Here is a 57,671-nt window from a genome sequence, read left to right as displayed (position 1 = left end):
ATCGCTAAGGGGTTAATTGAGCGAATTGGTCTCAAAGATTCCATTTCAACCGTCAAATTTGATGGTCGTGCGGAGAAACAAATTTTAGATATTGATGACCACACACAAGCTGTTAAAATTTTGTTAGATGATCTAATGCGCTTTGATATTATTAAAGCCTATGATGAAATCACAGGTGTCGGTCATCGTGTCGTTGCAGGTGGTGAATATTTTAAAGAATCTGCACTTGTGGATAGCGAAGAAGTGATTCAAAAAGTAGAAGAATTAGCGCTTCTTGCACCACTTCATAACAAAGCAAATGCAGCAGGAATTCGTGCATTTAAAGAATTGTTGCCAGACATTACAAGTGTCGTTGTGTTTGATACGTCATTTCATACAACAATGCCTGAAAAAGCTTACCGTTATCCATTGCCAACTAAATATTATACTGAAAACAAAGTGCGTAAATATGGTGCGCATGGAACAAGTCATCAGTATGTTGCCAAGGAAGCCGCTAAAGTGCTTGGCAAGCCGCTTGAAGATCTGAAACTAATTACTTGCCATATTGGGAATGGTGCTTCTATTACAGCAGTCAAAGGTGGTCAATCTGTTGACACTTCAATGGGCTTTACTCCGCTAGGTGGCGTGATGATGGGAACTCGCACAGGGGATATTGATCCAGCGATTATTCCTTATCTGATGGAGCATACAGAGGATTTGAATACGCCGGAAGATATTAATCGTATTTTAAATCGTGAGTCAGGTCTCTTAGGGGTATCTGAGAAATCCAGCGACATGCGTGATATTCATGCCGCTATGCGCGCTGGTGATGCCAAAGCACAGTTGGCGAATGACATCTTTGTTGATCGTATTCAAAAATATATTGGTCAGTATCTGGCTGTTTTAAACGGAGCAGACGCCATTATCTTTACCGCTGGAATTGGTGAGAATTCTGTGACGATTCGTCGATTAGTTATTGAGGGAATTTCTTGGTTTGGTTGTGAACTTGACCCAGAAAAGAATGTTTTTGGTAACTATGGAGATATTTCAATGCCAGATTCCAAGGTTCGAGTGCTGGTTATTCCAACGGATGAAGAATTGGTTATTGCTCGTGATGTTGAACGATTTAAAAATCAAAAATGAAATGTTAAAAGATTGAACCTAGAGCAATCATATGGAAGAAAAGGCTGGTTTTAGATAGTCTGACACTCAGCAGTCTAAAAGTAATCTGAGTTCACACATCTTATAGGTAAACTAAATAAAAAGACGGTTCAAAAATAACCGTCTTTTTAAATGTATTATTATCAAATAAGTCCTTATAAGACTATAAACAGATTTTATTTATCTATAATAACCATTTCAAAACTTTAGATATTAGTGACGTTCGTGTCTCCCTTTATAGCGTTTCTTAGTTAAACCTAAACTAGAAAGGAGTCCTACGCCTAGGAATCCTAGGCTAGAAACGGCTTCGCCAGTATTTGGGAGCTTATTTTTAGTCTCTTCTTTTTTGTCTTCCGTCGCTTTAGGTTTCACAGTTTCAGACTTCTTGCTTTGGTCTGAAGCTTTGCTGTTGTCAGCAGGTTTTTCACCTTCTGGCTGTTTTGTGGCGCCTTTATCCGCAGGTTTTTGGTTATCTGCTGGATTTTCGGCCTTGCCGTCACCTTTGCCGTTGTCGTTAGGTTTAGCTTGTCCGCCCTTATTATCATCGCCAGGTTGTGGCGCCGGTTTAGGGTCGGGCTGTGGTTCTGGCTCTGGCTTTGGTTGCGGAGTTGGGGTTGGATCCGGTTGCGGAGTTGGGTCTGGCGTAGGATTAGGGTTAGGCTGTGGAGTTGGTTTTAGATCTGGCTGCGGCTTATAGAACAGATGGAAGAAGTTTCCTCCATCATCTCCGTATCTAAATTGATACGGAGTTTCTACCTCTGAGGCTTTCCCTAGAGACTTATTTCTTACAGCATGGTCAAAAGTCCACCCCGCAAAGTTTTTCGGAGCTACCGTATAGGCATCTCCTCCTTCCTTTACGGCTACACTCTCGTATGAGAGCATAGTTCGTGAACCATCTTTACTTACTCCGTAGTGGTTCACTCTAACTCGTTGCTCCTTAACCGGATCAGCAGGAGCTACTGTTTCAGCTGCCGGAGCGTCAACCCTGGGAGCAGTAGTATCCTCAGCGGCCACTGTCGGTGGGGTCACTGCCCCTAAAACAGCTACAGACAGTAGGGTGATTCCATATTTTGCAACTTTTTTCATTTGTTTTTCCTCCGTTTTTTTGTTTTTGAAAGTCTAAACTTTTTCTCCCCAAATAACCTCTGCTACAAGGCGTTTGGTGGATTCTAATGGACGAACGTCAAATAGAACGCTTAAAAACAAAAAATGCTAGCTTCAAAAAGGCGCAAAACCTGATGAAACCAGCAATCGGAAAATGAATTTTTCAATCTTTGAGAATTCTAACAAACGTTCGTCTGCTAGAATGTTTTGACAGTCTTATTCTACCATTTTATCTCATAAATGCAAGCACTCAGAGGGTATTTTTTGATTTTGTTTTTATGTTATTGCGCTTTAAAATATTATAAAGGGTGGCCGTGGATATGTTGGAAGTTTGAGAAATCTCTTTAGCCGTTAGATTTGACTGTTGATAAAGTTGAATAACTTCTTTTTCCTTAGTTTTAGAAATTCCTTTATTGCCCAACTTGACCCCTCGCTCTCTGGCTTTACGTAAACCGTCTTTAGTTCTGGAGCGTATAGCTTCTAGTTCCATCTCCGCGACATATCCTAGAATAACAACCAGTAATTTGCCAGTTAGCGAGTCTGTCGCAATATTTTCTTTTAGGCTGATTAATTGAATATCATGAATAGTTAGGTCGTCCAATATATTTACTAGAGTAAACATTTTTCTAGTTAGTCTATCTAACTTATAAACGACTAGCGAGACCTGTTTGTTGATTCGCTTAAGTTCTTTAGCTAGTTTCAAGGCTTTAAGTAACTGAACCCTGTTATCTTGAGATCCTGATTCTTTTTCGACAAAAAGTATATCACAAGACTTCAGAGCTTCTTTCTGAACCTCTAGGCCTAACTCTTGGCGGTTGTCCGTGGAGCTGACACGAGCATAGCCAATTTTGATTTCCCGTAGCTTCTTGAATTTAGTGATGTAGTATTTGGTCACGATTATCTCCTTGTTTAACTTAGCCTTGCCATTGTAGCAGAGGTAGGTTCAGTTTAACAAGAATTTAGGGGAAAGAAAAAGACCAAATAAGATAGCACAATGATACCTAGCAGTCTAAATATAATCTAATTTCATAGTCTTTATAACCACTAAAAAACAGTTAAAATAGTTGTCATTTTGATGTCTAACTATTTTATGGTCTCAAAAAATGAGGTTGTGGTGTTCTAAATTCGTCAAAATTAGTAGTCTTAATCAAACAAGTTAGCAGTTTATTGGATTATTTTTCCCTAAAAATTTTACAAAAAATTAGTATTCTTCCTCTTGACATTATAAATAATTTATGGCAAAATAAATCAAAAGGATAACTTTGGATTTTTACCATTGTGTGTATAAATCCAGACTAGAAAAATGAGGAAGCGCACTACAAAAAAGATTGTCACTGAGATCTAGATGAAGCTATATATTAAAATTTCATTTCTCATGGCAGCACCCGCTATTTGACTTAGTTAGGGTTGTATACTGTTATGATATTTGGTTTTGATATATACTATACGCATCTGCTCCAGTATGACTTCAATGTAGAGTGTTTCCTCTTTATCTTATATCCTCCTAAGTAACTAGGTCACTTTCTTCACCTCTTCTTGAAACAAGGGAGGTAAGAACAATGTATCGCACACAAAATAGCTCTGCGTCACACGAAGATAAGCTGATGAATAATATCTCAAAAGATTTATTGGCTTTGTTTATTGCTTCGCAAAAATCCCAAGAGGATTTGAATTATCAGTTCGCTATCAGGATTCCTTCAATTCTTGAATCTGTTTATCGGATTTTCGGGAAAAAGTGGGTTCCTCCAGAGAAACTATTGAGTTCAACAGATCCGAAGAAAGATGAAATCATACAACAAGTTTTGTTCTTATTAATTAGTATTATTTCAATTTTGATTTTTCGGCCTCTAAACATGGATCTGCTTTTAATCGGTCTTTTTGAGAAAGCTTGTCCAATTTTGAGAGTTCTGTTTAGGTGGATAGTGAATCGCTTAGATAGGATACTATCAAGTATTAAACATAAAAAACGGCTACGCAAGAATAAGCGCAACCGTAAATAATCATATCACCTAGTGGAGAGGTGACTTCTTCCATAAACTATTGCCGTATTTTATGGAATTACTTAGGTAAAGAACTGCTTCCGTTTTTCGGAAGTGGCTTTTTATGTTTGAGTTACTATTTATTACATTCTCAGAAAATTCAAAAATTTCGAAAATGTACAAAAATTCATTCATCACATAAAAATAATGAATCCTTTTTATTTTTTGGGTCAGTACATCTCCCCAAAATTTAATAATAACTTCTGCATTATAACAAAAATTGTCTAACTTGTCAATATTAAAATTAGACGTTTTTGAAAGATAAAATATCTTTCAGCTTCATTATACCACATATTCAAATAAATAAGCAATCTTTTACATGAATAATTTATCTAATTTTAGAAATTTCTTATTCCGCTTAAAAATCACTCACACAAAATATTTCGGTATTAATAAGCAACTTCTTAACCTTATCTTTAAACTCCTCTCCCAACTCCCTAAAAAACTCATCATTAGTCTCAATCTCCAAAATCTCAATCAGGGCTTTGGCGGTATCCGTTAGGTGGAAGGCACTGTATTCAAAAGTTATTCTTTCGTCAGATTTAGTGGTGAAGGTTAAGACAAGGTTATCATTCTGAAAGCCAGAAAGCTCACCTTTTTCCACAATTACCTCATGTCTACCACCACCAGAAATTAAACCATATTCAATCAGGCGTGAAATTTCATTGCCTTTAACGCCATATTTAGTGAACAAATCTAAAAAATCAGCGTGTGAGATTAAGTAGTGATCTAAAACAGTTTCGCCTGAAAACTCATCAAAAGAATTGTCATAAAATGTAAATGGGGCTATTTTTCTGAACAGTTGAAGTTCTTTTTCTGAAAACCGGTTTAAGTCTTGAATAATCCGCTTCGAATAACCGTTAGCTCGTGACACAAGTTCTTCTAATGGTTTTGAGACAACTTCTGTTTCTTGGCTAAAGTCTGGCTCAATATACTGTTGCTGTTTGTTGTGCTGGCAAGCTAAAGCATAAAATAAACACTCAGCCAGAAAAAGATAAGGTCGGTCTTGGTGATTGAGCTTATAAGACTGTTTCAAACCTAATAAAACAGACTTTGGCAGATTTTGTGATTCTTCTATTAGTTCAAAAAAATCTTCTAATGTATCAGCCAACAAAAACTTATTCTCTTTATAATTGGTGTCGCTTAATCGCTTCTCAGCTTGAAAAATGTAGCTGGAAAAGCCTTTTTCTATTATCTCATCTTGGACGATCCCGTAAAGGGTTCGTCCTTTGTTTTGTCCTGTAAATAATTTATTGAAACTTGTGTCCGCTAGATATGCCAAAGAGTCTTCGTGTAAGACAAGTGATAAGCCCACGCTAACTTTCTTTCTATCAGACCAAGTTGTTTTATTGGCGTGTTTTAAAATAATAGAAAACAGACTAGGAATATCAAACATCAAGCACCTCCGAAACTGGCAAGATTTTAGCACAATTATTGGCAACAAATTGCACTTGGACTTTTCTATAATGAAGCCATAAGTTAGCTAACTTAAAACAATTATACCAAAATTAAAGGAGAAATCTCATGAATTTACTACAAAAATCAACTAAAGAAACGGCTTTGGCTCAAATCGCAAATCCGTATCAGCTAGCAGTTGCTAAAGAGCTTAGTCATAAGATGGCTAGCACTCAAGCACAGGAGCTCTTAGCTTCAGATATTCTTTTTAAAATCGGCAATCTTACTTTAATTCAAGCTGAGATTATTAAGAATAATCCCGAAGCGTTGGCTTATACAGATTATGTTATTCGAGCATTTACTCACTACACCACCGAGAAATTAAAATAGGAGTATTATGATGAATATCTTTCTTATTCTTTCCATTATTTTTGTAACTTCGTATTTGCTAGTTTCGATTTGGGATTTTCTAGATGAAGAAGACGATACAGCACCAGAAGAACAGGCTTTGGCGGAGTTCCTCCAGCGCCGCCAAGAAATTCAAGAAGCCTACCTAATCGCCCAAAAAGAATTGTTTAAACGGCGTAAGTTTTAGCCTTATTTGAACTAGACAAAAGGACAAAATATGTTGAAATATACTACTGTTTTGAGATCTAAAAATCATTCCAATCGCTTCAAAAACTGAGGTAAGCGAAATTTAACTTTTACCTAGTTTTCTTGTATAACTGGCATCAGAAAGGAGATCAGTCGAATGAAGAAAATATTGGTTTATATTTTAGGATTTTTTGCCTGCGCTTGGCTAGTCAACTGGGCGGTTAAACTTCTAATGGAAGTTTGGCAAGTCTTATTTTTAGGGGCTATCCTCATCTTCATTGGCTGGTTTACCTTTCGGATTATTAAATCTAAAGAATGGAGGTAAAGATGAAACGGAAGTTTGAGGTCTTATCTTGGAGCGAGTTTCACTGGCAGCGACCGTTTGAGATAGATGATGTCAAAGCAATGCTGGGACAACTGGTCGGGCTCAGTCGGCGCAAAGCGGTTATTTTTGAAGTTCGATTATCTAAGAATCACGTGCGCTATCTATTAGGAACGGAAGAACAAGACAGGCGACATATCAGCCAACTAATTCAATCACACCGTAAAATTCAGTTTTCTAAAGCTCCTAAACGTGAAGTGATGACTAGCGCTCGTCTAGTAAAAATCAAACAATCCCATTATGTTCTTAAAACTGATTCAGTAGAGAATATGGTTCGTTCCAGTTTATCTCTGGCAAAAATACTCCAGCCAGATGAGACAGTAACGGTTCAGCTAGTGCTAGGCACAGGTTCACCACCTCGTCCACAGCCAAAAGACCTGCCGAATTTATCCGCTAAATGGTATCAAGTAATCACCAACAATGTTCCTGAACTATCTGAAAGCTCCAAGAAGCTTATGCGCCAAAAGTTGAATCAGTCTACTTTTAAATGTGAAATTAGACTTGGTGTCAGTTCACGCAGTATTTTACGAGCTAAAGAGTTTTTTGCGAGCTTGTTGAGTAGCTTTAGGATGTTAGAAACTACAGCTACCATCGAGCTAAAATCTTTGGCTGTTCAGGGGTTCAACCATGCACAACCGCCTTGGTCTTATCCTTACAGTTTGGCAATCTCAGACCTCGCTTGTTTTTTGCTTCTGCCAACTGGCGAAGAACAGATAGCTGGTATTCCTAACGTTTACCCCAAATTAGTGACACCACCCTTGGGCTACAATGTTAATCGAAAAACTCAGCGAAGTTTGGCACAAACGGTTGAAAGTCAACCAAGACCAATTCAAATTTCAGCTCAAGCTGGCAAAAAGCACACCGTTTTTCTCGGCTCAACTGGTTGCGGCAAAACCACCGCTATGAGTCATTTGATTTTATCAGATATAAAATCTAAACATCATAGCGTCGTTGTAGTGGATGCCAAAGGTCAACTCACTCATGAACTATTAGAGCGCACGTCAACTGAACACGATGAAGATATAGTGGTCATCTCGTCAACTGCCAAACGAGTTGTCGGTATCAATCCTTTTGAGCTCACCAAATATGGCATTGAACCCGAAGTTATTGCAGATTATCTGTTGGAGCTATTTAAAGGGCTTTATCCTGAACATTTTGGAATTTACTCTCTGGATATTCTATCGCATAGTTTTTTAACGCTTGCTAGGATTCCAAACGCTTCTTTAGTGATGCTACCAAGTCTGCTCACTAATCAGTCCTTTCGAAACAAACTATTAAGAGAGTTAAAAGACCCAATCGGGCTGGAAAGTTTCTGGAACTGGTTTGAGCTACTCAGTGAAGCTCAACGTCACCAGATGTTAAATCCAATTTTGAATAAGTTTCGTCAGTTCACACTTCGGCCACAACTTCGAGCTATGCTTGGACAAAGTAAACCTAGTTTTAGTTTAGTGGAAATTTTTCAATCTAGAAAGATTGTATTGATTCCTCTTAATAAAGCTGTGATTGGTTCAGAATCTGCGAAGCTAATTGGTAGTCTTATTACTTCCATGCTCTGGATGTTAATTTTGCGCCAGTCTTCGGTTGAGCCAAGCAAACGCCAATCTGTCTTTATCTATATTGATGAAACACCGAGTTTCTTAGGAATCCCTAACGCTAACTTAGACGAAGCACTTTCGCAATCTCGCCAATTTAATGTTGGCTGGAATATCGGCTTCCAACACCTCGCCCAGATGTCACCTCAGCTAAAAGCTGGGATTGAATCCAATGTTGCGAATAAAATTGTCTTTGGCTTGAACCTAAATGAAGCCCGTGACATGGCAAAATCCACTCTTGAAATTAGCAAGGAAGATTTTTACAGCTTACCGCCATTTTGGGCATATATCAGAACAGAAGTCTCACCTAATACTTATCGTTGGATTATTGGTAAAGCCCACCCACCTAAACCAAAAATTAGGGATAGTCGGGCACCATATCTAAATAGCTTAACTAGATATGGGCAAGATAGTTCAACTATTGAAGCTGAATTTGAAAGTTATACTTTTGAAAAAACGGTTTCGAAAAATGAAAATTCTAACCAAAAATTGACAGATTTAGGACGCAAGAAGCATTCCAATCGCTCTTCGAATCGTGTTGGTGAAGAAAATTCTTCCACCCCTGACAAATAAAGGTTTTCAGGACTTTTACTCACACGACTTACTCCGTAACTAAGCTTACGGGGCACACCTTTTCAATTTTAATGGAGAACAAAACAGATGAAATGGAATTACAAAACAGATAACGACACGCAAATTCTTTATTTTTTGAGTCGAGCAAGATTTGCGACTACCAACCAACTAGCCAGACTCTTTTTTGCGGATAGCGCTCGATTTGAAACCGCCATTCGCCGTGCTAATTTTGCACTGCAAAGTCTGAAGAAAGCTGGATTGGTTTTACACTTAAAACGGCGAGTTGGTGGCGCACGCCATGGCTCGGCTTCTTATGTTTGGCAAATTACTTTTCAGGGACTAAAATTCCTTAAAAACCAAGATGACAGTATCATCTTACGCTATAAAAATAAATACGAGCCAACTCAGCACCACGTTGAACATACTTTAGCAATTACGGAAATCTTTGTTGAGACACTGGAGGCCGTTCGAGATTCAGAAAAGCTATCGCTTGAAACTTTTTCTTTTGAGCCGAACTCTTGGCGCAGCTACCAAAAACTTTCTGGCATAGGCAGAACTCTAAAGCCCGACGCTTATTTAGAGCTAGTTAGTCAAGAATATGAAGATCATTACTTTTTAGAAATAGACCGAAGCACGGAAAGTCTTGCGCGCATTGTAAACACTTGTAAGAAATATATTGAATATTATCGCTCAGGTATTGAACAGCGACAAAAGGAAGTTTTTCCATTTGTGCTTTGGATAGTGCCAGACGATAAGCGCAAACTCGCTATCTCGAAAGTTATTCAAAATGAACTATATAACTTTTGGGAACTATTTACTGTAATAACACTTGAAGAATACCCAGATTATATCAAGGGAGGAATAGCTAATGAATCAAAAGAATAAAGACCGAGACTCAAACCAGCCCTCACGCACCGCCGATGAAATTTGTCGAATTGGTCGAACGACTTACTTAATCCGTCACCGTTTTACTGGAAATCGTAATCTTGAAAATGTCCTAGAAAGGTTGATTTTAAGCGATAAATCACTACTTTAACAGTAGTAAAAATGGTATAATAGAAGTATAAGGTGTGTGAACTCCCAAAGGAGAAAAACACATGAACAGAACTTTGACAATTTCAGATTATAGACAAGTAGATACTTCGAAACTTTCAGATATTACAGTGGTTTATTGTCGCTTAAGTCAAGACGATGGACTAGAAGGAGATAGTAACTCGATTATCAATCAGAAGAAAATTCTGCTTGATGTAGTTGCAAGAGAAAATCTCCCTAATCCTATTTTGTTTGTCGATGATGGCTTTAGTGGCACAAATTTTGACCGCCCAGCTATTTCGGAGGCCTTGCGTTTGGTGGAAAATCGGCAAGTCTCAAACTTTATCGTTAAGGATTTAAGCCGTTTGGGGCGGTCTTATATCAAGGTTGGTCAACTAACGGAAATTACTTTTCCAAGCTTCGATGTCCGCTTTATCGCCTTAAATGATGGCATAGATTCGAATAAACCTAATGAAACTAATTCTATTTTCTTGCCAATTAAGAGTCTGATGGACGAAATGTATGCGGCGGATACCAGCAAGAAGATTCGGGCGGTGGTGCAAGCTAAAGCGAGAGCTGGCGAGCGAGTAACTACTAACCCACCTTACGGCTATCTCAAAGATTCAAACAATCCTAAAAATTGGATTATTGACCCAGTTGCTAGTGAAGTTGTGAAGCGAATTTTTCAGGAAGCGAAAAGTGGAAAAAGTCTCTCGGAGATTTCGAAAGGGTTAGAAAATGACAAAGTTTTCAAGCCAGACCGCCACCGAATAGAAATCGGTTTAAAACCTATTTCCGCCAGTTCAAATGTTGAGAGCTTGCCGTATTTTTGGACACGGGAAACCCTAAGTGCTATCTTAGGGCGTGAAGAATATCTCGGGCATACGGTCAATCTTCGAACACGGACAAAATCTTATAAAGACAAGCGTAAGGTAGATAATCCGAAGGAAGACTGGTTGATTTTCAAAAATACCCACGAAGCGATTATTGACCAAGAAACTTTCGATATTGTTCAAAAAATGCGAAGTCATAAGCGTTCAAATCAACGGTATAAAAATCGGATTGGTCACGAAAACTTGTTTGCTGGATTAGTTTTTTGTGGAACTTGTGGACGAAAACATTATTTTTGCCCACAAGAGAAAAACGGACTAAATCACGACCATTACAAGTGTTCTGGATATCGCAAGCCGATTGATGGTTGTGAAAATCCCCACTACATTCAAAAATCCGCTTTGATTGAGATTGTGAGTGACAAGCTCCGCCAAACCATTCAAGAAATCCACTTCGACCAAGAAGCCTTTTTGAAAAAGTTAGAACAGCAAAGCCAAGCGCAATTCAGCAAAGATAACAAACGTCAGCAGCTGCAACTTCAAAAAGATGAGCACCGCTTTAAAGAGATTGACAGTATTATTCAGAAGCTTTATGAAGACAATCTACTTGGTAAAATTTCAGATGAACGCTTTGTGAAGTTAAGTCAGACATACGAAGAAGAACAGCATCAGCTCCAAACTTCCATTTCTGACTTAACCAAAAAACTCGCCCAGCAACAAGAAGATAGTTTGAATATCTCCAAGTTTATGACGAGAATTTCCAAATATACAGAGCTTCCAGAATTAACCGTTGAAATAGCGAATGAGCTGATTGACAAGATTGTGATTCATAAACCAACTAGCACGAAACGCAACCGAATTATCCAGATAGACATTTATTACAATTTCATCGGAAAACTAAACAACGAAAAAAGCGAGCCAAACGAATTGGCTCGCTAATATTAGCCCATAATAGCTAAACTGCTATGTGTCAGGTCGGCTTTATCCAGTCTTTTTGTTTCTAGTTATGAAGTAGCGGATTATTTAGATCATAGATTGAATGTTCAATAGACTATGCCAAAAGTATACTTTGATGTTGTAAAGAAAACGTTTAGAGCAGATTACTTTTTTGTTTATAGAAGATAACTAAATTTGCTTTTGAAGTCTTTTGGTTGCACCGCCCTTCTTTTTTGAACTATACCAATTTTATTGTTGACAAATTCACAATAAAATTATATACTGACTTAGCTTGTTTTGTATAGCTATTATTAGACTATACCAATTTAAAAAATCAAAGAAGGAGATGGCAGACTTCTGAAAGTCGTTTGCTAGAAATAATAGTATGTGTGGAATTGTCGGAGTTGTTGGAAATCGGAATGCAACAGATATTTTAATGCAGGGTCTAGAAAAATTAGAATACCGGGGATATGATTCAGCGGGAATTTTTGTGACAAATGGGAAAACATCTAGCTTAGTCAAATCGGTTGGTCGTATTGCCGACCTTCGTTCAAAAATCGGGATTGATGTAGCTGGAACGGCTGGTATTGGGCATACACGTTGGGCAACGCACGGAAAACCAAGTGAAAGCAATGCGCATCCGCATACGTCTCAAACTGAACGCTTTGTTTTAGTGCATAATGGTGTTATCGAAAATTACCTAGATATTAAGAATACGTATCTTGCTGAACATGATTTGAAGGGTCAGACAGATACAGAAATTGCGGTTCACTTGATTGGAAAATTTGTTGAAGAGGACGGACTCTCAGTACTAGATGCTTTTAAAAAAGCGCTCCACATCATTGAAGGTTCCTATGCTTTTGCTTTAATGGATGCAGAGGATGCAGACGTGATCTATGTGGCGAAAAATAAATCACCGCTCTTAATTGGCCTGGGAGAAAGCTACAATATGGTCTGTTCGGATGCTATGGCGATGATTCGTGAAACCAGCGAATACATGGAAATTCATGATAAAGAACTGGTAATTGTGACCGCTGACAGCGTAGAAGTGCAGGACTACGACGGGAATCCAATTGAGCGTGAAAGTTACACGGCAGAGCTTGATTTGTCCGACATCGGTAAGGGAACCTATCCTTACTATATGTTGAAAGAAATTGATGAGCAGCCAACAGTGATGCGTAAGTTGATTCAAGCATATACAGACGATAATGATCAAGTAGTTGTCGATCCAGCTATTATCAAAGCTGTTCAAGAGGCTGATCGCTTGTATATTTTAGCGGCTGGAACTTCTTATCATGCCGGGTTTGCGACCAAGCGGATGCTAGAAGAATTGACGGACACACCTGTGGAATTAGGGATTTCTTCAGAATGGGGCTACAGATGGCCATTACTGAGCAAGAAACCAATGTTTATCCTGATTAGCCAATCTGGTGAGACGGCCGATAGCCGTCAGGTTTTGGTCAAAGCGAATGCTATGGGAATCCCAAGCTTGACTGTAACCAATGTACCAGGTTCCACTTTGTCTCGTGAAGCGACTCATACAATGTTGCTGCATGCTGGACCAGAAATTGCGGTTGCTTCAACTAAGGCTTATACGGCACAGATTGCGACTCTAGCTTTTCTAGCAAAAGCAGTTGGAGATGCCAATGCCAATGAAAAAGCAAAGCAATTTGATTTAGTACACGAATTATCCATTGTAGCGCAAGCCATTGAGGCTACGCTATCTGAAAAAGACAGTATTGACGAAAAAGTACATGAGTTACTCGCAACAACACGCAATGCTTTCTATATCGGTCGAGGACAAGACTATTATGTTGCTATGGAAGCCAGCCTAAAATTAAAAGAAATTTCCTATATCCAGTGTGAAGGATTTGCTGCTGGAGAGTTAAAACATGGAACGATTTCTTTGATTGAAGACGGTACGCCAGTAATAACCTTGATTTCTTCCGATGAGCAATTGGCCAGTCATACTCGCGGCAATGTATCAGAAGTTGTGGCGCGTGGTGCAAATGTTTTGACCGTTGTAGAAGAAAATGTAGCAAAAGAAGGGGACGATATTGTTTTAATGTCTGTTCATCCATATCTGTCACCAATTTCTATGGTCGTGCCGACACAGTTGATTGCTTATTTTGCAACTTTGCATCGCGGTTTAGATGTAGATAAACCACGAAACCTTGCTAAATCTGTTACAGTAGAATAAAAAGAAGAATCATCGAGTAAAGTACTTGGTGATTTTTTGTAGCATTGACATAAAGTAAAAAAGTTAATTTTGGTGAAATTGTGGAAAATGAAATTAGAAAAACTATTGTTAAGATTATAGTTCAAAATATCAAAAATTATGTAATTTTTTACAAAAATCTATTGACTTTTTGTTTGGAACACTGTATAATTACAATTGTAAACGGAAAGAGACAAAATCCGTTACACTCGCCAAAACAAGATGAATTTCTAGAGGTATTTTGCTAAAAGAATTTCATCTCTATTTTGGGAGACAATAAAAATTATGTAAACTATTAAACTGCCTTTGATAAATATAAATCCAAAAGATAGAGTTGCTCACTTTGTCTTATATTTTAAGCAGTTTTAAAAATTATGTAAAACATAAGCGAGGTGCAGATATGAACAATAACTATAACAACTTTGATAATATGGATGATCTTTTCAATCAATTGATGGGAAGGATGGGCGGTTTTAACAGTGAAAATCGGCGTTATCTTATCAATGGACGTGAAGTGACACCGGAAGAATTTGCACAATATCGTGCAACAGGTAAATTACCGAAGCAAGTAGCGGAAGGTCAGACATCACAAATGCAGGGGCAAGCAGGTGGACTCAAACACGATGGTATTTTAGCGAAGTTAGGGCGTAATTTGACAGAAGAAGCGCGTCAAGATATGTTAGATCCTGTTATTGGACGAAATAAGGAAATTCAAGAAACGGCTGAAATCCTTTCTCGGCGGACGAAAAACAATCCAGTATTAGTCGGAGACGCTGGAGTTGGTAAGACTGCAGTTGTCGAAGGTTTAGCGCAAGCGATTGTTAATGGAGATGTTCCTGCAGCCATTAAGAATAAAGAGATTGTTTCTATTGATATTTCTGGTTTAGAAGCAGGGACACAGTATCGTGGTAGTTTTGAAGAAAATATTCAAAATTTAGTATCTGAAGTGAAAGAGGCTGGCAATATCATTCTCTTCTTTGATGAAATTCATCAAATTCTCGGTGCTGGAAGCACAGGCGGTGATAGTGGATCAAAAGGTCTAGCAGATATTTTGAAACCGGCTTTATCTCGTGGTGAACTGACAGTTATCGGTGCAACGACTCAGGATGAATACCGAAATACCATTTTGAAGAATGCAGCTTTAGCTCGTCGTTTCAATGAAGTAAAAGTCAATGCTCCATCTGCAGAAGATACTTACAAGATTTTGCAAGGAATTCGTGATTTATACGAAAAACACCACAATGTCATCTTGCCAGATGAAGTGTTAAAAGCTGCCGTGGACTTCTCTATTCAATATATTCCACAACGCAGCTTGCCAGATAAAGCGATTGACTTAGTGGATGTGACAGCGGCTCATTTAGCAGCTCAACATCCTGTTACAGATGTGCATACAGTGGAACGTGAAATTGCAGAGCAAAAGAAAAAGCAAGAAGCTGCGGTTGAAAAAGAAGACTTTGAAACTGCTTTGAATGCCAAGATGCGTATTGAAGAGCTAGAAAAAAAGATTGAAAATCATACGGAAGACATGAAAGTGACTGCAACTGTCAATGATGTAGCAGAATCTGTAGAACGTATGACGGGTATTCCTGTTTCCCAAATGGGGACTAGTGATATTGAACGGTTGAAAGAGATGAATGCGCGATTGAAGACAAAAGTCATTGGACAAAACGAAGCAGTTGAAGCAGTGGCGCGCGCTATTCGTCGGAATCGTGCAGGTTTTGATGAAGGAAATCGTCCGATTGGTAGCTTCCTCTTTGTCGGCCCAACTGGTGTTGGAAAAACAGAGCTAGCGAAGCAATTAGCGCTTGATATGTTTGGTACTAAAGAAGCCATTATCCGTTTGGACATGTCTGAATACTCTGACCGCACGGCTGTGTCGAAGTTGATTGGTACAACAGCTGGTTATGTTGGCTATGATGACAACAGCAATACCTTGACAGAACGTGTTCGTCGGAATCCTTACTCTATCATCTTGCTGGACGAAATTGAAAAAGCCGATCCACAAGTCATCACATTGTTACTACAAGTTTTGGATGATGGTCGTTTGACAGATGGGCAAGGAAATACTGTCAACTTTAAGAATACAGTTATTATTGCTACATCAAATGCTGGATTTGGGTATGAAAGCTTTACTGGTGATGAGGAAAAGGATAGGAAGATTATGGATCGCTTAAAACCATACTTCCGCCCAGAATTCTTGAATCGCTTCAATGCAGTCATTGAATTCTCTCATCTTGGTAAAGAGGATTTAGCTGAAATCGTCGACTTGATGTTGGATGAAGTCAACCAAACACTTGCCAAGAAAGACATCACGTTAACAGTAACAGATGCAGTCAAACATTATCTAGCAGAAGAGGGGTATGATGAAGTCATGGGTGTTCGTCCGCTTCGTCGTGTGATTGAGCAACAAATTCGTGATAAAGTAACCGACTTCCATTTGGATCATCTAGATGTCAAACATCTTCTTGCAGATTTGAAAGATGATGAATTAGTTATTGAAGAAGCGAAAGAGCATCAAACTAAAAAATAAACAGAAGGGTAACGCCGGAGCGGATTTCCGGCGTTTTTTAAGTGTGCTTAATTTTCAGGTCCAAGAGTGAACAGTTGCTTGTGTAATTCTTGGTCTTTTTGTTACCGCTTACATCTTTTATAATAGACTTAGAAAGAACAAATAAAATAGAAAAAAGGAGAGTTAAAATGAACATCATTTTAAACATTCTGAACTGGTTCTCGCAAAACATTTTGCAGAATCCGGCCTTCTTTGTAGGTCTTTTGGTTCTCATTGGCTATGCGTTATTGAAAAAACCAGCGCATGATGTCTATGCTGGTTTCATCAAAGCGACAGTTGGTTATATGCTGTTGAACGTTGGGGCTGGAGGTTTGGTAACAACTTTCCGTCCGATTTTAGCGGCTCTGAACTTTAAGTTTAAGATTGGTGCAGCGGTAATTGACCCTTACTTTGGATTGACAGCGGCAAATACAAAGATTGCAGAGGAATTTCCAAACTTTGTCGGAGCAGCAACAACAGCACTCTTGATTGGTTTTGGTGTCAACATCCTGCTCGTTGCTCTTCGGAAAATTACGAAAGTACGGACGCTGTTTATTACAGGTCATATCATGGTTCAACAAGCAGCGACCGTTTCATTGATGGTTCTTCTCCTTGTTCCTCAATTGCGTAATAGCTGGGGCGTGCTGGCAATCGGTGTCATCTGTGGACTTTACTGGGCAGTCAGCTCTAATATGACAGTAGAAGCAACACAACGTTTAACTGGTGGCGGTGGTTTTGCGATTGGTCACCAACAACAATTTGCGATTTGGTTTGTGGATAAAGTTGCAGACAAATTTGGCAAGAAAGAAGAAAATCTTGACAATTTGAAGTTGCCAAAATTCTTGTCTATTTTCCATGATACAGTGGTTGCTTCGGCGACGTTGATGTTGGTTTTCTTTGGAGCTATTCTCTTAATTTTGGGTCCGGATATCATGTCCAATGCAAAAGTCATTACATCAGGTACAGTTTACAATCCTGCTAAGCAAGATTTTTACATGTATATCATTCAAACAGCCTTTACTTTCTCAGTTTATCTCTTTGTCTTGATGCAAGGGGTGCGGATGTTTGTAGCAGAATTGACGAATGCCTTCCAAGGTATCTCTAACAAATTGCTTCCTGGTTCATTCCCAGCTGTGGACGTTGCAGCTTCTTATGGTTTTGGTTCACCAAATGCGGTGCTTTCAGGATTTGCTTTTGGCTTAATTGGTCAATTGATTACCATTATGCTCTTAATTATCTTTAAGAATCCAATTCTCATTATCACTGGTTTCGTTCCAGTATTCTTTGATAATGCAGCGATTGCAGTTTATGCGGATAAGCGTGGTGGCTGGAAAGCGGCGGTTATCCTGTCCTTTATTTCAGGTGTATTGCAAGTAGCGCTTGGTGCTCTCTGTGTGGCACTTCTCGGTCTGGCTTCTTACGGTGGTTACCATGGAAATATTGACTTTGAATTCCCTTGGCTTGGTTTTGGTTATCTTTTCAAATATCTTGGCATTGTAGGTTACATTCTTGTTTGTGTATTCTTGCTGATTATTCCGCAACTACAATTTGCCAAGGCAAAAGACAAGGAAGCCTACTATCGTGGTGATGTTCAAGCAGAAGAATAAAAATAGATTTAAATATTGGAGGAAAATAATATGGTTAAGGTATTAACAGCGTGCGGAAATGGCATGGGCTCATCTATGGTGATTAAGATGAAAGTAGAAAATGCTCTGCGAAAATTAGGACAAACAGATTTTACCGTCAATTCTTGCAGCGTTGGAGAAGCAAAAAGCCTTGCTTCTGGTTATGATATTGTCATTGCTTCTCTTCATTTGATTCATGAATTGGATGGACGGACAAATGGTAAATTGATTGGTCTGGATAATTTGATGGATGACAAAGAAATTACTGAAAAATTGTCTCAGGTACTAGAGTGATGAGGACGACTGACCTTGTCATAAGATTGATACAATAGGAAAGGATGAGGGGCTTAGAGCAAACGCTCTAGCCTCATTCACTTAACAAGAATAGAACTTGGACGAAAATGTTAGAACGGATAGGAAGCGGTAGTTTCTTTAGAAAAGGACTTTTTCTTATTCTTATAACTGATGAAAGGAAACATGATGAACCTAAAGCAATCAATGCTTGAAAACAACTCTATTCGTTTAGGTCTTTCTGCTTCAACTTGGCAAGAAGCGGTCAAACTTGCTGTTGACCCTTTGATTGAAAGTGGAGCTGTTAAGCCTGAATATTATGATGCTATCATCGAATCCACAGAAGGATATGGTCCTTACTATATTTTGATGCCCGGTATGGCTATGCCGCATGCACGCCCAGAAGCTGGTGTTCAAAGAGATGCTTTCTCTTTGGTGACGTTGAAGGAGCCTGTAACTTTCTCAGACGGAAAAGGCGTGAGTGTTTTGTTAGCTCTTGCAGCAACGAGTTCAAAAATTCATACGAGTGTTGCAATTCCACAAATCATTGCTCTTTTTGAATTGGAAAATTCTATTGATCGTTTGTTAGCTTGTCAAACAGAAGCAGAAGTTCTAGCTTTGATTGATGAGTCAAAAAATAGTCCTTATTTAGAAGGATTGGATTTAGATAATTAGTAAATGGTTGTGTTTCAATATATTAGAAAATAGAAAGTGAGAAAATGATGTCAAAACATATTCCAAATTTACAAGTTGCACTGGATCATTCCGATTTGCAAGGAGCTATTAAAGCAGCTGTCTCGGTAGGTCATGAAGTAGATGTTATTGAAGCAGGAACAGTTTGCCTCTTGCAAGTCGGCAGTGAGTTGGTAGAAGTGCTGCGTAGTTTATTTCCTGATAAAATCATCGTAGCTGATACTAAATGTGCTGACGCTGGCGGGACAGTTGCTAAAAATAATGCCGTACGCGGTGCGGATTGGATGACCTGCATTTGTTGTGCGACGATTCCAACCATGAAAGCAGCCCTGAAAGCTATACAAGAAGAACGCGGTGAACGCGGTGAAATTCAGATTGAGCTCTACGGTGATTGGACTTATGAGCAAGCTCAGACTTGGTTGGATGCTGGTATCTCGCAAGCCATTTATCACCAATCACGCGATGCCCTTCTTGCCGGCGAAACTTGGGGTGAAAAAGATCTCAATAAAGTTAAGAAATTGATTGAAATGGGTTTCCGTGTGTCTGTTACAGGTGGTTTGAATGTGGATACACTCAAACTCTTTGAAGGAGTGGATGTCTTTACCTTTATTGCTGGACGCGGAATAACAGAAGCTGAAAACCCAGCAGCAGCAGCGCGTGCTTTCAAAGACGAAATCAAGCGAATCTGGGGGTAAGCTATGGCACGTCCGATTGGAATTTATGAAAAGGCGACACCGAAACATTTTTCTTGGCAAGAACGGTTAGAATTTGCCAAAGAAATGGGCTTTGATTTTGTGGAAATGTCGGTTGATGAGTCAGATGCTCGGCTGGCACGTCTCACTTGGTCCAAAAAAGAACGTCTAGAGCTTGTCAAAGCCATCTATGATACCGGTGTGCGGATTCCCAGCATATGCTTTAGCGGTCATCGGCGTTATCCATTAGGCTCAAACAATCCTGAACTAGAAGCCAAATCGCTTGAAACGATGAAACAATGCATCGAATTAGCACAGGATTTAGGCGTGCGGGTCATTCAATTAGCCGGCTATGATGTTTATTATGAAGAAAAATCACCTGAAACACGCGTTCGTTTCTTAAAAAATCTGCGACGAGCATGTGATTGGGCTGAGCAGGCGCAGGTCATGCTGGCGATTGAAATTATGGATGACCCATTTATCAACAGCATTGAAAAATATCTGGCTGTGGCGAAAGAAATCAATTCGCCTTATCTCTTTGTCTATCCAGATACAGGTAATGTTTCTGCTTGGCATAATGACCTCTGGAGTGAATTTTACCTTGGTCATCAGGCAATTGCTGCGCTGCACTTAAAAGATACCTATGCCGTGACGGAGCATTCTAAAGGGCAATTTCGAGATGTACCTTTTGGCAAAGGTTGTGTCAACTGGGAAGAAATGTTTGCCGTTTTGAAAAAAACCAACTACCAAGGACCGTTTTTGATTGAAATGTGGTCTGAAAATTGTGAAACGGTGGAAGAAACCAAAGCAGCTATCAAAGAAGCGCAGGATTTCCTTTATCCACTCATTGAGAAAGCAGGGTTATGAGAATGTTAGTACCAGAATTACGAGAACGTGTCTATAAAGCCAATATGGAGCTTCCAGAGCACGGATTAGTGAAGTTTACTTGGGGAAATGTTTCGGCGATTGACCGCGAGAAAGGTTTGATTGCCATCAAACCTTCTGGTGTGGCGTATGAAAATCTATCTCCAGAAAATATGGTTGTGACAGATTTGGATGGCAATATTGTCGAAGGTGATCTCAATCCGTCATCAGATTTGCCGACGCATGTTGAGTTGTATAAAGCATTCCTAGAGGTTGGCGGCATTGTCCATACGCACTCGACAGAAGGTGTGGCTTGGGCTCAAGCAGGACGTGATATTCCTTGTTATGGCACGACGCATGCTGACACTTTCTACGGTGCTATTCCTTGCGCTCGTGCTTTGACAACTGAAGAAATCAATGGCGAGTATGAAAAAGAAACTGGTAAAGTCATTGTTGAAGAATTTGCCAAGCGCGGCTTAGATCCACTCGCAGTAGCAGGTGTAACCGTCCGCAACCACGGACCATTTGCTTGGGGGAAGGATGAAAAGTCTGCTGTTTATAATGCAGTCGTACTTGAAGAAGCTGCTCGCATGGCACGCTATACGGAAGCTATCAATCCAACTGTTGCAGAAGTACCGCAAGAGCTCAAAGATAAGCATTACCTGCGGAAACATGGCAAGAATGCTTACTACGGACAGAAAAAGTAAGAACAACGATAAGAAACCTATCAAGGGGTGGAACGATTACTATGATTCAGAGTGTCATGGTTGGCAGTTCCACACCCTGCTTTTCTCATTCTGCTTCCGCAACAAACTCAAAGATAACCAAAATAACAGATGGACTCGTTTCAATCTCGTAGGAAGATATGTGAAAAGATGTTATAATAATTTACAGTCCCTTTCAAGGAGTAAATGATGATACTATTGGACCAGACAAGTTGTGACTTACTAAGATACCTCATTCAGCTGAAAGAGCCAGAAACGATTATGACGATTTCACGGGCAACCAATCAATCGCGGAGGAAGATTTATTATCATTTGGAAAAAATCAATGACGCTTTGGCAGAGGTTGGTGAAATGATTAGCAGTCGTCCAAGGGTAGGGATTGTCTTAACTGCACAGCAAAAAGAATTATGCCAATCCTTGCTGGAAGGAGTCGATTCTTATAGTTATGTCATGAGCATGACCGAGCGCATGCAGTTGACTGTTCTGTATATTTGTGTTGCAAACAAGCGTGTCACCATTGAAAAACTGATGGAATTGACCGAGGTGTCTCGGAATACCGTTCTTAATGATTTGAACGAAATCCGCAATCAGTTAGCTTCAGAGCAGTATCAAGTCAACCTTACATCCACAAAAGCGCAAGGATATCTTTTGAAATGTCATCCACTCAATAAAATCCAATATGTACATTCTCTCTTGTATCACATTTTTACAGAGGGAAATCATAGTTTTGTTACGATTTTAACAAAGAAGATAAGGAATTTTGTTGGTGATGAGATTCTTCTGTCGGATGATTTACAAGACTTTCTTAACCAAAGGGTACAAGATGTAGAGCAAGACTTAGGTAAGAAAATCAATCGCCATGAAATCAAATTTATGTTGCAAGTCTTACCATATCTTCTGTTGAGCTGTCGAAATATGGCTTTAAGTGAGGAAGAACAGGAAGATTTGAAGCGTGAGTTTACCTTGATTCGCAAGCGGATTGAATATCAAGCAGCTAAACATTTGAATAACAATTTAGGGGCGACATTTGGCTTGAAATTAAATGATATTGAGATTTCACTCTTAACTGTTCTTTTGCTTTCTTACCGGAAAGATCGGGATATTCATGCAACCAGTCAAGATTTTGTCCAATTAAAAGAAGCGATTGATGAGTTTATATGGCGTTTTGAAGTTAGTTCGCACTTTGAAATTGAAAATAAAGAAGATTTGTTGCGAAATTTATTGACGCATTGCAAAGCTCTACTATTTCGTAAAACCTACGGCATTCTGTCTAAAAATCCATTGACACGACAGATCAAGGAAAAATATGCAGATTTGTTTGCAGTCACTAAGTCTTGTTCTGTGATTTTAGAGGAAGCTTGGCTTATTTCATTAACCGATGATGAAGTTGCTTATCTTGCCTTGCACATGGGTGGATTCTTAAAACATAATCGTGCTGAAAAACAAGATGCCAAACGGATTTATTTAGTCTGTGATGAAGGAGTAGCTGTGCAGAAATTGCTACTCAAACAGTGCTTGTATCATTTACCAAATGAAAATTTAAGTGCTGTTTTTACGACAGAACAATTCAAAAGCGTCGAAGACATTTTAGATGTGGATTTATTAATTACGACAAATGACGGCTTGGAAACCACTCTGCCAACGATACAAGTTCAGCCTATTTTGGATTATGAAGATGTATTAAATATTACTTCTTTTGTCAAAGATCAAGCTCTTTCGACTAAAGGAGTACGATTTAGTCAAGAGTTAGAGCACCTTTTAGCGTCTTACATCAAAGATTCAGCTCGGACACAAGAGCTGAAAAATAAAATTCAAAAACTTGTAAATGAAGAATTATTATCAACTTCAACGGAAGAATGAAAGAATGGATGACTAGCTAGGGATAGAATTCCCGGCTTTTTTAGGTACTAAAAATAGTCCAATCTTGAACACAGCCTTGTGTTTTATTTGGTCTTTTTTTCTCTCTTAGAGCAGCTTATACTAAAGATAGAAATATAACATTATCTTGAGGAGGAACGATCATGCCAAACGTAAACGAAATTACTCGGGAATCTTGGATTTTAAGTACTTTCCCAGAATGGGGCACTTGGCTTAACGAAGAAATTGAAGCAGAAGTAGTGCCTGAAGGTAACTTTGCTATGTGGTGGTTAGGGAATTGTGGTGTTTGGATTAAGACGCCAGGCGGAGCTAATGTGGTCATGGATCTTTGGTCTAACCGCGGAAAATCAACTAAAAAGGTCAAAGATATGGTGCGAGGACATCAAATGGCAAATATGGCAGGCGTACGTAAATTGCAGCCAAACTTGCGCGTGCAGCCAATGGTGATTGATCCATTTATGATTAATGAGTTGGACTATTATCTGGTATCGCATTTTCACAGTGACCATATTGATATCAATACTGCAGCAGCGATTGTCAACAATCCGAAATTGAATCATGTTAAATTTGTCGGACCTTATGAATGTGGCGAAATCTGGAAAAAATGGGGTGTCCCAGAAGAACGTATCATCGTGATTAAACCCGGCGAAAGTTTTGAGTTTAAAGATATTAAAGTATCAGCTGTGGAATCTTTCGACCGAACTTGCTTGGTAACACTTCCAGTTGATGGTGCTGATGCCCAAGATGGTGAACTGAAAGGTCTGCCTGTAACAGATGAAGAAATGGCGCGTAAAGCAGTCAATTATATTTTTGAAACGCCAGGTGGTACAATTTATCATGGTGCAGATTCGCACTTCTCAAATTATTTTGCCAAACACGGAAAAGATTTCAAGATTGATGTGGCTATTAATAACTATGGTGATAACCCAATCGGTATTCAAGATAAGATGACTTCGATTGATTTGCTTCGTATGGCTGAAAACCTTCGTGCCAAAGTTATTATTCCGGTTCATTATGATATTTGGTCTAACTTCATGGCTTCAACGGATGAGATTTTAGCCTTGTGGAAGATGCGTAAAGAGCGCCTCCAATATCAATTCCATCCATTCATCTGGGAAGTCGGTGGTAAATATACCTATCCGCAAGACAAAGACAGGATTGAATATCATCACCCACGTGGCTTTGATGATTGCTTTGAGCATGATTCAAACATTCAATTTAAAGCTTTACTATAAAAAAAATAAGTGGGAATTATCCGTATACATTGCGATATGCGGATAATTTTCATATAATAGAGGATGGAATGTTATCGTTTTCCAAATGATTAATAGCGTATCTTTGTTAAAGATAAGTGCTTATATAAAAAGGAGAGTTCAATGTCAAATTTATCTGTCAATGCCATTCGTTTTTTAGGAATTGATGCCATTGAAAAATCAAAATCTGGTCACCCAGGTGTTGTCATGGGCGCAGCTCCGATGGCTTATGACTTGTTTACCAAGCAAATGCGCATCAATCCAGAAGTGCCAAATTGGATCAATCGCGATCGTTTTGTTTTGTCAGCAGGGCATGGGTCTATGTTGCTCTATGCTTTGCTTCATTTATCAGGTTTTAAAGATGTCACAATGGAAGAAATCAAGAACTTCCGTCAATGGGGTTCTAAAACGCCTGGGCATCCCGAATTTGGACATACTGCTGGTGTAGATGCGACAACTGGTCCACTTGGTCAAGGAATTTCTATGGCAACTGGTTTTGCACAAGCAGAACGTTTTTTAGCAGCAAAATACAATCGTGAAGGCTATAATATCTTTGACCACTATACGTATGTTATCTGTGGTGATGGGGATTTGATGGAAGGTGTGTCTGCTGAAGCGGCTTCTTACGCTGGCCTGCAAAAATTAGATAAACTCATCGTTCTCTATGACTCCAACGATATTAATCTGGATGGAGAAACCAAGGATTCCTTTACAGAAAGCGTTCGGGCACGTTATGATGCTTATGGTTGGCATACTGCTTTGGTTAAAGATGGGACAGACTTAGAAGCAATCAATGCAGCGATTGAATCGGCAAAACTTTCTGGCAAACCTTCCTTAATTGAAGTGAAAACAGTGATTGGTTATGGTTCACCAAACAAACAAGGGACTAATGCCGTTCATGGAGCTCCTCTTGGTGCGGAAGAAGTAGCCGCTACTCGCAAAGCTCTTACATGGGATTACGAACCGTTTGAAATTCCTGAAGAAGTCTACGAAGATTATCGGGTCAATGTAGCAGAGCGCGGGAAAGCTGCTTATGATGCTTGGGTAAAACTTGTTGAAGCATACAAACAAGCCTATCCTGACTTAGCTGATGAAGTAGCTGCTGTTATTGCGGGACAAGATCCAGTTGAGATCAAGCCAGAAGATTTCCCAGTAGTAGAAACAGGCTTCTCGCAAGCTACTCGTAATTCTAGTCAAGATGCTTTGAATGCAGCAGCTAAAGTTCTTCCAACTTTCCTTGGCGGCTCTGCTGACCTAGCTCATTCTAATATGACTTATATCAAAGAAGATGGCTTGCAAGATGATGCCCATCGCCTTAACCGCAACATTCAATTCGGTGTACGTGAATTTGCTATGGGAACTATTTTAAATGGTATGGCACTTCACGGAGGGCTTCGTGTTTACGGTGGTACATTCTTTGTTTTCTCAGATTATGTTAAAGCAGCCGTTCGTTTGTCAGCTCTTCAAGGTTTACCGGTGACCTATGTCTTTACCCATGATTCGATTGCAGTCGGTGAAGATGGACCTACTCATGAACCAATTGAGCATTTAGCTGGACTTCGTGCTATTCCGAATCTCACTGTTTTCCGTCCAGCAGATGCGCGTGAAACACAGGCGGCTTGGTACTTGGCGCTGAAGAGTCAAACAACTCCAACAGCTTTGGTTCTCACACGTCAAAACTTGATAGTTGAAGCTGGAACTGACTTTAACAAGGTAGCAAAAGGCGCTTATGTGGTGTATGAAACGGTAGGTGGTTTTGATACAATTCTTCTTGCATCTGGTTCTGAAGTCAACTTAGCTGTTGCAGCTGCAAAAGAGTTGGAAGCACAAGGGGAAAAAGTTCGCGTTGTCAGTGTACCATCAACAGACATCTTTGATGCACAAGACGTTGCTTACAAAGAAGAAATTCTACCAAATGCAGTCCGCCGCCGTGTTGCCATTGAAATGGCTGCAACCCAATCTTGGTACAAATATGTTGGACTTGACGGTTCTGTTATCGGTATTGATAAATTCGGTGCTTCTGCTCCAGCAGCTAAAGTAATGAAAGAGTACGGTTTCACAGTTGAACATATCGTTGAGGTTGTGAAAAACTTGAAATAAAATCTCGAAAATCGAGGTGAGATTGCCTCGATTTTTTGTTTGTGAAAGTGGTATAATAAAAGCAGGAAACCTCTTACATAAGGAGCGAATAAATGACAAACGAAGAAAAGATTTATCAAGTATTGGATGATTTGCATATTGCTTATGAGCGTCTAGATCATGAACCAATTTCTTCAGTGATTGAAGCGGCTGAAAAAGGAATTGTTTTGCCAGGACAGCAGGTGAAAAATCTCGTGTTGAAAAGTAAAAAAGGACGACAATTTTATTTAGTCATTTTGCGCGACGAGAAAAGAGCAAACATTAAACATTTGGCAGAAGTCTTAGATGAAAAACGGTTATCTTTTGCTAATGACAAGGAACTAGAGGAGCTTTTGCAAGTAGAGCCAGGTGCAGTCACACCTTTTGGGCTGCTTTTTGATAAGGAAAAGAAAGTTCAGCTTATTGTGGACGAGGAAGTCGATCCTAGTTTAACCGTTGGTTTTCATCCATTTGTAAATAGTACCACGCTCAACATTGCTTATAGCGATTTTCTTCGTTTGTTGGAAAAAACAGGTCATGAAGTAAAGAGAGTGAATTGCTAATCTCAGCCTTGAGATAGAGTTTTGTACAATCAATGGAACTGTCTTGTAAATCTCTTTAAAATCTGCTATAGTAGATAATATATGAAATCTAAAGGAGACTAAAATGGGTAACGGTTTTTCAATTTTAATTATGTTGGTTGTGATGATGGGCTTGATGTTCTTCATGCAACGTTCTCAAAAGAAACAAGCAGATAAACGGATGGAAAGCTTGAATAAATTACAAAAAGGATATGAAGTCATTACAATTGGTGGTTTGTATGGTACGGTTGATGAAGTCGATACTGAAAAGAAAACAGTTGTCCTTGATGTAGATGGTGTTTACTTGACGTTTGAATTAACTGCTATCAAAACTGTATTGCCGCTGACAGAGGGAATCACAGCAGTTGCAGGAGCTGATGGAAGCGTTGAGATGTCAGAAGATTCAGCTATTGAAGAATAAAATAGCAACTACAATAATGCAGAACAGCCTTTCGGCTGTTTTGTTCGTTTAGGGACAAAAATAGAGGTCAATTGCGCATATCCATAGGATTTATGATATAATGAAATGTAAAACTTTATTAGGAAAACAAGCAGATGTTTAGTTTTAAGAAAAAAGAAAAAATTGAAGTTCCATTACAAATACCGAAACATATCGGTATCATTATGGACGGGAATGGTCGTTGGGCTAAAAAGCGCATGCAGCCGCGTGTTTTTGGACATAAGTCCGGTATGGAAACATTGCAAAATGTTACGATTGCAGCCAAAGAATTGGGTGTTCAGGTGTTAACAGTTTATGCGTTTTCTACAGAAAATTGGTCTCGTCCTCAAAAAGAAGTCAGTTTTATCATGAATTTGCCTGTTGAATTTTATGATCGTTATGTGCCTGAGTTGCATCGAAATAATGTCAAAATTCAAATGATTGGAGATACAGAACGTTTGCCTAAGGCAACTTATGAGGCGCTTTGCAAGGCGGAAGAATTGACGCGGCTCAATACAGGCTTAATCCTCAATTTTGCCCTGAATTATGGCGGTCGGGCTGAAATTGTTCAGGCTGTTAAAATGATTGCTCAAGATGTGTTAGATGCTAAATTCAGTCCGGGCGAGATTAATGAAGAAATGATTGCCAACTACTTACAAACCAGCAATCTACCTCGCTTGTTGCGTGATCCGGATTTGATTATTCGGACAAGTGGTGAAGTGCGTTTAAGTAATTTTTTGCCTTGGCAAAGTGCATACAGCGAGCTGTATTTTACAGATATTTTATGGCCAGATTTTAATGAAAAAGCATTGAAAGCAGCTATTGAGGAATATAGTAAACGAAATCGTCGATTTGGCGGTGTGTAGGAGAATTTATGGATAAAGATTTACAAAGACGTGTGATTTTTGGAGGCATAGCACTTGCTATCTTCATTCCGATTTTGATGATGGGAGGGCCTCTTCTGCAAATTGGTATGGGACTTTTAGCTATGCTAGGTGTTCATGAATTGCTACAAATGAAAGGACTTAGGACAACCACTTTAGAGGGTATTTTAGCCATGTTGGCTGCTTTTGTGCTGACTATTCCACTCGAAAATTATTTGAAATTTTTGCCGGTAGATGGAAACGTGGTGGCTTATAGTTTAGTTGTTTTTATATTGTTGGGCTCAACTGTTTTAGGGAAACATTACAGTTTTGAAGATGCCGCTTATCCGATTGCTGCTAGTTTTTATGTAGGGATTGGTTTCAACGCCTTGCTAGATGCGCGTATAGCTGGTTTTGATAAAGTACTACTGGCTCTGTTTATTGTCTGGGCAACTGATAGTGGAGCTTATTTGGTCGGGCGAAGATATGGTGTGCATCGTTTAGCTCCTCATGTTTCTCCAAATAAAACCGTAGAAGGTAGTCTGGGTGGGATTGTTTCAGCAGTCCTAGTGACATTCATTTTTATGTTGTTTGATAAAAATGTTGCTGAACCTCATCACCTTCCCATCATGCTTCTTTTTGCTGTATTCTTTAGTATTGCTGGTCAATTTGGAGATTTGGTAGAAAGTGCGATTAAACGCCATTTTGGAGTCAAAGATTCAGGTAAATTTATCCCAGGTCATGGTGGTGTTTTGGATCGTTTTGACAGTATGTTGTTCGTCTTTCCCTTGATGCATTTCTTTGGATTATTCTAATGAGAAAGCCGAAAAGAATTTCCAGAAATGGAAATTTTCTTTTGCGAGATGTATAATGTAAGCAAAACTTAAGCGAAATGGAGTATCCTTGTTTTGCTATAAAATAAAATGAAGGAAAATCATTACTATGAGAACGTAGAAAGGTTGGTGTAATGCAGTCAGGTATTATAGGAATTATCACCTTTATCATTATTTTTGGAATTATTGTTGTCGTTCATGAATTTGGACATTTCTATTTTGCGAAAAAATCAGGCATTTTGGTACGCGAGTTTTCCATTGGAATGGGTCCAAAAATTTTTGCTCATATTGGCAAAGATGGAACAGCATATACTATTCGGATGTTACCGCTAGGTGGCTATGTTCGTATGGCAGGCTGGGGTGATGACGCAACAGAGATTAAGACGGGAACACCTGCTAGTTTGACTTTAAATGAAGCAGGCAAGGTTATCCGAATCAATCTTTCGGGCAAGAAAATCGACCAGACGGCTTTGCCCATGAATGTGACAGGTTTTGATTTGGAAGATAAGCTTGAAATCACTGGTTTGGTACTAGATGAGCAAAAAACGTATGCGGTTGACCATGACGCAACAATCGTAGAAGAAGACGGTACAGAAGTGAGGATTGCACCACTTGATGTCCAATATCAAAATGCCAGTCTTGGCGGTCGTCTCATTACCAACTTTGCTGGTCCGATGAACAACTTCATTTTGGGAATTGTAGCTTTTCTGCTGTTGATTTTTATGCAGGGGGGCGTTGCAGACCAGCATACAAATCATGTTCGTGTCTTACAGGGGGGCGCCTTAGCTCAGGCTGGTGTAAAAAACAAAGACCAAATTTTAAAAGTTGGTCAAGCAGAAATCAAGAATTGGTCGGATTTGACCAAAGCTGTTCAGTCTGAGACGAAAAACAGTAAAGGGCAGTCAGAACTAAATGTGATTGTTAAAAGCGGAAATAAAGTTCAAGAGCTGACAGTTAAGCCTAAAAAAGAGCAAGGTAGATATTTATTAGGAGTGATGCCGGGCTTGAAATCGGATTTTCCGTCTATGATTGCGGGCGGATTTAGCATGGCTTGGAACGCTAGCTTCCGCATCTTTGATGCTTTAAAAAATTTAATTTTCCATCCAGACATCAATAAACTGGGCGGTCCTGTGGCGATTTACAAAGCCAGCAGTGAAGCAGCTAAAGGTGGAATTGAAAGTGTTATCGCTTTATTAGCTATGCTCTCTCTGAATATCGGCATTTTTAATCTCATTCCTATCCCGGCGCTTGACGGTGGAAAAATTGTGCTCAATCTGCTTGAAGCCATTCGTCGTAAACCATTAAAGCAGGAAACAGAAACCTATGTCACGTTAGCAGGTGTCGCTGTTATGGTACTCCTAATGATTGCGGTGACCTGGAATGATATTATGAGAACCTTCTTTTAAAAGGTGAATTCTAAATAATAAATAAAAGGAAGAATTTATGAAACAAAGTAAAATGTTAATCCCAACACTGCGGGAAATGCCTAGTGATGCGCAAGTCATTAGTCATGCCTTGATGTTGCGGGCTGGTTATGTCCGTCAAATATCAGCAGGTGTTTATTCTTATTTGCCCTTAGCAAATCGTGTGATTGAAAAAGCAAAAAAAATCATGCGGGAAGAATTTGAGAAAATTGGTGCAGTCGAAATGCTGGCTCCAGCACTTCTTAGTGCCGATCTTTGGCGTGAATCTGGTCGTTATGAAACTTACGGTGAAGATCTCTATAAATTAAAAAATCGTGAAGGTTCAGATTTTATCTTGGGGCCAACTCACGAAGAAACATTCACCGCAATTGTACGGGATTCTGTCAAGTCTTATAAACAGCTCCCGCTCAATCTATATCAAATCCAAGCTAAATATCGTGATGAAAAACGTCCTAGGAATGGTCTTTTGCGGACACGTGAATTTATCATGAAAGATGGTTATAGCTTCCATGCCAATTACGATAGCCTAGACGTGACTTATGATGAATACAAGACGGCTTATGAAAATATTTTTACTCGTAGTGAGATTGAATTTAAAGGTATTATCGGTGATGGTGGTGCCATGGGTGGAAAGGATAGTCAAGAATTTATGGCCATTACACCTGAACGGACAGACCTCAGCCGTTGGGTTGTCTTGGACAAGTCAGTCGCTAGCTTTGATGAAATTCCAGCTGATGTGCAAGAAGCTATTAAAGCTGAATTGACAAGTTGGTTGGTGTCTGGTGAAGATACTGTTGTGTATTCAAGTGAGTCAAGCTATGCTGCAAATTTGGAAATGGCAACAAATGAATACAAACCAAGCAATCGTGTCGTGGCAGAAGAGGAATTGACTCGTATAGAGACTCCAGATTGCAAGTCAATTGATGAAGTCGCTGCTTTTCTTCATGTTGATGAAAGCCAAACAATTAAAACGTTGGTTTATATTGCTGATGAGAAACCGATTGTAGCGCTTCTTGTTGGGAATGATCAACTGAATGAAGTCAAGCTGAAAAATTATCTAGGTGCTGATTTTTTTGAACCAGCAAGTGAAGAAGAAGTTCGTGAATTATTTGGAGCAAACTTTGGTTCTCTTGGACCTGTTCATCTTCCAGAAGATGTTCAAATTATCGCTGACCGCAAGGTAGAGGACGTTCGAAATGCGGTGGTTGGTGCCAATGAAGACGGTTATCATTTGACCGGTGTCAATCCGGACCGCGATTTCACAGCAGAATATGTGGATATTCGCGAGGTGCGTGAAGGAGAAATTTCACCAGACGGACAAGGCGTCTTGAAATTTGCACGTGGCATTGAAATTGGACATATTTTTAAATTAGGAACTCGTTATTCAGAAAGTATGAATGCGACTGTTTTAGATGAAAATGGTCGTGCAGTTCCTGTTGTAATGGGCTGCTATGGTATTGGTGTCAGCCGTCTCTTATCAGCTGTTATGGAGCAACACGCACGTCTCTTCGTCAATAAAACACCAAAAGGAGACTATCGCTATGCTTGGGGAATCAATTTCCCGAAAGAATTAGCACCGTTTGATGTGCATCTAATCCCTGTAAATGTCAAAGATGAAGAAGCTCTTGCTTTGACAGAACAACTAGAGGCAGAACTAGTCAAGGCTGGTTATGAAGTCTTAACAGATGACCGCAATGAGCGCGCTGGTGTGAAATTCAGCGATAGTGACTTGATTGGGCTGCCAATCCGTGTGACTATCGGGAAAAAAGCTGCAGATGGAATCGTTGAAGTTAAAATCAAAGCAACTGGCGATACTATTGAAGTCAATGGAGAAAATCTTCTTGAAACTCTTGAAATTTTAGTGAAGAAAAATGATTAAATAGGTCTGAAACAAGAACTAAATTATAATTCAAAAAATAGGCACAATCTTAATTTGACTTATAGTCCTAAAGAGATTGTTTCTATTTTTATTTTTTGAATGAACACTTTGTTTCAATTTATTAAAAAAACTGTTGTGGGATAAAGATGGACTGTTAAGAAAATTCTTATTTTACTTTATTTCATTTTCTCCTATTTAGGTATAAAAGATAACCTTTTAGGGCATTTCCTGGTAAAATCGTTGAAATTTTTTATACTAAAAAGGTAGAAAAAGGAGTTAAAATGAAAAACATAAAAAATATTCTTCAAATGAGCTTGCTGATCGTTCTAACACAGATTACCTTGGTATTGTTGACGACACCTTTATCCAAATCGTTAACCTTTCAGCAGTCCAGTTTTGTATTTTTGTTCATTTTGTTTTTTTGTGGACTACTTTATTTTCGTTATTTTTCCAGAGAATTAACTAATTTTAAATCAGAGATATTGGTTGCTCGTTACTGGCCCTTACTACGTTTTTCCTATCTTATGATGGTATTTATCAATGCGATAGGAGCTTATCTGATGATTGTAGAAGGTTTGGCAGAAGTCTCAGAAAGTCAGAAATTGTTTATGAGCCTTTTCATTCACTCCTCTCTTTTTTTACTAGGTGTTGATGTAGTTGCGCTCGTTCCTGAAGTGCGATCCTATGTTGTTCGCTTTCTATTTTTAAAAGGTCAAGCACGAGCGAGTTTTATCATAGGAAGTTTGATATTTATCGTTTTACGAAATCCAGCTGATTTGGTATGCTTTATCATTTATACAGGTTTGGGGTTATTACTTTCTTTTGTTATTCCAAAGGCAAGTCTTCGTTTAGAATTCTCTGTTTTTAGTCATTTAGTGCGTAATAGTGTTTCTCTTCTTTTCTTGCTCATTTTTTGGTAAATCTTTTTGTAGAAATCTCACTTCTATGATAAAATGAGAGCATTATAGATTGGATAAGAAAGATGATGAAAGAAAAAGAAGAACAACACTTAGAATGGTTGCAGCAGCATCAAACAACAGAACCACATTTGGGCTTAGAAAGAGTGAGGAGGCTTTTAGTATTGCGGGGGAATCCGCATTTGCAAGTATCGGTCATTCATGTTGCCGGTACCAATGGAAAAGGATCAACAATTGCGCATTTACGTCAGCTTTTGCAAGCAAAGAAGCTACGTGTTGGAACGTTTACATCACCTTATCTGATGTCTTATAATGAACAAATTGCCATCAATGGAGTGTCTATTTCTGACCAAGATTTTCATTCTTTATTGCAAACCTATCAGGGCTTATTAAAAAAACAGGCAGATGATACGATTTTACAGGAAATAACAGAGTTTGAAATTATCACAGTTTTGGCTTATGAGTATTTCCTTCAGCAACAGGTAGATGTGGTTATCATGGAAGTAGGGCTAGGTGGTTTATTGGACAGCACCAATGTATGTCAACCGGATTTAACAGCTATTACGACAATTGGACTTGATCACACAGCAATTTTAGGAACAAGCTTAGCAGACATTGCAGAGCAGAAAGCCGGTATTATCAAAGAGGGTGTGCCGTTGGTGACAGGAAAGATTGCTTCCGAACCACTGGCAGTTATTCACAATAAGGCTCAACAACTTCAGTCTCCTCATGTTTGTTATGGGCAAGACTATCAGGTGGAGCCTGTGCAAAGTTCGGCAGAGGTAGAAGAATTCTTGTTTTCAAACGCATGTAGGCTGAAAGAAGGCTATCAAAGTGCTCTTTTTGGTGTTCATCAAGTTGAGAATGCGGGATTGGCACTTGAATTGTGCGATCACTATTGCTACTTGAAAGGTTTGCCGTTGTTAAGGCAAGATGAGATAAGACGGGCATTGAAACAAACGTATTGGCCTGCTCGTTTGGAAAAAATTTCAGCTGCACCTTTGATTTTTCTAGATGGTGCACACAATCCTCATGCAATGAAAGCACTGATTGCTTCTATAGAAAGCCATTTTCCAGATTATCAAAAAAAGGTTTTATTTTCTTGTATTCAGACAAAAGATGTACAAGAAATGATTGCTTTGTTAAAAGAGATTCCACAAGTACAATTATTACTAACTTCATTTGCTGATGCACGAAGTTTTTCAAAAGAAGAGATGCAAGGTTTGGCAAAGAATGAAAAGCTTGCCTTTGTTAATTGGGAGCATTATTTAACACAGTATCAAAGAGATGAATACGAAGAGAAAGAGCTGTTGCTTATCACAGGCTCTCTTTACTTCCTTGCAGAAGTCAGAAAATATCTACTGAATGATAGATAAAAAATAAGGGAACTATATAGCACTTTACCCTAATCACGATATATAGTATCTTAAAATAAGATTTTTGTAAATTTGACAACTATACTTTGTAGTTGTGTAAACAGGTATATAATTCCCAAAAATAATTTTCTAACTAATTAAAATATGATAGAATAAAAGAGCAATTCATTTGCACAGAGTAAGTGGTCTGCGTTAAGTGTGTATGGATGGGATGTTGCCATACAACGAAACTTTTGTGCGGTAGGCCATTGCATCCGCTGTCGATCAGACGGCTCCCGAATAGAAAAGGAGCGAACTATGAAAAAGAATTCGCCTAAGTTGTCGGTGCAACTTTTGGTTGCCCTTGCTATGATTGTGGCTCTCTGCTTTGTGTTGGAGAAGTTCTCAGTCTTTGTTATTCCTAATTTATGGAAGCTAAGCCCTGCCTTTATTAGCTATACCCTTATGGGAACGATTGCTGATCCATTATTGTCTGGTCTGGTTTCTGCTGTTTACGATGTAGCCTCTTTCTTTTTTGTAAATCAAGGACATCCATTTATTATCTGGTTTACATTGATTGAAGCGCTGCAAGGTATGCTCTATGGTTATTTCTTTTATGGAAAAGAATTGAAAGTAGAGCGCAAGAAAGACTGGTTGTGGGTTACGTTAGCCACATTAGCTATTATGGGAGTGGGAACATTTACATTGATACCACTAGTTCTACATTTGCAATATAAGGTACCATTTTTTGCTCTATATGCAGCTCGGGCTTGGTCAGTTTTTGAAATTCCTTTACGAGTATTTGTGACGATGCTCATTGTTCCGCAGCTGCAACGGATTCCTGAGTTTCGTAAGTTGATGGGCTTAAACAATAAGTAAAAATGATGAATAAACATTCAAAAGAGACCGAACATGACGTTCAGTCTCTTTACTTCTAATAGCAAAAATACATTGAGACAGTAAAGTTTGAAGCTGGGAAAAAAGTTCCTAGCTTCAAACTTTAATAACGTGTAATCAAATCAACAGTTGAGCGATCCAACTTCTTAACCAGAGCTTGTAAGAAAGCTTGAGCTTGGAGGAAGTCGTCCATTGCATAGAGCGTTTGATGAGAATGAATATAGCGTGCACAGACACCGATAGTAGTTGAAGGTACGCCGCCATTTTTCAGATGTGCTGCACCTGCATCAGTACCGCCTTTGCCACAGTAGTATTGATATTTGATACCTGTCTCTTCTGCGGTTGTCAAAAGGAAATCTTTCATATTCGGTAGCATGAGATGTCCTGGATCAAAGAAACGAATTAAGGTTCCTTCTCCGATGGCACCTTGATCGCCATAAATGTCACCAGCTGGAGAACAGTCCACCGCAAGGAAAACTTCTGGGTCAAATTTAGTCGTTGAAACATGAGCACCACGCAAGCCAACTTCTTCTTGGACGTTTGCCCCAACATAAAGTTCGTTGTCAAGTTTTTGTCCAGAAAGTGCCTGAACTAGTTCACTCACCATGAGAACACCGTAACGATTATCCCAAGCTTTAGAAATGATATTTTTGCCGTTGACTGTGAGGATAGCGGAACTGTCTGGCACAATCGTGTCACCGGGACGAATCCCGTAGCTTTCAGCTTCCGCTTTGTCAGCAAACCCACCGTCAAAAACGATGTCTTCAATCCTTGGTAGACTTGGTCCACCTGTTCCACGTGTCAAATGCGGTGGAATGGAGCCTGAAATAACAGGAATTTCGTCTCCTGTATGAGTAAATAATTTAAAGCGTTGGCTGCTGACAACCAGTGGATTCCAACCTCCGATTTGAACGACTCGGAAAGTTCCGTCTGCTCTGATTTCACTCACCATGAAGCCAACTTCGTCCATGTGTGCAGCAACGAGTATACGTGGCGCATCAATAGCTTCTGAATGTTTCACTCCGAAAATGCCTCCTAGGCCATCTGTTACGACTTCGTCCACATGAGGGGTGATTTTTTCACGCAAATAATCACGAACAGGCGCTTCGTGCCCTGAAATAGCAGAGATTTCTGTCACTTCTTTAATTTTTGAAAATAATTCTGACATCATTAACCTTCTTTCTGCTCTTATTTTATCATTTTCTATCATAGTTGGGTAGCGTTCAAAGATAAAAAACAATAGTGTTTCGATTTGTCCCAATTTATCTTTTGTGTTAAAATATTGTCATGAAAGCTAAAAAGATTCTATTAACAACGGCTGCACTTGCGGGAGTAGGGATTGCAGCTTATGCTACTAAAAAAACGTTGGATGAACGAAAAGAAGCTGAGCAGCGTGAGCAATTAGTTGCTGACATTCGGAAAAGGTTATCTGAATTAGGTCCAATTGCTACACTGTACGTGCAATTATATAAGTCAGATGAACATCAATTGGTTGGTGGTGTGGTGTACGAAGATGATCGGCACTTTACATTTGTGTATGAAAATGGCGAATTGAGCTATGAGGAAGAACAATGATGATTCCAGCAACTATCGAAGAATTAGCAACATTAGTAAATCGTGAAGGAAAAACTGTTTTCCTTTTCACAGCTGACTGGTGCGGAGATTGTCGTTTTCTAAAACCATTGCTGCCTGAAATTGAAGCAGAAAATCCCGATTTTACCTTTGTTGAGGTTAATCGTGATGACTATATGGAAGTTGCCAAAAAATGGAATATCTATGGCATTCCTAGCCTGGTAGTCTTAGAAAATGGGCAAGAAATTGGTCGTTTTGTTAATCGAGAGCGAAAAACGAAGATGCAAATCAATGAATTTTTAGCACAGTTAGTATGAATTGTATATAGTGGAGGAACAATGATTTTTACATATAATAAAGAGCATGTTGGCGATGTGTTGATGGTGATTGTTGCAGACAGTCAAGATGCTAAGTTATCTGCTGAACGCAAAGGTGATGTGGCGCGTGTCTATCGCCAAGATACTGGAGAAACGGTTGCTTGGAATATTTTTGGGGTTTCCAATCTTTTTAATATCACTGATCGCGGACAAGTTTTCCTGACCGATGAAGAAATTTCAGTTCTTAACCAAGAATTGAGTCAAGCAGGTTTTGAGCCAGAATTAGTCAATGACCTTACTCCAAAATTTGTAGTGGGTGAAATTGTTGAAATGGAAGCACATCCGGATAGTGACCATCTCAATATTTGTCAAGTAAGAGTCGCAGCAGAAAAAGTAATTCAAATCGTAGCAGGAGCGCCTAATGCTAAAGTGGGTCTCAAGACGATTGTGGCATTACCTGGTGCTATGATGCCAAAAGGAAACTTGATTTTTCCTGGTGAACTGCGTGGAGTAGCGAGTTTTGGTATGATGTGCAGTCCTCGTGAGTTGCAACTACCAAATGCCCCACAAAAGCGCGGAATTATTGAATTAGCAAGCTCGGAAGTAGTAGGAACAGCTTTTGATCCAATCAAACATTGGCAAGAATAAGTACAAATTAATCGTGAATTTTCACGATTTTTTCTTTTTTCTTACGAATAAATAGTTAGGAGGAAAAGAAAATGTATAATAAAGTAATTTTAATTGGTCGCTTGGTTAATACACCAGAGTTAAATAAAACAGCTAATGATAAATCTGTGGCGCGTGCAACGCTTGCTGTTAATCGCCGATATAAAGGACAAAATGGCGAGCGAGAAGCGGATTTTGTAAACGTCATTGTTTGGGGCAAATTAGCCGAAACCTTAGCAAGTTATGCAACAAAAGGAAGCTTAATTTCTCTTGATGGAGAACTTCGTACTCGCCGTTATGAGAAAGACGGTGTGACACATTATGTAACAGAAGTGCTTTGCAATGGCTTCCAGTTATTAGAAAGTCGTGCCCAACGAGCTCTTCGTGAGAATAATACAGGTGCAGACTTGGCAGATTTGGTTCTAGAAGAAGAGGAATTGCCGTTTTAAATAAAAATAAGGTAGGCTGGACAACATCCAGTCTACTTTTTCTAGTTAGAGTAAAAACTGTTAACATTTTGTGCTTTCAACAACGTACGAAAAATATGCACAATATAGAAACCAACAATCTGAAAAGATGTTGCATTTAGTTTCAACTTGAGTCTAAAAACAAGAAAGTGAGAGGGATTTTTCAAGTTTTTCACACTTCTTTTTCTTGTCGAAGTTTTGTTTTTTTGTATAAATATAATATAATAAACCTAGCTAAAACAGAGTTTTCTGTTTAAGATTGCTGTTGATAAGGAGAAAAAATGAGAGCAGGTAAAGGAAAAAAGCAATATCGCAATTGTCGTAAATATCTATTATTTTCTCTATTAGTTTTTGTTTTGACGGGCTTAGTTTTTCTCTATGTAAAGGGAATTTCATCAGATAGTAAACAGGTCAAGATAGGAGCAACCTATATGACGATGAATAATGATTTTTATAAAACTTTAAATGCGGAGATTGAGAAAAAAACGAATCAACAGGGCAATCGGCTTTATGTGCGAGATCCAGAACTAGACGAAGACAAGCAAAGCCAGCAGATTGATTATTTTGTTCAAGAAAAAGTGAATGTCATTGTCATTAACCCCGTTAAAAGCGATAGTTCAAAAATTATTGCATCTTTGAGGAAAGCTAAAAAAGCAGGTATTAAAATTATTGTTGTAGATGCACCGATTAGTAAGGAAGCCAAGGTTGATACAACTATTGTATCTGATAATTATCAAGCAGGCGTGTTAATCGCAAATGATATGATGAAACGATTATCAAGTGCGAAGATTTTACTGTTGGAACATCGTAATGCAGTGTCTGCGATGGACCGAATTCAAGGATTTTTAGACACGATTAAAGGACATCCTGCTTATCAGGTGGTCTCTGAGCGAGAGACATTGGGGCAAACAGAAGAAAGTATGCCTCAAGTAAAAAAAGCCCTGAATGAAGGGATGCAATTTAATGTGGTCATGTCTTTAAATGATCGTGCAGCTATCGGAGCTCTTGCGGCTATAAAAGATCAAGGTGTGACAGACAAGATTGCAATCTATGGCGTAGATGGCTCACCTGATATTAAAAATTTCTTGGCAAATACCAATGATATTCAAGGGACGGTTGCTCAGTCTCCGATTCAAATGGGCAGAAAGGTGACAGAAGTGATTGAGCGCATGATGAAACATCAAGCTTACAAAGAGGAATATCTCATTCCTGTTCATTTAGTAAATAAAGAGAATATCGCTCAATATACAATTACAGGGTGGCAATAATGAGACAAAATAGAAGTATCTTTTATAGCAAAATTGCTTTGATGGCCATCAATTTTATTGCCATTGTTTACAATGCCTCTATTTATCTTTTTGCAACGAATTATGTAGTGGCAAAAGGATATGCTCATTCACTGTTAGGACGTTTAGATGCTATACCAGGATCGCCGAGTTTTAGCTTTTGGATGTCTATTGCTTTTTATGCTTGCTTATTGTTGGTTTTTTATTACCGTGAGAAGCATCCAAATCAGCTATCCGTTTATGATAAAGTAACTATTATTGAGATTTTGCTGATGTTAGTTATCTTTTCTGTCTTGCATTCTTCTTATAATGGTCTGATTCTCTTAGTTTTTGCAGATATTTTTTATGGTTCCAAAGAATTTAACACTTCAAAAGATCGGAAATACTGGTTTTCCTTTATCATTTTGAGTTTTACCATGTTGCTCTTATCCAACTATGATTTAATGTCGCTTTTTGTCAAATTGCCTTCGTTAGATACTTATATTCGCTTTTGTCCAGAATCGATTCGCATGGCTCTCCTTTTTGGAAAGAATTTTCTCTTTTCACTGAATCTAGTTGTCTTTATGATTTCTCTACTATTCTATATTTTATCTGCGATGACCGAAAAACACCATATTGAAGAAGAGCTACGCATGGCCGCACAAGCCAATCGCGAGTTGAATAGTTATTTAGCCTTATCTGAAAAAATCGCAGAAGACCGTGAAAGAAAGCGAATCGCTAGAGAAATTCATGATACGCTAGGGCATGCTTTGACAGGGATTTCTGCGGGGATTGATGCAGTTAAAGTATTGGTGGAGATTGACAAAAATTGTGCTAAGGAACAGTTAGAAAATGTTTCTGTGGTTGTACGAGATGGTATCCGTGATGTACGAGGTTCACTCAATAAAATGCGACCTGGTGCTTTAGAAAATAATAGCTTAAAGGAAGCGTTGTTCAAAATTATTCGAGAATATGAAGCCATTTCTAATTTGGAAATTCATTTTCGCTATGAATGGGCCACAATTGATTTGGATGTTGCAAAAGAAGATATTGTCTTTCGGGTGATTCAAGAGTCCATTACCAATTCGGTACGGCATGGGCATGCCAAAACGGTTTGGATTGAGTTATTAGAAGAAGAGAATTATATCATGACTATACAAGATGATGGAGTTGGTTTTGACGAGCTTCACTATGGTTATGGTCTAAAACAAATGCAGGAACGCCTAGCGATTATTGGCGGTAGTGTCCATTTTGAAAATCGTAATGGCTTTTATACCTATATTAAAATTCCGAAAATAGGAGGAAAGAATGATTAAAGTTTTAATTGCAGATGATCAGGCCTTGATTCGTGAGTCTTTACAGATTGTTTTATCGGCACATCCAGATATTGAAGTAGTGGGAATAGTCGGAGATGGCAAAGAAGTGCTTGACAAACTGCATCATGTACACCCTGATGTGATTTTGATGGACATTCGAATGCCTGTTATGGACGGTGTTCTCTGTACAAAGGCAGTCAAAGAACACTATCCAAATATCAAAATTATTATTCTAACAACTTTTGATGACGATGATTTCATTTTTTCTGCTTTAAAATATGGTGCTTCTGGTTATATCTTAAAAGGAGTCTCTACTGAAGAATTGTATCAAGCTATTCAAACGGTTCACAAAGGCGGAGCTATGATTAATCCGAACATTGCTAGCAAAGTGTTTAAAATCTTTTCACAAATGGCGCAGTCGAATTTTGCCATTTCTGTTGCGGAAGAAAATGTAGAAGATATGAGTCAGACTGAGTGGAAGATTATCCAACAAATTGGTTTTGGAGTTTCAAACAAGGAAATTGCAGCGAAGTTGTTCTTGTCTGAAGGGACTATACGGAATTATTTATCTGGCATCTTATCAAAGCTAAACTTACGTGACCGCACGCAATTAGCTATATGGGCTGTACAGACAGGTGTTACCCAGCGTGATTTTAATAAGGACAATGACAAATGAAGTGGCAATTTCGATATATGGTAATTTTAATTTCAAGCCTTCTTCTAGTGGCTCTGGGCTTTGTTTTATGGACATCTACTCAGAAGAAAATTTTGCGAATCGGAGTTTATGCTGGTAGTAGCTGGGATGTCCCAAATAGCCGTGAAAATAGAATATTAGACAAAATTATTCGACAATTTGAAAAGTCACATCCACAAGTTAGGGTGGTCTATGAGAGTGGTATTCCTAAGAAAGATTACGACGGCTGGCTAGCTGAAAAAATTTTAAAAGGGGAACAGCCAGATGTGTTTATGGTGCCTGAAAATGATTTTTCTATGTTAGCGGCTTCCGGGGCTTTCAAATCCTTAGACTCTTTACTTAGCAAAAATGAAGTTGCCGCTTACTATCCAGTTGCTTATCAAGCCGGACAATATCAGGGGCACAGCTATGCTTTGCCGATTGAAAGCAATCCTGTCATGATGTGTGTCAATAAGGATTTGCTGGAAAAGGAAGGAATTTCGATTCCCGATTCTAATTGGACTTTAGAAGACTTGTATGCGATTTGTCAAAAAGTCACAAAGGACACAAACGGGGACGGTCTGATTGACCAATATGGTATTACGGATTATACCTGGAAGCAGGCCTTAGTAGCTTATAATGGTCATCTGAGAAATCAAAGTGGTGTCAATGTTGATAGCGCAGAAATGCATCAAGCGTTGTCCTTTATCAGCAAATTAACTTCATTGAATCAACGGTACAAGGTAACATCAAATGATTTTGATGAAGGCAAGGTTGCTTTTTATCCTATGAGTTTGGCGCAATATCGGACTTATAAACCTTATCCTTATCATGTAGCAAAGTATTCTAGATTTTCTTGGACTTGTATTCCCATGCCAGCTGCTAAAGCAGGCATTCCTGCAACACAAGTGAAAACGTCCCTTTTTGCCATGTCTTCAAAGACAAAACAAGATAAATTAGCTTGGGAATTTATGAAATTATTGTGTCAAAATCAAAAAACTCAACAGAATTTATTTGAAAAGTCGCAAGGAACATCTGTCTTGCTATCAGTTGTTAAAAGCAGTCAGACGAAAAAGATTTTACAAGCAGATGATTTTGGTCTGAATTCATTGACTTCTCAAAGATTGGATCATATGATGAAACATTCTGTCTTAGATATTAGTCGAGATGTGGATTATCACTCTCTGGAACGCATTGATCACTTACTCGAAAATGCTCTCAAGAACAATGAAATCGACAGTCGCTTGCCAAGTATTCAAAGAGAAATGGAAGAAACAGGCAAATAGAAGTTTAACAGTATTAAAAAGAAAATAGCTAAGTGAGTATTGAGCTGCGCCCCAAAAGTTAGATTTTTGAGTCTAACTTTTGGAGGCGCAGTTCAGCTCAAAGTTGGCTATTTTTTATTTTTGAAAATCTAGATGACAAATGTCACATTTTAATTAACAATTGTCATCTTTACAAAGTGACATTTGACAATATGAAACCGGTTCCAGCTTTAGTAAAATAAAGACAGGAAATGAAGGAGGAAAGAACATGAAATATCTGGTACTAGTCAGTCATGGTGGACTAGCAGAAGGAGTACAAAGCTCGCTTAAGATGTTTGCTGGTGATAAGACAGATCAAGTCATTGCAGTAGGATTAAAAGAAGGCAAGTCTGTTGATGATTTTGCTTTTGACTTTCGGCAAGCATTGTCTGGTCTTAGTGTAGAAGATACGGTTTTGGTATTAGCAGATATTGTCGGAGGAAGCCCTTTGACAACAGCTTGCAACGTTTTAGCGGAACTTGACAAGTTAAATACTGCAGTCGTACTTGGTGGTCTTAATTTGACAATGGGGCTCACGGGCTTAGTAATGAAAGATATGCTGGAAGGGAAAGAACTGGTTAAGGCTATTCTCTCAGAAGCTTCCGCAGCATTGCAAGAATTTGATGTGACTTCTAGTGACGAAGAGGATGAAGACGATATTTAAAGAGTGTAAAAAGGAGATGTATCATGACAATTTCATTTGTGCGTATTGATGACCGTATGATTCATGGTCAAACAGTAACTCGCTGGGCAAAGGAATATCCTTGTGACGGGTTAGTTGCTGTCAATAATGCTGCAGCAGGAAATGCAGTTTTAAAGCAAGCCTATAAAGCAGCTTCTGATAAAAAAACATTTGTTTGGACAAAAGAAGCATGGAAAGAAAAATCACAAAAGGTATTGGATTCCGATAGTCGCTATTTCTTGATTACTAAAAATCCAATTGATATGAAAGAAATACTAGTTGATCAAGGTTTTGTGCCTGGTGATATCAAAGAAATCATCGTTGGTCCAGCTAATGATCGTCCGGGTGCTACTAAATTGGGAAACAATCAATCCATTACACAGGAAGAAGCAGAAGCACTTGAAGCAATTCAAAAAGCTGGCTATAAAGTAAAATTCCAACTCTTACCAGATGTGTCTATTGGCTATTGGGACGATTTCAAGTCTAAATTCGGTTTTTAATAAAATATAATAAGCATTAAGGAGGCTTTATTATGACAATTTCGTGGTTTCAAGCCGCTTTATTAGGGTTATTTGCCTGTCTATCATCCATGCCTGGCCTAGGTGGTACATCCATTGGTAACTATACTCTTGGGCGCCCACTTGTAGGTGGTCTTGTTTCAGGACTGATCCTAGGAGATGTGAAATTAGGTATCATCTGTGGGGTTGCGATGCAACTTGTTTACATCGCTTTGGTAACACCTGGCGGTACTGTTTCAGCTGACGTTCGTGCGGTTTCTTATATTGGGATTCCTCTGGCAATGGTTGCTATTCAATCACAAGGACTGTCACTTGACTCTGCAGATGCTGCTAACTTGGCTAAATCAATGGGAACACTCGTTGGTACAGTCGGTACAGTTCTTTTCTATGGTACAGCTACTATGAATCTACTTTGGCAACATATTGGCTGGAGAGCTGTTGAAAAAGGTGAATTTAAACGCTTATATGTGGTAGACTGGGGCTTCCCATGGATTTCCCATTTAGTATTCTCATTCTTGCCAACGCTTATTATGTGTAAATTAGGTGCCGATGCGGTTACTGCTTTAAAAACAGCTCTTCCATTGGATGGTATTCCAATGAAAACCCTCTTTACGGTCGGCTCTCTCCTTCCATGTGTCGGAATTGCCATCCTCTTAAAACAAATCGTTGAAAAAGCTGTTGATTTCATTCCATTCTTTGTTGGATTTACTTTAGCAGCTTCATTAGGACTTAACCTTGTATCTTGTGCAGTCATTTCATTAATCTTTGCAGTATTATTCTATGAAATTCAAATGGCGAAAAATGTAAGAGCACAAGCGGCTGCTAGTGCAAGTTTTGATGATGACGATGAGGAGGATATTTAAAATGGTTAAATTAACGAAAAAAACATTAGGAAAATCTTTTCATCATTGGTATTATGGGAACTTAACTTGCTTCTCACAAGAACACATGCAAACCTTTGGATATCTGGCTTCAATGCTACCAATTGTGGAAGAATTATATTCTAAAAAAGAAGATCAAGCAAAAGCAATGCACACCTACACCGCATTCTTTAACACGGAGCCGCAATTAGGTGCATTGATTGTAGGGATTACAGCAGGTTTAGAAGAAGCGCGTGCGAATGGGGCTGATGGAGTAGATGATGAAACAATCAACGGTCTTCGTGCTGGTCTCATGGGACCTGTTGCAGGAATTGGTGATTCACTGATTGTTGGTACCTTGATTCCGATTATATTAGGTATTGCTCTCGGTTTGTCAAATGGTGGCTCACCACTTGGTGCGATTTTCTATATCGTGGTTTGGAACTTGCTCGCCTACTTTGGTATGAAATTCGCCTACTTTAAAGGGTACGAACTAGGAGATAAAGCAGTTGAATTTCTTGTAGGCCCTCAAGGACAAGCTATCCGTAAGTCTGTGTCTATCATTGGTGGTATGGTCATCGGTGCGGTTGCAGCGACATGGGTACCTGTTAAGACAGCTTTCAAATTGAAAGATTCTTCAGGGAAAGCCTTCTTGGTTTTACAAAGCCAATTAGACGGTGTTTATCCAGGTTTATTGACAGCTTTGTTTATCGTCTTTTGCTGGTGGTTAATGGCTAAGAAAAATCTCTCACCTATCAAAGTAATGTTGCTTCTTGTAGTAATTGCTTTCCTTGGTGTATTGGTTGGCTTCTTCAACCCAGGATTGAAATACTAAATAGGAGAAAAATATGACAGAACAAGAATTGATTCAAGGATATGAAACGGAAATTCAATACCAAAAACACATGATTGAAAATCTAGGGCGTTGGTTTAGTCTCTTCTTTACTATTGCTAGTATCGGTCTTGTTCTGGTTTATTTCTTCCGTCAGACCAATTTTATTGCCTTTATTGCTGGAACGATCCTAGCGGTACTAGGGATTCTAGCAATGCTTGTCTTTGGTTATGGTATTTATAAAGGACGATTGAATCTTAAAAAAGTTATTGACGATTTTGAAGAAAAATTAAGATTGGTCTAATAAAAACTTATTTGCTTTCCCCTTAAAAACTTTGTCATTTGACAGAGTTTTTTTCTTGACTATTTCTGACCAAGTGATACAATAGAAAATGTAAATATTAGCACTCGTGTATATAGAGTGCTAAAACAAGATATTGGAGGTAAACAAATGCTTAAACCATTAGGCGACCGTGTGGTCCTAAAAGTAGAAGAAAGAGAACAAAAAGTTGGTGGCTTTGTCATTGCAGGAGCAGGACAAGATGCAACGAAGACGGCAAAAGTTATAGCTGTCGGGGAAGGAATTCGTACGCTCAACGGTGAACTCGTTGCTCCAAGCGTGAAGGCCGATGATACTGTTCTCGTTGAAAGCCATGCAGGAATTGAAGTCAAAGACGGCGAAGAAAAGTATCTCGTTGTCAATGAGACAAATATTCTAGCGATTGTTGAATAAATTAAACATTTATAGAAAGAGGAATTGTAAAAATGGCAAAAGATATTAAATTTTCAGCAGATGCAAGAAGTGCTATGGTACGTGGTGTCGATATTTTGGCAGATACCGTTAAAGTAACCTTAGGACCTAAAGGACGCAATGTTGTTCTTGAAAAATCATTTGGCTCACCACTCATCACAAATGACGGTGTGACTATTGCAAAAGAAATTGAACTCGAAGATCATTTTGAAAATATGGGCGCTAAGTTGGTGTCAGAAGTTGCTTCAAAAACTAATGATATCGCTGGTGACGGAACAACTACTGCGACTGTCTTGACCCAAGCCATTGTCCGCGAAGGAATCAAAAATGTAACGGCTGGTGCAAACCCAATTGGCATTCGTCGTGGTATTGAAACAGCTGTTGCAACAGCTGTTGAAGCCTTAAAAGCAAATTCTGTTCCGGTTTCTAATAAAGAAGCGATTGCGCAAGTTGCAGCTGTCTCATCACGTTCTGAAAAAGTCGGAGAATACATTTCTGAAGCTATGGAAAAAGTTGGCAACGACGGTGTCATCACTATTGAAGAATCAAAAGGAATGGAAACAGAGCTTGATGTTGTGGAAGGTATGCAGTTTGACCGTGGCTATCTTTCTCAATACATGGTAACAGATAATGAAAAAATGGTTGCTGATTTAGATAATCCATATATCTTGATTACAGATAAGAAGATTTCTAATATCCAAGAAATTCTTCCTTTGTTGGAAAATATTTTAAAAACAAGTCGTCCATTATTGATTATCGCAGATGATGTAGACGGTGAAGCTCTTCCAACTCTTGTGTTAAATAAAATCCGCGGTACTTTCAATGTAGTCGCTGTGAAAGCGCCAGGCTTCGGTGACCGTCGTAAGGCTATGTTAGAAGATATTGCGATTCTGACTGGCGGTACAGTGATTACAGAAGATCTTGGTCTAGAATTGAAAGATGCAACCATTGAAGCACTTGGACAAGCCTCAAAAGTGACTGTCGACAAAGATAGCACAGTGATTGTGGAAGGTTCAGGAGCTGCTGAAGCGATTGCTAACCGCGTGGCTGTCATTAAATCGCAAATTGAAAGTGCTACATCTGAATTTGACAAAGAAAAACTACAAGAACGTTTAGCAAAATTGTCAGGTGGTGTGGCAGTCATCAAAGTGGGTGCTGCAACAGAAACAGAACTCAAAGAAATGAAACTCCGCATTGAAGATGCCCTCAATGCAACTCGCGCCGCTGTTGAAGAAGGAATTGTCTCAGGTGGTGGAACAGCCTTTGTGAATGTTTTAAATGCTGTTGAAGCCTTAGACTTATCAGGTGATGAAGCAACAGGTCGTAATATCGTTCTTCGTGCTTTGGAAGAACCTATTCGACAAATCGCTATCAATGCAGGATTTGAAGGTTCGATCGTCATTGACCGTTTGAAAAACTCTGAAGTTGGTACAGGCTTTAATGCTGCAACTGGTGAATGGGTCAACATGATTGAAGCAGGTATCATTGACCCAGTCAAGGTTACTCGTTCTGCCCTTCAAAATGCTGCGTCAGTAGCTAGCCTTATTTTAACAACAGAAGCAGTTGTTGCTAGCCAACCAGAACCAGCTAGCCCAGCTCCAGCAATGGATCCAAGTATGATGGGCGGGATGATGTAATTTAAGATATAGAGAGTTTAAAGAGTAAAACAAGCTAGAAAATCAACGAATTATTTGATGAATAAGAGAAGATTTGTTTTTCTCATACAGCTCTTAACGATGTTTAATGTTGCACGAGATTGCTTTTATGTTGAAGCGCAAACGTGCTTTTGAAGGATATAAAAAGCGAAGTGAGTTTGGATTTGATAAATCCAAACTCACTTTTTTTAAAGTTTTTAGCTGGGGTACATGTACGATCAATACAAAGAGAGCCAAAAGAACCAGAACTTTATTTTTCTTGCTTGATAAATTAGTGCTGTTTGAAAAAGTTATTCTCTTTTGTCTATTTGTCTCCGCTCCTTTTCTGTGGTAAAATAGTGATACATTTCTAAGGAGAAAACGATGATTGATGTTGAAGAAATTCTGAATAAAATGAATCCCAACCAAAAAATAAACTATGATCGTGTCATGCAGCAAATGGTCAAAGTTTGGGAATCAGATCAGAAGCGTCCTACGATTTTGATGCATACTTGTTGTGCACCCTGTTCGACCTATACTCTGGAGTATTTGACCCAGTATGCGGATGTGACGGTTTATTTTGCTAATTCAAATATTCACCCTAAGGCAGAATATCAGCGCCGTGCCTATGTTGCACAAAAATTTGTTCATGATTTCAATGAAAATACTGGTAATCATGTTCGATACTTAGAAGCTCCCTATGAGCCACAGGAATTTTTTCGGACAGTACATGGCTTGGAAGAAGAGCCGGAAGGTGGCGATCGTTGCAAAGTCTGCTATGATTATCGCTTGGATAAGACAGCGCAAGTGGCGGTTGATTTGGGATTTGACTATTTTGGAAGCGCCTTGACAATCAGTCCTCATAAAAATTCGCAGACAATCAATAGCGTTGGAATTGAAGTACAGAAAGTTTATGCAACGCAGTATCTTCCTAGTGATTTCAAGAAAAATCAAGGCTATAAGCGCTCAGTCGAAATGTGCGAGGAGTACGACATTTACCGCCAATGTTATTGTGGTTGTGTATTTGCAGCACAGGCACAAGGAATTGACCTCATTCAGATAAAAAAAGATGCAGTAGCTTTTTTGAAGGGGAAAGATTTAGAAAAAGATTATTCGCATATTAAATTTACTGTCACAAATGGAGAATACTAAAAATAACACTTGTACTAGAGTTGATCGTGTTTCTTCTTACAAGGTTGTTTTTGTTTGTACATTTAGAAGTTTTATATCTTGACGTCATCAATATATTGTGTTATTATTTTTTTTAGCACAATATATGGTGTTTTTATTGAAGCTGATGACCTGATATTAGATAGATTTTGGAGGTGCAGGAAGATAGTGATTATTTTAGCGGGCATGATTGGGGTAGGTAAGACGACTTACACTTATCGATTAGCCGAGGAATTAGGAACGCAGCCATTTTTTGAACCGGTAGAAGAAAATCCTATTTTGGATAAATATTATGAAGACCCAGATAAATATGGCTTTGCTTTGCAGATTTATTTTCTAAATAAACGCTTTAAAATGATCAAAGCGGCTTATCATGACGACAATAATATTCTAGATCGTTCTATTTATGAAGACGCTTTGTTTACTTATATCAATACACTCAAGGGAAGTATCAGTGAGCAAGAGTATGATATCTACTTGGAACTTTTAGACAATATGATGGAAGAAATCCAAGGTCTGCCTAAGAAAGCGCCAGATTTGTTGATTTATTTAGACGGAAGTTTCGATCATATTATGAACAATATCAAAAAACGCGGTCGCAATTATGAGCAACCAAATGAAGAAAATGGACTAGCTGACTACTATCAACTGCTTTATAAGCATTATCAAAATTGGTATGAGGATTACAACTACAGTCCTAAAATGAGAATTGCAACGGATGATTTAGATATTGCAAATCCCAATGACTGGAATCACGTCTACCAACAAATTCAACAAAAAATGAAAACGATTGGGCTTGAAAAATGAGTATAATCAAGAAAGTTTCGAAATCGCTTCGAGATTTTTGTGTATATAAATAAAAAGGGTGACAGATGATAACGGATAGACAAGCGAAAATTCTTCAAGAAGCGAGAGATTTTGTTTATGCTGAACTGAAAGACGAGATGAGCGGGCATGACTGGTGGCATATTGTGCGTGTCACGAACAATGCTGTAGAAATTGCCAAACAAGAACAAGCAGATGCTTTTATTTGTGAGCTAGCTGCCTTGCTGCATGATATAGCTGACGGGAAATTAAATGAGAATGAAGAGGTGGGCTTGCAAAAGGTTGAGCAATGGCTACAGAATCATCAGGCTTCAGATGCGGAAATAGCTCATGTGCTGGATATTATTTCAACGATGTCATTTAAAGGTGGTCATCAACAGAAGAATGTCAGCACTTTGGAGGGGAAAATTGTTCAAGACGCTGACCGTTTGGATGCGATTGGAGCGATTGGAATAGCACGCGCTATGGCTTATTCAGGTCATATAGGGAGACCGATTCACGATCCAGATTTGCAGCCGAGAGAAAACATGACATTGGAAGAATATCGTACTGGGAAGAGTTCAGCTATCATGCATTTCTATGAGAAATTACTCAAATTAAAAGACATGATGAATACCGCTGCTGCTCAAAAAATGGCAGAAAGTAGACATCACTTTTTGGAAGAATACTTAGATCAATTCTATGCTGAATGGAATGCGAAAAAGTGACAAATAAGATATAAAAAAGCTGAGAATGTAACTTCCCAGCTATTTTAATATGCCCAAAATGGCAGCTAGATTATTTACGAAAGGCATCAACGATATAGGTAAAATCAGCAATTAAAAATGCAAAAGCAACGGCATAAATGACAAAGACGCTTGTAGCTATTGGATTGAACAAAATGACTAATCTAAGCAGAAATACAAGTAGCGTCATCCACATGATGTGATTGCCAATAGCAGAGAAAATCAGTCCTAGACAATTACCTTTAAAGAAAGCAATAATGGCTTCTACAATTAACTAAATTCCTAAAATGGTTGGAATGATGAAAGGTAAGGTCACAATCCATAAGCAACGAGGTAAATAGCTAAGAGCAGGTTGATAATCTTTGGAAAAGATAAACAGGTGAGCGAAGCTCTTTTGGCACAGAGAAATAGTTTAAAATAGCCGCTATAGAAGCAACCAATAAACCAAATGCAATCCACCAGCTGTAAGCAACAAGATTAGCTGCTGGATCTGTAAATAGAAAAAGCGCTAATAAAACAAGAACAGTTCCTGCAAGAAATAGCAATAAACAATTAGAAAATTTCATATCTACATCCCCTATATAGTATAGTTTGAGAATGAAAGCATTTTAACTCTTTTGATGGGAGATGTCAAGAAAGGAAATAGATAGTTTGAGAATTTTAGTATGGCTTTTTGTGAAACAAAAAAGGCTGTTTTATTATTTTTTGTAACTATAACAAGGTTAGAAGATTATAAGTGAGAACAACAAAAAAGCCTATCATATAGGCTTTCTACTTAAATTTTATTATGCCCCCTACAGGGCTCGAACCTGTGACCCATGGATTAAGAGTCCACTGCTCTACCAACTGAGCTAAGGAGGCAATAAAAAAGCTGTATTGGTGCCGAACTTTCACGATTTGTATTGAACCCGCGCAATTAAGCAGGTGGGCAACTCGCTCTAACTGAAGCTGCTTCCGCGTGAAACGGCCTGCAAGCTGTTAGAAGTCTTTTGTTTCCCTAATAATACAAAAAATAGTCGGTCAACACTTAAGTGTGAAGTCGTACACCACAGCGTTTCTATAATTATGATACCACAATTTTTGAAAAATTCAAGAGAAAAAATTGATTTTTTGCAAACGATACCACGATTTTTTAGTGGTTTTTGAGTTGATCAATCTTATTTTTAGTCATTCCAAGGGCTCGTTCGTACTTTCCATTTTCGTTCGGAGTGAAATAATCGGCATTTTTTATTTTTTCAGGAAGATAGTTTTGCTGTACCCAGTTACCAGGATAGTTATGTGGATATTTGTAATCTTGGGCATTTCCCAGCTCCTTACTGCCAGCGTAGTGACCGTCTCGTAGATGGCGAGGGATAGCGAGATTTCCGTTCTGGCGCAAGTCAGAGAGTGCTTTGTCTATGGCTACGTAGGCCGAGTTGGACTTAGGAGAAAGTGCTAGGTCAATGACAATGTTGGCAATGAGGATGCGAGCTTCTGGGAACCCAAGTTTTTGAGCGGCTTCAAGTGCGGTCACTGTATGAATCTGAGCATCGGGATTTGCCAAACCAATATCCTCGTAAGCAATAACTGTCAAACGTCGTGCGAGGCTAGGCAGGTCTCCAGCTTCAATCAAGCGAGCTGCATAATGGAGACTGGCATTGACATCAGACCCCCGAATAGACTTCTGTAAGGCGGACAGGACGTCATAGTGACCATCCCCGTCCTTGTCCATAGTGATGTAGCTCTTTTGTAGGCTGTTTTCCATAATATCCAGAGTGATATGGCGAACGCCTGAATTATCCGCTGAGGTAGAGAGGACTGCTAAATCTAGAGAATTAAAGGCTGAGCGCAGATCTCCATTCGTGGAAGTGGCAATGAAGTCCAGTGCGTCATCATCTAATTGGACAGGAAAAGCAAAACCTCGTTCAGTGTCTGCCAAGGCTGTTTGAATAGCTTGTTTAATATCGTCATTTGTCAGAGGCTCCAGCTCGAAAATCTGTACCCGGCTCCGAATAGCGGGAGTGACGGAGAAAAAAGGATTTTCTGTTGTGGCACCAATCATGATGATTAGACCGTTTTCTAACAGAGGGAGGAGGAAGTCCTGCTTTGTCTTATCCAAGCGGTGAATCTCATCTAAAAGTAGCACCAAACCACCAGAGAACTTGGCTTCTTCCGCAATCTCTTGTAGACGCTTCTTACTATCAACGGTAGCATTAAAGGTCCGAAAAGCAAATTTTGTAGTACCAGCGATGGCAGAAGCAATGGAAGTCTTACCGATGCCGGGCGGTCCGTAGAGAATCATAGAAGACAGACGATTGGCTTCCACCATGCGACGAATAATTTTTCCTTCGCCGACCAGATGTTTCTGACCGATGACCTGATCAATATTTTTAGGTCGCATGCGGATAGCTAAATTTTCTGGCATACGTGTTCCTCCTTACTGGTATTCTTTTCAACTGTTCTGATTTATGTTACTATAGTTGTATCTATTTTAACACATTTTAAAGGATTGGAGAGAGGCTGGCTATGGTTAAATATGGATTTTTGGATATATTAAATGAAGAAATGGGGCAATGCTTTCCATTTGACTATGAGATAAACTGGGATAAGAAGAATCATGCCGTAGAAGTGTCCTTTCTCTTAGAAGTACAAAATGCAAATAGCATCGAACTGTTAGATGTGGATGGAGAAAGTAGCACAGAAGACATTTTCTTTGAAGAAAGCGTTCTCTTTTATAATCCTGCTAAGTCTCACTTTGAAACAGAGGATTATCTAACAGTTGTTCCTTACGAGCCAAAAAAAGGTTTGTCTCGTGAATTCTTGACCTACTTTGTGGATTTTTTGAAGCAGACAGCCGAAGAGGGATTAGATGCTCTCATGGATTTTCTGGCAGATCCAGCGGCAGAGGAATTTGAAATTGTCTGGAATAATAAAGCTTTTGAAAAAGCCAGAGCAGATTTGAAAGAGACGGACTTTTATCCTTATCCGAGATACTGAAATACAAGCGTGCCTAAGAAGAACACTGATTTTACGGAGGTAGGGAAGAATGAGTGATATGACTGTTTTGTATCAAACGTTTGATTTTTCAGGTTGTAAAATTGCTTTACTGTATGGCGATACAATTTTAACCATTTTAAGAGACGATATTCCCACTATTCCTTATCCTAATATGTGGGATTTTCCTGGCGGTGGGAGAGAAAAGGAAGAAACGCCTTTTGAGTGTATCAAGCGAGAAGTTTTTGAGGAATTAGGCATTACGATTAAGGAAAGCTCAATTCTTTGGGTCAAAGCCTACCAAGGCATTGTCAATCCGGCTAAGACCTCTGTGTTTATAGTGGGAGTGATTAGCCAGAAGGAGATTGATCAGATTGTCTTTGGTAATGAAGGACAGGGCTACAAATTGGTAAATATAGAAGAATTATTAGCAGACGAAAACGTCATTCCACAGTTGAAAAGTAGATTGAGAGATTATTTGGAGGAGGTTCAAAGATGATTTATATAGAACAAGCAGAAGCTACAGATTTAGAAACCATTGTCAGTATTCAGCGGGCTGCTTTTAAGGCAGTTTATGACAAATATCAGGATGAGTATGATCCTTATCTGGAAGAACGGGAGCGCATCCAGTGGAAGCTGGCAGAACGTCCTAATAGCTTTTATTATTTTGTCAAGGATGATGAGGAAGTGTGTGGGTTTATCCGTATCCAGACCAACGATGAGCAGACAGAGTGTTGGCTGGGAACAGCGGCGATTCTGCCCGATTATCAAGGCCGGGGAATTGGTTCAGCAGGTTTGAAACTTGTAGAGGAACAGTTCTCAGCTGCCAAACAATGGGATTTGTGCACTGTCTTGCAGGATGAGGGTATGGTGGCCTTTTATGAGAAAAATGGCTACCGGAAAACCCATATCAAGCCGGAAAAAGAGGATATGGATATGGTTTATATGACCAAAACAATTGAGTGAAAGAAGGAGTGAGCAATGGATACATGGCAGGAGTTAACGATTGAGGTAGATAGGGAATCCGAGGAAGCGACAGCCAATATTTTGATTGAGTCAGGCTGTCAGGGCGTGGCTATTGATGACAGTGCGGACTATTTGGGTCAGGTGGGTATCTATGGGGAGATTTTCCCAGAGGTTAAGCAAGAGAAACAGGTCCGAATCACTAGCTACTATCCTGATACGGTAGATATGGAGGTGGTCAAGGCCCAGGTCCACGCCCGGCTGAAAGAGCTGACAGACTTTGGCTTAGAAACGGGTCAGGTCTGTTTGACTCAGCAAGAATTGGCAGAGCAAGATTGGGTGGATAATTGGAAAAAATATTTTGAACCAGCTCGGATTACCCATGATTTGACTATTGTGCCATCATGGACGGAGTATGAGGCGACAGCTGGTGAGAAGATTATCAAGCTAGATCCTGGCATGGCCTTTGGCACAGGGACTCACCCAACGACCAAGATGAGTCTCTTTGCCTTAGAACAAGTACTACGAGGTGGTGAGACGGTGCTGGATGTAGGGACAGGTAGTGGAGTCCTTTCTATAGCGAGCTCACTCTTGGGTGCAAAAAAGATTTATGCGTATGATTTAGACGAAATAGCTGTACGTGTGGCGCAGGATAATATTGAACTGAATGTAAATATGGAGAATATTCAGGTAGCTACTGGCGATCTCTTGCGGGGTGTGGATATTAAAGCGAATGTCATTGTAGCCAATATTTTAGCGGATATTCTGGTAAATCTGACTGATGATGCATACCGTTTGCTCAAGAATGAAGGCTACCTGATTATGAGTGGCATTATTTCCGAGAAATGGAACATGGTAAGAGAGTCGGTTGAAGCTGCTGGATTTTTCTTAGAAACTCATATGATACAAGGCGAATGGCATGCCTGTGTATTTAAGAAAACACAGGATATTTCCAGCGTGATAGGAGGCTAAATGCAGCAGTATTTTATCAAGGGAGTCGTCCAATCCCCACTGACTGTGAGGGACAAGGATACAGTGAAGCATATGTTTTCTGTTATGCGTTTGGTAGAAGATGATGAGGTAGTGCTGGTTTTTGAGGATGGTATTAAACGCCTAGCAAGAGTTGCAGATAGAGAGCGCCATGTGCTGAATCTGGTAGAAGATTTACCAGACAACGCGGAGCTGCCGATTCATGTGACGATTGCTTCTGGCTTTCCCAAAGGAGACAAGCTGGAATGGGTAGCTCAGAAAACGACGGAACTGGGTGCAGCTGCTATCTGGGCCTTTCCGGCTGACTGGTCTGTTGCCAAGTGGGACGGTAAGAAACTTGCTAAAAAAGCAGACAAACTAGAGAAGATTGTTTTGGGAGCGGCAGAGCAGAGCAAACGCAATTGGGTACCAGAAGTTCGACTTTTCGAGAAGAAAATTGATTTTTTAGATTGTTTGAGCCAGTTTGACCGTGTTATTGTAGCTTATGAGGAATCTGCTAAAGAGGGAGAGTCTGCTGCTTTGGTCAAGGCTGTGACAGAGCTCAAAAAAGGAAGTCGGATTTTATTTATTTTTGGTCCAGAAGGTGGCCTGTCTCCAGCAGAAATTGCCACATTGGAAGAGATGGGAGCTATACTTGCAGGGCTGGGTCCACGTATCTTGCGGACAGAGACAGCTCCACTTTACGCACTAAGTGCAGTCAGTGTACTGACAGAGTTGATGTAGCCGGAAAGTTTCATTAATAGGGCTGGTCTTTATTGTCCTTAACTCCTAACTTTGGTATAATATAAGTGAAATATCTAGCTTAGCTAGAAAGGATGGAAGCACAGGAACAAATTTGCTAGCTAGATGACGAAAAATGCTTTTGCTTGATAAGGAGAGGAGGTTCATCATGTCTTTATCTACCTTATTTGAGTTGTTGATTGCTATGCTAGGTGTTGTATCAGCTTGCTATCTCATTTATGCTTATGTTGAATTTATCGGAGATATGTTGCATACTGAAAAACATCACTTCTTCCATCACAACCCGCCTATTTAAAGGCGGGCTTTTTACCTGAAATGGTGCCATGTTCTTTTTCCTAGTATTGGGGAAATGGTATTGAATCTGCAGCTTTTAGGTATTTCTTATGATTCTATTGCTTTCTTCTGTATTTCCTTGTTTTCATATCGGTCTAAAAATGATAAAATGGTAGGAAGAACTGGAGAGAGAAAATGCCAAAAGAAGTGAATTTGACGGGCGATCAAGTGGTCGCTCTTACTAGAAAATATTTATCATCAGAAGACGTCACCTTGATTCAAAAAGCTCTTTTTTATGCGGTAGATCGGCATCGGGGGCAATTTCGCCAATCAGGTGAGCCATATATCATCCATCCGATTCAAGTGGCAGGGATTTTAGCTAAGCTAAAGTTGGATGCGGTCAGTGTCGCTTGCGGTTTTTTACATGATGTTGTAGAAGACACA

58 protein-coding genes, 1 tRNA gene, 1 pseudogene and 1 riboswitch (1 of these 61 cut by a window edge) are annotated in these 57,671 nt (G+C 39.1%); of the genes and pseudogenes, 53 read left to right on the top strand and 7 right to left on the bottom strand.

All coding sequences use genetic code 11. The features are described from left to right. A protein-coding gene (locus HMPREF2542_RS03930; protein WP_003070781.1) for an acetate kinase crosses the window boundary here: on the top strand, window positions 1-1,122 show its 3' portion. Its footprint begins 78 nt before the window's first position; the window shows 1,122 of its 1,200 coding nt (coding positions 79-1,200); its start codon lies off the left edge, out of view; its stop codon occupies window positions 1,120-1,122. Between the two features lie 231 nt (window positions 1,123-1,353). On the opposite strand, the gene HMPREF2542_RS09905 is transcribed toward HMPREF2542_RS03930, so the two are convergent. Further along, complete coding sequence (locus HMPREF2542_RS09905; RefSeq protein ID WP_070484382.1) at window positions 1,354-2,226, bottom strand: LPXTG cell wall anchor domain-containing protein; 873 nt, start codon at window positions 2,224-2,226, stop codon at window positions 1,354-1,356. Between the two features lie 268 nt (window positions 2,227-2,494). After that, window positions 2,495-3,139: a recombinase family protein gene (locus HMPREF2542_RS03920; RefSeq protein WP_070484379.1), complete on the bottom strand. Its 645-nt coding sequence runs from the start codon at window positions 3,137-3,139 to the stop codon at window positions 2,495-2,497. A gap of 664 nt (window positions 3,140-3,803) precedes the next feature. Here HMPREF2542_RS03920 and HMPREF2542_RS03915 point away from each other — a divergent pair. After that, window positions 3,804-4,244, top strand: a complete 441-nt coding sequence (locus tag HMPREF2542_RS03915) for a hypothetical protein (RefSeq protein WP_070484376.1) — start codon at window positions 3,804-3,806, stop codon at window positions 4,242-4,244. A gap of 397 nt (window positions 4,245-4,641) precedes the next feature. Here HMPREF2542_RS03915 and HMPREF2542_RS03910 read toward each other — a convergent pair whose 3' ends face one another. Continuing rightward, window positions 4,642-5,679 (bottom strand): DUF2806 domain-containing protein, encoded by a 1,038-nt coding sequence (locus HMPREF2542_RS03910; protein ID WP_070484374.1) that lies wholly within the window; start codon window positions 5,677-5,679, stop codon window positions 4,642-4,644. A 128-nt stretch (window positions 5,680-5,807) separates the two neighbouring features. Here HMPREF2542_RS03910 and HMPREF2542_RS03905 point away from each other — a divergent pair, with 128 nt between their 5' ends. The 26 genes from HMPREF2542_RS03905 (at window position 5,808) to HMPREF2542_RS03785 (ending at window position 35,692) form a co-directional block, all read left to right on the top strand. Continuing rightward, window positions 5,808-6,068: a hypothetical protein gene (locus HMPREF2542_RS03905; protein WP_070484371.1), complete on the top strand. Its 261-nt coding sequence runs from the start codon at window positions 5,808-5,810 to the stop codon at window positions 6,066-6,068. 7 nt (window positions 6,069-6,075) lie between these two features. Then, complete coding sequence (locus HMPREF2542_RS03900; RefSeq protein ID WP_148129454.1) at window positions 6,076-6,273, top strand: hypothetical protein; 198 nt, start codon at window positions 6,076-6,078, stop codon at window positions 6,271-6,273. Between the two features lie 156 nt (window positions 6,274-6,429). Continuing rightward, the gene (locus tag HMPREF2542_RS09900; protein ID WP_174721302.1) at window positions 6,430-6,597 is read left to right on the top strand and encodes a hypothetical protein; all 168 of its coding nucleotides are present in this window, start codon (window positions 6,430-6,432) and stop codon (window positions 6,595-6,597) included. A gap of 2 nt (window positions 6,598-6,599) precedes the next feature. Beyond that, a complete protein-coding gene (locus HMPREF2542_RS03895) occupies window positions 6,600-8,819 on the top strand; it encodes a type IV secretory system conjugative DNA transfer family protein (protein ID WP_070484368.1) in 2,220 nt (739 codons plus the stop codon). 87 nt (window positions 8,820-8,906) lie between these two features. Beyond that, window positions 8,907-9,704 (top strand): replication-relaxation family protein, encoded by a 798-nt coding sequence (locus HMPREF2542_RS03890; protein WP_070484366.1) that lies wholly within the window; start codon window positions 8,907-8,909, stop codon window positions 9,702-9,704. 212 nt (window positions 9,705-9,916) lie between these two features. Next, a complete protein-coding gene (locus tag HMPREF2542_RS03885; protein ID WP_070484363.1) occupies window positions 9,917-11,620 on the top strand; it encodes a recombinase family protein in 1,704 nt (567 codons plus the stop codon). A 382-nt stretch (window positions 11,621-12,002) separates the two neighbouring features. Beyond that, window positions 12,003-13,817: a glutamine--fructose-6-phosphate transaminase (isomerizing) gene (gene glmS, locus HMPREF2542_RS03880; RefSeq protein ID WP_058669911.1), complete on the top strand. Its 1,815-nt coding sequence runs from the start codon at window positions 12,003-12,005 to the stop codon at window positions 13,815-13,817. 418 nt (window positions 13,818-14,235) lie between these two features. Next, complete coding sequence (locus tag HMPREF2542_RS03875; protein WP_058670397.1) at window positions 14,236-16,365, top strand: ATP-dependent Clp protease ATP-binding subunit; 2,130 nt, start codon at window positions 14,236-14,238, stop codon at window positions 16,363-16,365. 167 nt (window positions 16,366-16,532) lie between these two features. Beyond that, window positions 16,533-17,990, top strand: a complete 1,458-nt coding sequence (locus HMPREF2542_RS03870) for a PTS ascorbate transporter subunit IIC (protein ID WP_003070775.1) — start codon at window positions 16,533-16,535, stop codon at window positions 17,988-17,990. Window positions 17,991-18,020: 30 nt separating this feature from the next. Continuing rightward, window positions 18,021-18,302 carry a PTS sugar transporter subunit IIB gene (locus HMPREF2542_RS03865; protein WP_003032305.1) on the top strand — a complete coding sequence of 94 codons (282 nt, stop codon included), beginning with the start codon at window positions 18,021-18,023 and terminating at the stop codon, window positions 18,300-18,302. A gap of 186 nt (window positions 18,303-18,488) precedes the next feature. Continuing rightward, entirely contained in the window at window positions 18,489-18,974 is a 486-nt protein-coding gene (locus HMPREF2542_RS03860; protein WP_070484360.1) for a PTS sugar transporter subunit IIA, read from the top strand. Between the two features lie 47 nt (window positions 18,975-19,021). Next, window positions 19,022-19,687, top strand: coding sequence for a 3-keto-L-gulonate-6-phosphate decarboxylase UlaD (locus HMPREF2542_RS03855; RefSeq protein WP_003032302.1), 666 nt, complete (start codon window positions 19,022-19,024; stop codon window positions 19,685-19,687). Between the two features lie 3 nt (window positions 19,688-19,690). Then, entirely contained in the window at window positions 19,691-20,551 is an 861-nt protein-coding gene (locus tag HMPREF2542_RS03850) for an L-ribulose-5-phosphate 3-epimerase (protein WP_048800658.1), read from the top strand. Between the two features lie 2 nt (window positions 20,552-20,553). Then, window positions 20,554-21,255: an L-ribulose-5-phosphate 4-epimerase gene (locus tag HMPREF2542_RS03845; RefSeq protein WP_003070771.1), complete on the top strand. Its 702-nt coding sequence runs from the start codon at window positions 20,554-20,556 to the stop codon at window positions 21,253-21,255. A 207-nt stretch (window positions 21,256-21,462) separates the two neighbouring features. After that, window positions 21,463-23,133, top strand: a complete 1,671-nt coding sequence (locus HMPREF2542_RS03840) for a BglG family transcription antiterminator (RefSeq protein ID WP_049481501.1) — start codon at window positions 21,463-21,465, stop codon at window positions 23,131-23,133. Window positions 23,134-23,294: 161 nt separating this feature from the next. Then, window positions 23,295-24,386 carry an L-ascorbate 6-phosphate lactonase gene (ulaG, locus tag HMPREF2542_RS03835; protein ID WP_037598157.1) on the top strand — a complete coding sequence of 364 codons (1,092 nt, stop codon included), beginning with the start codon at window positions 23,295-23,297 and terminating at the stop codon, window positions 24,384-24,386. Between the two features lie 141 nt (window positions 24,387-24,527). Continuing rightward, window positions 24,528-26,504 (top strand): transketolase, encoded by a 1,977-nt coding sequence (gene tkt, locus HMPREF2542_RS03830; RefSeq protein ID WP_058669910.1) that lies wholly within the window; start codon window positions 24,528-24,530, stop codon window positions 26,502-26,504. A gap of 92 nt (window positions 26,505-26,596) precedes the next feature. After that, a complete protein-coding gene (locus HMPREF2542_RS03825; protein WP_003070763.1) occupies window positions 26,597-27,085 on the top strand; it encodes a prolyl-tRNA synthetase associated domain-containing protein in 489 nt (162 codons plus the stop codon). A 103-nt stretch (window positions 27,086-27,188) separates the two neighbouring features. Further along, entirely contained in the window at window positions 27,189-27,524 is a 336-nt protein-coding gene (gene yajC / locus HMPREF2542_RS03820; RefSeq protein WP_003070761.1) for a preprotein translocase subunit YajC, read from the top strand. A 134-nt stretch (window positions 27,525-27,658) separates the two neighbouring features. Beyond that, the gene (locus HMPREF2542_RS03815; RefSeq protein WP_003070760.1) at window positions 27,659-28,408 is read left to right on the top strand and encodes an isoprenyl transferase; all 750 of its coding nucleotides are present in this window, start codon (window positions 27,659-27,661) and stop codon (window positions 28,406-28,408) included. 8 nt (window positions 28,409-28,416) lie between these two features. After that, entirely contained in the window at window positions 28,417-29,220 is an 804-nt protein-coding gene (locus HMPREF2542_RS03810; RefSeq protein WP_058669909.1) for a phosphatidate cytidylyltransferase, read from the top strand. A 152-nt stretch (window positions 29,221-29,372) separates the two neighbouring features. Continuing rightward, complete coding sequence (locus HMPREF2542_RS03805; RefSeq protein ID WP_058669908.1) at window positions 29,373-30,644, top strand: M50 family metallopeptidase; 1,272 nt, start codon at window positions 29,373-29,375, stop codon at window positions 30,642-30,644. A gap of 37 nt (window positions 30,645-30,681) precedes the next feature. Beyond that, window positions 30,682-32,541: a proline--tRNA ligase gene (locus HMPREF2542_RS03800; protein WP_039677623.1), complete on the top strand. Its 1,860-nt coding sequence runs from the start codon at window positions 30,682-30,684 to the stop codon at window positions 32,539-32,541. Between the two features lie 281 nt (window positions 32,542-32,822). Next, window positions 32,823-33,461: a CPBP family intramembrane metalloprotease gene (locus HMPREF2542_RS03795; protein ID WP_058669907.1), complete on the top strand. Its 639-nt coding sequence runs from the start codon at window positions 32,823-32,825 to the stop codon at window positions 33,459-33,461. Between the two features lie 65 nt (window positions 33,462-33,526). Next, a complete protein-coding gene (locus tag HMPREF2542_RS03790) occupies window positions 33,527-34,834 on the top strand; it encodes a bifunctional folylpolyglutamate synthase/dihydrofolate synthase (protein ID WP_070484357.1) in 1,308 nt (435 codons plus the stop codon). A gap of 172 nt (window positions 34,835-35,006) precedes the next feature. After that, a riboswitch (THF riboswitch) is annotated at window positions 35,007-35,096 on the top strand. Window positions 35,097-35,131: 35 nt separating this feature from the next. After that, window positions 35,132-35,692, top strand: coding sequence for a folate family ECF transporter S component (locus tag HMPREF2542_RS03785; protein ID WP_070484354.1), 561 nt, complete (start codon window positions 35,132-35,134; stop codon window positions 35,690-35,692). Window positions 35,693-35,813: 121 nt separating this feature from the next. Here the strand turns inward: HMPREF2542_RS03785 and pepA are convergent, their stop codons facing one another. Beyond that, entirely contained in the window at window positions 35,814-36,878 is a 1,065-nt protein-coding gene (gene pepA, locus HMPREF2542_RS03780) for a glutamyl aminopeptidase (RefSeq protein ID WP_070484350.1), read from the bottom strand. A gap of 119 nt (window positions 36,879-36,997) precedes the next feature. On the opposite strand from pepA, the gene HMPREF2542_RS03775 reads away from it, so the two are divergent. The 18 genes from HMPREF2542_RS03775 (at window position 36,998) to HMPREF2542_RS03685 (ending at window position 51,269) form a co-directional block, all read left to right on the top strand. After that, the gene (locus tag HMPREF2542_RS03775; RefSeq protein ID WP_037598135.1) at window positions 36,998-37,285 is read left to right on the top strand and encodes a DUF4651 domain-containing protein; all 288 of its coding nucleotides are present in this window, start codon (window positions 36,998-37,000) and stop codon (window positions 37,283-37,285) included. Continuing rightward, the gene (locus tag HMPREF2542_RS03770; RefSeq protein WP_003070744.1) at window positions 37,282-37,599 is read left to right on the top strand and encodes a thioredoxin family protein; all 318 of its coding nucleotides are present in this window, start codon (window positions 37,282-37,284) and stop codon (window positions 37,597-37,599) included. Before HMPREF2542_RS03775 ends, HMPREF2542_RS03770 begins: the two co-directional genes overlap by 4 nt. A gap of 21 nt (window positions 37,600-37,620) precedes the next feature. Further along, window positions 37,621-38,247: a YtpR family tRNA-binding protein gene (ytpR, locus tag HMPREF2542_RS03765; RefSeq protein ID WP_058669902.1), complete on the top strand. Its 627-nt coding sequence runs from the start codon at window positions 37,621-37,623 to the stop codon at window positions 38,245-38,247. 71 nt (window positions 38,248-38,318) lie between these two features. Next, window positions 38,319-38,714: a single-stranded DNA-binding protein gene (locus HMPREF2542_RS03760; protein ID WP_003070740.1), complete on the top strand. Its 396-nt coding sequence runs from the start codon at window positions 38,319-38,321 to the stop codon at window positions 38,712-38,714. A 299-nt stretch (window positions 38,715-39,013) separates the two neighbouring features. Next, window positions 39,014-40,000 (top strand): sugar ABC transporter substrate-binding protein, encoded by a 987-nt coding sequence (locus HMPREF2542_RS03755; RefSeq protein ID WP_058669901.1) that lies wholly within the window; start codon window positions 39,014-39,016, stop codon window positions 39,998-40,000. Next, window positions 40,000-41,313, top strand: a complete 1,314-nt coding sequence (locus HMPREF2542_RS03750; protein ID WP_058669900.1) for a sensor histidine kinase — start codon at window positions 40,000-40,002, stop codon at window positions 41,311-41,313. The genes HMPREF2542_RS03755 and HMPREF2542_RS03750 overlap by 1 nt, the downstream gene beginning before the upstream one ends. Further along, the gene (locus tag HMPREF2542_RS03745) at window positions 41,306-41,989 is read left to right on the top strand and encodes a response regulator transcription factor (protein WP_049481521.1); all 684 of its coding nucleotides are present in this window, start codon (window positions 41,306-41,308) and stop codon (window positions 41,987-41,989) included. The genes HMPREF2542_RS03750 and HMPREF2542_RS03745 overlap by 8 nt, the downstream gene beginning before the upstream one ends. Then, a complete protein-coding gene (locus HMPREF2542_RS03740) occupies window positions 41,986-43,272 on the top strand; it encodes an ABC transporter substrate-binding protein (RefSeq protein ID WP_058669899.1) in 1,287 nt (428 codons plus the stop codon). Before HMPREF2542_RS03745 ends, HMPREF2542_RS03740 begins: the two co-directional genes overlap by 4 nt. A 247-nt stretch (window positions 43,273-43,519) precedes the next feature. Then, window positions 43,520-43,954: a PTS sugar transporter subunit IIA gene (locus HMPREF2542_RS03735; RefSeq protein WP_058669898.1), complete on the top strand. Its 435-nt coding sequence runs from the start codon at window positions 43,520-43,522 to the stop codon at window positions 43,952-43,954. Window positions 43,955-43,977: 23 nt separating this feature from the next. Next, a complete protein-coding gene (locus tag HMPREF2542_RS03730; protein WP_003028529.1) occupies window positions 43,978-44,472 on the top strand; it encodes a PTS sugar transporter subunit IIB in 495 nt (164 codons plus the stop codon). 32 nt (window positions 44,473-44,504) lie between these two features. Continuing rightward, window positions 44,505-45,353 (top strand): PTS mannose/fructose/sorbose/N-acetylgalactosamine transporter subunit IIC, encoded by an 849-nt coding sequence (locus HMPREF2542_RS03725; protein WP_070484347.1) that lies wholly within the window; start codon window positions 44,505-44,507, stop codon window positions 45,351-45,353. 1 nt (window position 45,354) lies between these two features. After that, complete coding sequence (locus tag HMPREF2542_RS03720) at window positions 45,355-46,185, top strand: PTS system mannose/fructose/sorbose family transporter subunit IID (RefSeq protein ID WP_003070729.1); 831 nt, start codon at window positions 45,355-45,357, stop codon at window positions 46,183-46,185. Window positions 46,186-46,198: 13 nt separating this feature from the next. Beyond that, entirely contained in the window at window positions 46,199-46,486 is a 288-nt protein-coding gene (locus tag HMPREF2542_RS03715; protein WP_003039055.1) for a hypothetical protein, read from the top strand. A 147-nt stretch (window positions 46,487-46,633) separates the two neighbouring features. Further along, window positions 46,634-46,915, top strand: coding sequence for a co-chaperone GroES (gene groES, locus HMPREF2542_RS03710; RefSeq protein ID WP_003070727.1), 282 nt, complete (start codon window positions 46,634-46,636; stop codon window positions 46,913-46,915). A gap of 32 nt (window positions 46,916-46,947) precedes the next feature. Continuing rightward, the gene (gene groL / locus HMPREF2542_RS03705) at window positions 46,948-48,570 is read left to right on the top strand and encodes a chaperonin GroEL (RefSeq protein WP_003070725.1); all 1,623 of its coding nucleotides are present in this window, start codon (window positions 46,948-46,950) and stop codon (window positions 48,568-48,570) included. A 381-nt stretch (window positions 48,571-48,951) separates the two neighbouring features. Next, window positions 48,952-49,719, top strand: a complete 768-nt coding sequence (locus HMPREF2542_RS03695) for an epoxyqueuosine reductase QueH (protein ID WP_058669895.1) — start codon at window positions 48,952-48,954, stop codon at window positions 49,717-49,719. A 186-nt stretch (window positions 49,720-49,905) separates the two neighbouring features. Then, on the top strand, window positions 49,906-50,544 hold the full coding sequence (locus tag HMPREF2542_RS03690) for a deoxynucleoside kinase (RefSeq protein ID WP_003070721.1): 639 nt from the start codon (window positions 49,906-49,908) through the stop codon (window positions 50,542-50,544). Between the two features lie 65 nt (window positions 50,545-50,609). Next, complete coding sequence (locus HMPREF2542_RS03685; protein ID WP_058669894.1) at window positions 50,610-51,269, top strand: HD domain-containing protein; 660 nt, start codon at window positions 50,610-50,612, stop codon at window positions 51,267-51,269. A gap of 70 nt (window positions 51,270-51,339) precedes the next feature. Here the strand turns inward: HMPREF2542_RS03685 and HMPREF2542_RS09530 are convergent. From HMPREF2542_RS09530 to HMPREF2542_RS03670, 3 genes and pseudogenes are all read right to left on the bottom strand, one after another. Further along, window positions 51,340-51,853 (bottom strand): annotated as a pseudogene (locus HMPREF2542_RS09530) (DUF308 domain-containing protein). Window positions 51,854-52,075: 222 nt separating this feature from the next. Next, window positions 52,076-52,148, bottom strand: a tRNA-Lys gene (locus HMPREF2542_RS03675). Between the two features lie 271 nt (window positions 52,149-52,419). Further along, on the bottom strand, window positions 52,420-53,691 hold the full coding sequence (locus HMPREF2542_RS03670; RefSeq protein ID WP_058669892.1) for a replication-associated recombination protein A: 1,272 nt from the start codon (window positions 53,689-53,691) through the stop codon (window positions 52,420-52,422). Window positions 53,692-53,792: 101 nt separating this feature from the next. Here HMPREF2542_RS03670 and HMPREF2542_RS03665 point away from each other — a divergent pair, with 101 nt between their 5' ends. From HMPREF2542_RS03665 to HMPREF2542_RS03640, 7 genes are all read left to right on the top strand, one after another. After that, the gene (locus HMPREF2542_RS03665; protein ID WP_058669891.1) at window positions 53,793-54,263 is read left to right on the top strand and encodes a DUF3013 family protein; all 471 of its coding nucleotides are present in this window, start codon (window positions 53,793-53,795) and stop codon (window positions 54,261-54,263) included. Window positions 54,264-54,312: 49 nt separating this feature from the next. Further along, window positions 54,313-54,759 (top strand): NUDIX hydrolase, encoded by a 447-nt coding sequence (locus tag HMPREF2542_RS03660; protein ID WP_003070711.1) that lies wholly within the window; start codon window positions 54,313-54,315, stop codon window positions 54,757-54,759. Next, the gene (locus HMPREF2542_RS03655; RefSeq protein WP_003070709.1) at window positions 54,756-55,226 is read left to right on the top strand and encodes a GNAT family N-acetyltransferase; all 471 of its coding nucleotides are present in this window, start codon (window positions 54,756-54,758) and stop codon (window positions 55,224-55,226) included. Before HMPREF2542_RS03660 ends, HMPREF2542_RS03655 begins: the two co-directional genes overlap by 4 nt. Before the next feature lie 15 nt (window positions 55,227-55,241). Next, window positions 55,242-56,195, top strand: coding sequence for a 50S ribosomal protein L11 methyltransferase (gene prmA / locus HMPREF2542_RS03650; RefSeq protein WP_058669890.1), 954 nt, complete (start codon window positions 55,242-55,244; stop codon window positions 56,193-56,195). Continuing rightward, the gene (locus tag HMPREF2542_RS03645; RefSeq protein WP_058669889.1) at window positions 56,196-56,936 is read left to right on the top strand and encodes a 16S rRNA (uracil(1498)-N(3))-methyltransferase; all 741 of its coding nucleotides are present in this window, start codon (window positions 56,196-56,198) and stop codon (window positions 56,934-56,936) included. 166 nt (window positions 56,937-57,102) lie between these two features. Then, the gene (locus HMPREF2542_RS09890; RefSeq protein WP_003070706.1) at window positions 57,103-57,249 is read left to right on the top strand and encodes a hypothetical protein; all 147 of its coding nucleotides are present in this window, start codon (window positions 57,103-57,105) and stop codon (window positions 57,247-57,249) included. A gap of 173 nt (window positions 57,250-57,422) precedes the next feature. Beyond that, the coding region (locus HMPREF2542_RS03640; protein ID WP_148129457.1) for an HD domain-containing protein at window positions 57,423-57,671 on the top strand (249 nt) is incomplete at its 3' end.

It is taken from the genome of Streptococcus sp. HMSC034B05 (assembly GCF_001809055.1).
GTDB lineage: Bacteria > Bacillota > Bacilli > Lactobacillales > Streptococcaceae > Streptococcus > Streptococcus constellatus.
This window is presented reverse-complemented; position numbering and strand designations above follow the sequence as displayed.

Bases quoted from the DNA above. Each gene is read 5' to 3' on its own strand.
- HMPREF2542_RS09905 (WP_070484382.1), bottom strand. From the start codon at position 2,226: ATGAAAAAAGTTGCAAAATATGGAATCACCCTACTGTCTGTAGCTGTT.
- HMPREF2542_RS03915 (WP_070484376.1), top strand. From the start codon at position 3,804: ATGTATCGCACACAAAATAGCTCTGCGTCACACGAAGATAAGCTGATG.
- HMPREF2542_RS03910 (WP_070484374.1), bottom strand. From the start codon at position 5,679: ATGTTTGATATTCCTAGTCTGTTTTCTATTATTTTAAAACACGCCAAT.
- HMPREF2542_RS03905 (WP_070484371.1), top strand. From the start codon at position 5,808: ATGAATTTACTACAAAAATCAACTAAAGAAACGGCTTTGGCTCAAATC.
- HMPREF2542_RS03900 (WP_148129454.1), top strand. From the start codon at position 6,076: ATGATGAATATCTTTCTTATTCTTTCCATTATTTTTGTAACTTCGTAT.
- HMPREF2542_RS09900 (WP_174721302.1), top strand. From the start codon at position 6,430: ATGAAGAAAATATTGGTTTATATTTTAGGATTTTTTGCCTGCGCTTGG.
- HMPREF2542_RS03895 (WP_070484368.1), top strand. From the start codon at position 6,600: ATGAAACGGAAGTTTGAGGTCTTATCTTGGAGCGAGTTTCACTGGCAG.
- HMPREF2542_RS03890 (WP_070484366.1), top strand. From the start codon at position 8,907: ATGAAATGGAATTACAAAACAGATAACGACACGCAAATTCTTTATTTT.
- HMPREF2542_RS03885 (WP_070484363.1), top strand. From the start codon at position 9,917: ATGAACAGAACTTTGACAATTTCAGATTATAGACAAGTAGATACTTCG.
- glmS (WP_058669911.1), top strand. From the start codon at position 12,003: ATGTGTGGAATTGTCGGAGTTGTTGGAAATCGGAATGCAACAGATATT.
- HMPREF2542_RS03875 (WP_058670397.1), top strand. From the start codon at position 14,236: ATGAACAATAACTATAACAACTTTGATAATATGGATGATCTTTTCAAT.
- HMPREF2542_RS03870 (WP_003070775.1), top strand. From the start codon at position 16,533: ATGAACATCATTTTAAACATTCTGAACTGGTTCTCGCAAAACATTTTG.
- HMPREF2542_RS03865 (WP_003032305.1), top strand. From the start codon at position 18,021: ATGGTTAAGGTATTAACAGCGTGCGGAAATGGCATGGGCTCATCTATG.
- HMPREF2542_RS03860 (WP_070484360.1), top strand. From the start codon at position 18,489: ATGAACCTAAAGCAATCAATGCTTGAAAACAACTCTATTCGTTTAGGT.
- HMPREF2542_RS03855 (WP_003032302.1), top strand. From the start codon at position 19,022: ATGTCAAAACATATTCCAAATTTACAAGTTGCACTGGATCATTCCGAT.
- HMPREF2542_RS03850 (WP_048800658.1), top strand. From the start codon at position 19,691: ATGGCACGTCCGATTGGAATTTATGAAAAGGCGACACCGAAACATTTT.
- HMPREF2542_RS03845 (WP_003070771.1), top strand. From the start codon at position 20,554: ATGTTAGTACCAGAATTACGAGAACGTGTCTATAAAGCCAATATGGAG.
- HMPREF2542_RS03840 (WP_049481501.1), top strand. From the start codon at position 21,463: ATGATACTATTGGACCAGACAAGTTGTGACTTACTAAGATACCTCATT.
- ulaG (WP_037598157.1), top strand. From the start codon at position 23,295: ATGCCAAACGTAAACGAAATTACTCGGGAATCTTGGATTTTAAGTACT.
- tkt (WP_058669910.1), top strand. From the start codon at position 24,528: ATGTCAAATTTATCTGTCAATGCCATTCGTTTTTTAGGAATTGATGCC.
- HMPREF2542_RS03825 (WP_003070763.1), top strand. From the start codon at position 26,597: ATGACAAACGAAGAAAAGATTTATCAAGTATTGGATGATTTGCATATT.
- yajC (WP_003070761.1), top strand. From the start codon at position 27,189: ATGGGTAACGGTTTTTCAATTTTAATTATGTTGGTTGTGATGATGGGC.
- HMPREF2542_RS03815 (WP_003070760.1), top strand. From the start codon at position 27,659: ATGTTTAGTTTTAAGAAAAAAGAAAAAATTGAAGTTCCATTACAAATA.
- HMPREF2542_RS03810 (WP_058669909.1), top strand. From the start codon at position 28,417: ATGGATAAAGATTTACAAAGACGTGTGATTTTTGGAGGCATAGCACTT.
- HMPREF2542_RS03805 (WP_058669908.1), top strand. From the start codon at position 29,373: ATGCAGTCAGGTATTATAGGAATTATCACCTTTATCATTATTTTTGGA.
- HMPREF2542_RS03800 (WP_039677623.1), top strand. From the start codon at position 30,682: ATGAAACAAAGTAAAATGTTAATCCCAACACTGCGGGAAATGCCTAGT.
- HMPREF2542_RS03795 (WP_058669907.1), top strand. From the start codon at position 32,823: ATGAAAAACATAAAAAATATTCTTCAAATGAGCTTGCTGATCGTTCTA.
- HMPREF2542_RS03790 (WP_070484357.1), top strand. From the start codon at position 33,527: ATGAAAGAAAAAGAAGAACAACACTTAGAATGGTTGCAGCAGCATCAA.
- HMPREF2542_RS03785 (WP_070484354.1), top strand. From the start codon at position 35,132: ATGAAAAAGAATTCGCCTAAGTTGTCGGTGCAACTTTTGGTTGCCCTT.
- pepA (WP_070484350.1), bottom strand. From the start codon at position 36,878: ATGTCAGAATTATTTTCAAAAATTAAAGAAGTGACAGAAATCTCTGCT.
- HMPREF2542_RS03775 (WP_037598135.1), top strand. From the start codon at position 36,998: ATGAAAGCTAAAAAGATTCTATTAACAACGGCTGCACTTGCGGGAGTA.
- HMPREF2542_RS03770 (WP_003070744.1), top strand. From the start codon at position 37,282: ATGATGATTCCAGCAACTATCGAAGAATTAGCAACATTAGTAAATCGT.
- ytpR (WP_058669902.1), top strand. From the start codon at position 37,621: ATGATTTTTACATATAATAAAGAGCATGTTGGCGATGTGTTGATGGTG.
- HMPREF2542_RS03760 (WP_003070740.1), top strand. From the start codon at position 38,319: ATGTATAATAAAGTAATTTTAATTGGTCGCTTGGTTAATACACCAGAG.
- HMPREF2542_RS03755 (WP_058669901.1), top strand. From the start codon at position 39,014: ATGAGAGCAGGTAAAGGAAAAAAGCAATATCGCAATTGTCGTAAATAT.
- HMPREF2542_RS03750 (WP_058669900.1), top strand. From the start codon at position 40,000: ATGAGACAAAATAGAAGTATCTTTTATAGCAAAATTGCTTTGATGGCC.
- HMPREF2542_RS03745 (WP_049481521.1), top strand. From the start codon at position 41,306: ATGATTAAAGTTTTAATTGCAGATGATCAGGCCTTGATTCGTGAGTCT.
- HMPREF2542_RS03740 (WP_058669899.1), top strand. From the start codon at position 41,986: ATGAAGTGGCAATTTCGATATATGGTAATTTTAATTTCAAGCCTTCTT.
- HMPREF2542_RS03735 (WP_058669898.1), top strand. From the start codon at position 43,520: ATGAAATATCTGGTACTAGTCAGTCATGGTGGACTAGCAGAAGGAGTA.
- HMPREF2542_RS03730 (WP_003028529.1), top strand. From the start codon at position 43,978: ATGACAATTTCATTTGTGCGTATTGATGACCGTATGATTCATGGTCAA.
- HMPREF2542_RS03725 (WP_070484347.1), top strand. From the start codon at position 44,505: ATGACAATTTCGTGGTTTCAAGCCGCTTTATTAGGGTTATTTGCCTGT.
- HMPREF2542_RS03720 (WP_003070729.1), top strand. From the start codon at position 45,355: ATGGTTAAATTAACGAAAAAAACATTAGGAAAATCTTTTCATCATTGG.
- HMPREF2542_RS03715 (WP_003039055.1), top strand. From the start codon at position 46,199: ATGACAGAACAAGAATTGATTCAAGGATATGAAACGGAAATTCAATAC.
- groES (WP_003070727.1), top strand. From the start codon at position 46,634: ATGCTTAAACCATTAGGCGACCGTGTGGTCCTAAAAGTAGAAGAAAGA.
- groL (WP_003070725.1), top strand. From the start codon at position 46,948: ATGGCAAAAGATATTAAATTTTCAGCAGATGCAAGAAGTGCTATGGTA.
- HMPREF2542_RS03695 (WP_058669895.1), top strand. From the start codon at position 48,952: ATGATTGATGTTGAAGAAATTCTGAATAAAATGAATCCCAACCAAAAA.
- HMPREF2542_RS03685 (WP_058669894.1), top strand. From the start codon at position 50,610: ATGATAACGGATAGACAAGCGAAAATTCTTCAAGAAGCGAGAGATTTT.
- HMPREF2542_RS03670 (WP_058669892.1), bottom strand. From the start codon at position 53,691: ATGCCAGAAAATTTAGCTATCCGCATGCGACCTAAAAATATTGATCAG.
- HMPREF2542_RS03665 (WP_058669891.1), top strand. From the start codon at position 53,793: ATGGTTAAATATGGATTTTTGGATATATTAAATGAAGAAATGGGGCAA.
- HMPREF2542_RS03660 (WP_003070711.1), top strand. From the start codon at position 54,313: ATGAGTGATATGACTGTTTTGTATCAAACGTTTGATTTTTCAGGTTGT.
- HMPREF2542_RS03655 (WP_003070709.1), top strand. From the start codon at position 54,756: ATGATTTATATAGAACAAGCAGAAGCTACAGATTTAGAAACCATTGTC.
- prmA (WP_058669890.1), top strand. From the start codon at position 55,242: ATGGATACATGGCAGGAGTTAACGATTGAGGTAGATAGGGAATCCGAG.
- HMPREF2542_RS03645 (WP_058669889.1), top strand. From the start codon at position 56,196: ATGCAGCAGTATTTTATCAAGGGAGTCGTCCAATCCCCACTGACTGTG.
- HMPREF2542_RS09890 (WP_003070706.1), top strand. From the start codon at position 57,103: ATGTCTTTATCTACCTTATTTGAGTTGTTGATTGCTATGCTAGGTGTT.